Source organism: Bartonella fuyuanensis (genome assembly GCF_014197255.1).
In the GTDB taxonomy this organism is placed as follows: Bacteria; Pseudomonadota; Alphaproteobacteria; order Rhizobiales; family Rhizobiaceae; genus Bartonella; species Bartonella fuyuanensis.
In genome coordinates, this window is record NZ_JACIFE010000010.1 from 1 (window position 1) to 57,671 (window position 57,671).

Consider the following 57,671-nt stretch of genomic DNA (forward strand, 5'->3'; position numbering starts at 1 on the left):
TTTCGTTGATCGTTCCAATAGCAATGGAAGAGAAACTTCGTTTTGCTATTCGTGAAGGTGGTCGTACTGTTGGTGCCGGTATCGTTTCTGAAATCATTGAATAAATAATATTTGTTGAGGGGATTTTAGAAGTGCTTTAGTTTTGAGAGTTTAGGGGTATAGCTCAGTTGGTAGAGCGGCGGTCTCCAAAACCGTAGGTCGCGGGTTCAAGTCCTGCTGCCCCTGCCAAAGGGGAATAGGATTTTAGATATGGGGTAGTGTTTTTTTACCGCCTTTTCTTCTTTTTTTTATATGGGGCTTGTTTTTTTGTGTATGAAACGGTATTGAATAGGAAGTAAGGAGATTGCAATTAAGTCTGGAAGTTGGTTTTTGCGTTTTTTCTTGTTTATTTTGTTGTATAAGAGCACAATAGGGCTAGAGAGAGTATAGTGATGGGATCTAGAACCAATCCGATTACCTTTTTGAAGCAGGTTTATGCAGAAACAGTCAAAGTGAAATGGCCTACACGTCGTGAGACGGTTGTTTCTACTGCTATGGTTTTATTAGTAACTGCATTGGCTTCAGCTTTCTTTTTTATTGTGGATCAGGTTATGCATTTTGGCGTTTGGCGAGTTATTGATCTTCTGAAATATCTTTTTAGTTGAGAATGTAAGGAAATGTAACTGTGGCGGCTCGTTGGTATATTGTTCAGGCATATTCAAACTTTGAAAAGAAAGTGGCGGAGGCTATTGATAAGGAGGCAAAGCAAAAAGGACTTGATCATCTATTTGAAAAAATTTTTGTCCCAACAGAACGTGTCGTAGAAATTCGCCGTGGACGTAAAGTTGATACTGAGCGAAAATTTTTTCCTGGTTATGTTCTTGTTTGTGCTGAATTAACAGATGAAGTTTATCATCTTATTAAGAATACTCCTAAGGTGACAGGTTTTTTAGGATCGGATGCGCGTCCTGTTCCCATTTCTGATCGAGAGGTTGAGAAAATTTTCAAACAAGTTCAGGAGGGAGTTGAATCTCCAAAGTCTTCTGTATTATTTGAGATTGGGGAGCAGGTCCGCGTTGCTGATGGTCCATTCGTTTCATTTAATGGAATAGTTCAAGAAGTTGAAGAGGAACGTTCTCGTCTTAAGGTTGAAGTGCTTATTTTTGGGCGTCCTACGCCTGTTGATTTAGAATTTGGTCAGGTTGAAAAAATTTAATTAAGCATTAGAGTAGTTTTAATTACTTTAAGTAAGGAGGAGAGGTGATTTATAGCTTTTGTTGGCTGAATGATCCGAACCGTGTGGCTGCAGCGAATACAGGCAGAATAAATTGTCAGTATATCAGTGAAATTGAAGGCAGATTGTTATGGCGAAAAAAAGTATAGGTCAGCTCAAGTTGCAGGTTGCTGCAGGAGCTGCTACTCCATCTCCACCAATTGGTCCAGCTCTTGGACAACGTGGGATTAATATCATGGAATTTTGTAAGGCGTTTAATGCAGCTACACAGGAAATGGAAAAGGGAGCTCCAATACCAGTTGTTATTACGTATTACCAAGATAAGTCTTTCACATTTTCTCTCAAGACTCCTCCTGTATCCTTCTTTTTAAAGAAGGAGGCAAAGTTGAAATCTGGCTCAAAAGAGCCTGGTAAGATGTCTGTGGGGAGCATTTCTCGCGATAAGATTCGTGCAATTGCGGAATCAAAGATGAAAGATCTTAATGCAAATGACATTGAAGCAGCAATGCGTATGGTTGAAGGTTCTGCTCGCTCGATGGGTTTGGAAGTGGTAGGCTAATATTATGGCAAAAGTAGCAAAGAGAATAAAAAATATCCAAAAAGGTATTAATTTTAGTGAACTTTACGCTTTAAAGGATGCCATTTTGATGGTTCAAGAGCGTGCAGTTGCCAAGTTTGATGAAACGATTGAGATTTCAATGAACTTGGGTGTTGATCCTCGTCATGCCGATCAAATGGTTCGAGGTGTTGCTCATCTACCTAATGGAACGGGACGAAATATCCGTGTTGCCGTTTTTGCTCGTGGGGATAAGGCTGAAGAGGCTAGGACGGCGGGAGCTGATATTGTTGGGGGAGAGGATTTGTTTGAAAACATTAGTGGTGGGGCAATTGATTTTGATCGTTGTATCGCAACACCAGACATGATGCCCCTTGTTGGTCGTCTTGGTAAGATTCTTGGGCCACGAAGTTTGATGCCAAATCCAAAAGTTGGTACTGTAACACTTGATATTGCTGGTGCTGTCAAAGCTTCTAAAGGTGGTGCTGTTGAGTTTCGCGCTGAAAAAGCTGGTATTGTGCATGCTGGTATTGGTAAGGCTTCTTTTGGCGTTGAAAAAATCGTCGAAAATATAAAAGCTTTTGCGAGTGCAGTTATTAAAGCCAAACCACAAGGTGCAAAAGGTGAATATATTAAGCGCGTTGTTGTTTCTTCAACTATGGGGGTTGGTGTTAAAGTTGATCCAACAACGGTTCGTTCAGAGTCAGTGTAAGCTGATTTATAATTTTTATTTTGGGGTGCGTGAAAATCAGAATTGTATTTTAAATGCTGATTTTTATTGGCATTTGACTATCTAAGTTTTATAGGGTTTAAGTTATACCGGGAGAAATTCCGGAATATCCTGTCCGAGATTGTGGGTGATACTCTTAGGTATCTTAATCAAAAAAACCTACATGAGACTGGAGTAAAAACTGAGAGTTAAAGACTTAAAGGGTTTGAGCCAGGGTTGCCTTTTAGCGCTGTGCGTGAAAAAGGGGACAGGATCCTCATCGGTAACATAAAGTATTTTATGTTATCAAAGGTAACCAACGGATTTGTTTTAGGCAAATCTGTTAAATGGAGAAAGACAGTGAATAGAGCGGAAAAACGCGAATTTGTTACATGGCTGAACGAGGCTTTTCAGAAGTCTGGTTCTGTTGTTGTTGCACATTATTCCGGTCTGACAGTTTCACAGATGAATGATCTACGTTCGAAAATGAGTGAAGCTGGCGGTGCCGTTAAGGTCGCCAAAAACCGTCTTGCTAAAATTGCTCTTCAGGGCACGGAATCTGAATCAATAGTAAATTTGTTTACTGGACAAACGCTTATTGCTTATTCAGAAGATCCAATCACGGCACCAAAAGTTGCTGTTGATTTTGCAAAAAGCAATGACAAATTTGTTATCCTTGGTGGTTCAATGGGGGCAACAAGTTTAAATGTAGATGCTGTGAAGTCATTGGCTTCATTGCCTTCATTAAACGAGTTGCGGGCAAAACTTGTAGGCATGATTTCTACCCCAGCGACCCATATTGCACAGGTTATTAATGCGCCTGCTGGTCAGGTTGCACGTGTCATTGGAGCATATGCTCAGGAGGATAAGGCGGCTTGAGGCTGTTTGTATTCATGGTGATGGAAGAGCTTTAATGCTTTTCTATTTTTTGAATAAGTTTTAATAGTGGTTTAAATCTTTTAATTGAAGGAATTGAAAAATGGCTGATCTAGAGAAGATCGTAGAAGACCTTTCTAATCTAACCCTTTTGGAAGCAGCTGAGCTTTCTAAGTTACTTGAAGAGAAGTGGGGGGTTTCGGCTGCTGCTCCTGTAGCTGTAGCTGCTGTTGCTGGTACTGCTGCCCCAGCTGCTGAAGAAAAAACAGAATTTGATGTTATTCTTGTTGAAGGTGGCGCGCAGAAAATTAATGTTATTAAGGAAGTTCGCGCTCTTACAGGACTTGGTCTTAAAGAAGCTAAAGATCTGGTTGAAGGAGCACCTAAGCCCATTAAAGAAGGTACTTCTAAAGAAGAAGCAGAGAAAATTAAATCTCAGCTTGAAGCTGCTGGTGCTAAAGTTGAACTTAAGTAAATTTAATTTTATCGGTGGACATGCATGTTTGCCGATTTTTTTCTCTTAATAAAGAAGGAAAATAATGAGTAAAAACTCTTTTCTCAACGGTTTGGGAATAGTATTGGGTATAGGTTAAATTTCTCATCCTCTCATCATAGAGCCGAATAGATCAATGGCTTATGTTTTTGGGGGGGGTAGCGATGCTCTTTATCGGGTATCAAGTGAGCTGGTCTGCGTAATGCAGATTAATGATATAAAGCTTTCAAGGTTGGTTTGCCTTGAAGAGTAAGAATCAAGGAGCGACGATGGCTCAGACTCTCGCAATGATGTCTCAATTTAATGGTCGTAAGCGAGTACGCAAATTTTTTGGTAAGATTCCTGAGGTTGCAGAAATGCCGAATCTTATTGAGGTTCAAAAAGCGTCATATGATCAGTTTCTCATGGTTGAGGAACCGAAAGGTGGACGACCAGATGAAGGTTTGCAGGCTGTTTTTAAATCGGTATTTCCTATTTCTGATTTCTCTGGTACAGCTATGCTTGAGTTTGTTGGTTATGAATTTGATTTACCGAAATTTGATGTTGAAGAATGCCGTCAACGTGATTTAACTTATGCTGCTCCCTTAAAGGTTATATTGCGTTTAATTGTTTTTGATATTGATGAGGATACCGGTTCTAAAGATATCAAAGATATTAAAGAGCAAGGCGTTTATATGGGCGATATGCCTTTGATGACAATGAATGGTACCTTTATTGTTAATGGTACTGAGCGTGTTATTGTTTCTCAGATGCACCGTTCTCCAGGTGTCTTTTTTGACCATGATAAGGGGAAGTCGCATTCATCGGGAAAGCTTCTTTTTGCTGCTCGTGTTATTCCGTATCGTGGTTCTTGGCTTGATATTGAATTTGATGCTAAAGATATTATTTATGCGCGGATTGATCGACGGCGCAAGATTCCTGTTACCAGTCTTTTGATGGCATTAGGTATGGATGCGTCGGATATTTTATCGACGTTTTATGAAAAAGTGACTTATGAGCGTGATGGACAAGGATGGCGTGTTCCTTATTCTGTTGATCGTTTTAAAGGCATGAAGCTTAGTTCTGATCTTATAGATGCAGATAGTGGTGAAGTTGTTGCGGAAGCTGGTAAAAAGCTAACAGTTCGGGCTGCGAAGTCTTTAGCAGAAAAAGGACTCAAGGCGGTTAAAGTTAATGAAGATGATTTATTAGGTTGTTATCTGGCAGAGGATATAGTCAATTACGAAACAGGTGAGATTTACCTTGAAGCTGGTGATGAAATTGACGAAAAAGTATTAAAAATTTTGCTTGATGTTAGTGCTGACCAAATCAATATACTTGATATTGATCATATGAATATTGGAGCATATATCCGCAATACTTTAAAGGTGGATAAAAATGAAAGTCGGCAAGATGCGTTGTTTGATATTTACCGAGTAATGCGTCCAGGAGAGCCCCCAACAATTGATACAGCAGAAGCAATGTTTCATTCATTGTTTTTTGATTCAGAGCGTTATGATCTTTCAGCTGTTGGGCGTGTTAAGATGAATTTGCGTATGGATCTTGATTGTCCAGATACAGTCCGCATTTTACGTCAAGAGGACATTCTTGCTGTTGTTAAGATGTTGGTTGAATTACGTGATGGTCGTGGTGAAATTGATGATATTGATAATCTTGGCAATCGTCGCGTTCGTTCCGTTGGGGAACTGATGGAAAATCAATATCGCATAGGTCTCCTTCGTATGGAGCGTGCTATAAAAGAGCGTATGTCATCAGTTGAAATTGATACAGTTATGCCGCAGGATTTGATTAATGCAAAGCCTGCTGCAGCAGCGGTTCGAGAGTTTTTTGGGTCTTCTCAGTTGTCGCAGTTTATGGATCAAACCAATCCCTTGTCAGAAATTACCCATAAACGCCGTCTTTCTGCTCTCGGTCCCGGTGGATTGACTCGTGAACGAGCGGGATTTGAGGTTCGTGACGTGCATCCTACGCATTATGGTCGTATTTGTCCGATTGAAACACCAGAAGGTCCCAATATCGGTCTCATTAACTCCTTAGCAACATTTGCGCGGGTTAATAAATATGGCTTTATTGAAAGTCCATATCGAAAAATTATTGATGGTAAAGTCACAAAAGAAGTTATTTATCTTTCTGCGATGGAAGAAGCGAAGCATTATGTAGCTCAAGCTAATTCTTCATTAGACAGTGAAGGTCGCTTTATAGAAGAGTTTGTTGTTTGCCGTCATGCTGGTGAAGTTTTAATGGCGCCGCGCGATTATGTTGATTTGATGGATGTTTCACCAAAACAGTTGGTTTCAGTTGCAGCAGCGCTTATTCCGTTTTTAGAAAATGATGATGCGAATCGCGCGCTGATGGGATCAAATATGCAGCGTCAAGCAGTTCCTCTTGTCCGGGCGGAAGCGCCATTTGTTGGTACGGGGATGGAATCCGTTGTAGCACGAGATTCAGGAGCTGCTGTAAGTGCAAAGCGGAGTGGTATTGTTGATCAAGTTGATGCTACCCGTATTGTCATCCGTGCAACAGAAGACTTAGATCCTTCAAAATCAGGCGTTGATATTTACCGCTTGCAAAAATTTCAGCGTTCCAATCAGTCTACTTGTATTAATCAGCGTCCTCTTGTGCATGTCGGTGATAGGGTAGAGAAGGGTGATATCATTGCAGATGGTCCATCCACGGATCTTGGTGATTTAGCTCTTGGGCGGAATGTTCTTGTAGCCTTTATGCCTTGGAATGGGTACAATTACGAAGATTCTATTTTGTTATCTGAGCGTATTGTTGCTGATGATGTCTTCACTTCGATTCATATAGAGGAATTTGAAGTTGCAGCACGTGATACAAAACTTGGTCCGGAAGAAATTACGCGTGATATTCCGAATGTTGCGGAAGAAGCGTTAAGAAATCTTGATGAAGCTGGAATTGTTTATATTGGTGCTGAAGTTCAACCAGGTGATATTTTAGTTGGGAAGATTACACCAAAGGGTGAAAGTCCCATGACGCCGGAAGAAAAGCTTTTGCGTGCAATTTTTGGGGAAAAGGCATCTGATGTTCGTGATACTTCTATGCGTATGCCTCCTGGAACTTTTGGTACTGTTGTTGAAGTTCGAGTTTTTAATCGCCATGGTGTGGAAAAAGATGAACGAGCTATGGCAATAGAGCGTGAGGAAATTGAACGTTTAGCAAAAGACCGTGATGATGAACAGTCAATTCTTGATCGCAATGTTTATACGCGACTTACTGATATGTTGACAGGTAAAATCGCTGTGGAAGGTCCGAAAGGCTTTTCGGGTAGTAAAAAGCTTGATAGTACGGTAATGGAGCATTATCCACGATCTCAGTGGTGGCAATTTGCTGTTGAAGATGAAAAGCTTCAAAATGAAATTGAAGCTTTGCGCAAACAATACGATGAATCAAAAGAAGCATTACAACGTCGCTTTATGGATAAAGTTGAAAAAGTCCAAAGAGGTGATGAAATGCCTCCTGGTGTTATGAAAATGGTGAAGGTTTTTGTTGCTGTGAAGCGCAAGATCCAACCAGGTGATAAGATGGCAGGACGTCACGGGAATAAGGGTGTTGTCTCGCGTATTCTTCCTGTAGAAGATATGCCATTTCTTGAAGATGGAACTCATGCTGATATTGTTCTGAATCCGCTTGGTGTGCCTAGTCGTATAAATGTTGGACAAATTCTTGAGACGCACCTTGGTTGGGCATGTGCAGGGATGGGTAAGAAGATTGGTGATTTGTTAGAACTATATCAAGAGACTGGTGATATACTTCCTTTGCGTCAGCGTATTGAAAATTTTATGCCTGATGATAACCATAATGAACCAGTTCGTCAGTATGATAATGAAAGCCTTTACAAATTAGCATTGCAGATGAAGAAAGGGGTTTCAATTGCCACGCCTGTTTTTGATGGAGCACATGAGTCTGATATTAACGTTATGCTGGAAGATGCAGGCTTAGATAGTTCAGGGCAGGTAACGCTTTATGATGGTCGTACTGGGGAGCCTTTTGATCGTCCTGTAACGGTGGGATATATTTATATGTTGAAATTGCATCACCTTGTTGATGATAAGATTCATGCGCGTTCTATTGGGCCATATTCACTTGTTACCCAGCAGCCGTTAGGGGGTAAAGCACAGTTTGGTGGTCAACGTTTTGGTGAAATGGAGGTTTGGGCACTTGAAGCTTATGGTGCTGCATACACTTTGCAGGAAATGCTAACAGTAAAATCAGATGATGTAGCTGGTCGGACGAAAGTTTATGAAGCGATTGTACGTGGTGATGACACATTTGAGGCAGGGATACCTGAAAGCTTTAATGTGTTGGTGAAAGAAATGCGTTCGCTCGCTCTTAATGTAGAGCTTGATGATGCGCGTGAGCTTATTGCACGACGCGTATTGTCTGATACAGCAGAATAATAATTCGAAAGAGCGCATTAAAAAGGTTGCATTCTGATTATTTTAAGAGACTCAATAATCTATTAAGGTAATCTAGGTCATTTTTTAAAGTAAATGTGTTTAAAAGAAGATCTGTTATAAATAAATGAGATATTACAATAGGTTCTAAGAATCTTTGAAGGAGAACAGCATGAACCACGAGGTCATGAATCTTTTCAATCCTCAAACTCCAGCGCAGACGTTTGACTCTATTCGTATTTCCATTGCGAGTCCTGAGAAAATTTTGTCTTGGTCGTATGGTGAGATTAAGAAGCCTGAGACTATTAATTATCGGACTTTTAAACCAGAGCGTGATGGTCTTTTTTGTGCGCGTATATTTGGTCCTATTAAGGACTATGAATGTCTATGCGGAAAATATAAACGCATGAAGTATAAGGGCATTATTTGTGAAAAATGTGGTGTAGAGGTTACTCTTTCGCGCGTGCGTCGTGAGCGTATGGGACATATTGAACTTGCTGCACCTGTTGCGCATATATGGTTTCTTAAATCATTACCAGGTCGTATTTCTACACTTTTAGATTTGACTTTAAAAGATATTGAGCGGGTTCTTTATTTTGAGAATTATATTGTAACCGAACCGGGATTGACATCTCTTAAGATTCATCAACTTCTTTCTGAAGAAGAATATATGCTTGCTATTGATGAGTTTGGAGAAGATCAGTTTACAGCTATGATTGGCGCTGAGGCTATTTACGAACTTTTAGCTGGTATGGAGTTAGATAAAATCGCTAATGATTTGCGTCTCGAATTAGCTGAAACAACTTCAGAGTTAAAGCAGAAAAAATTGATTAAACGACTCAAGATTGTTGAGAATTTTCTTGAATCTGGAAATAAACCAGAGTGGATGATTATGAAAACAATTCCGGTTATTCCACCGGATTTACGCCCATTGGTTCCACTTGATGGTGGGCGTTTTGCGACATCAGATCTGAATGATCTTTATCGACGTGTTATAAATCGTAATAATCGCTTGAAAAGGCTAATTGAGTTGCGCGCTCCTGGAATTATCGTACGCAATGAAAAGCGTATGGTGCAAGAAGCTGTTGATGCATTGTTTGATAATGGACGGCGTGGGCGTGTGATTACTGGAGCTAATAAACGTCCATTAAAATCTCTTTCAGATATGTTAAAGGGTAAGCAAGGACGTTTTCGTCAAAATTTACTTGGAAAGCGTGTTGACTATTCGGGACGTTCTGTGATCGTGACAGGTCCTGAATTAAAATTACATCAATGTGGTCTTCCTAAAAAAATGGCGCTTGAATTATTTAAGCCATTTATTTACGCTCGGCTTGATGCGAAGGGTTATTCCTCAACTGTAAAACAAGCAAAAAAGCTAGTTGAGAAGGAGCATCCAGAAGTTTGGGATATTTTAGATGAGGTCATTCGTGAACATCCTGTTTTGCTCAATCGTGCACCAACATTGCACCGTTTGGGGATTCAGGCTTTTGAGCCTATCTTAATTGAAGGGAAAGCTATCCAACTTCATCCACTGGTGTGTACTGCTTTTAATGCAGATTTTGATGGGGATCAGATGGCGGTGCACGTTCCGCTTTCTCTTGAAGCACAGCTTGAAGCCCGTGTTTTAATGATGTCGACCAATAATATTCTTCATCCAGCCAATGGTGCGCCTATTATTGTTCCATCTCAAGATATGGTTCTTGGTCTTTATTATCTTTCGATCGTTTCTGAAAAAGAACCAGGAGAAGGAATGGCTTTTTCTGATATAGGTGAGCTTCATTATGCTTTGGAAAATAAGGTTGTAACGCTTCATACGAAGATTAAAGGCCGTGTTAAGGGTATCGATAGGGATGGAAAAGAAGTTGCTAAACTTTATGATACAACGCCTGGCCGTTTAATTATCGGTGAGCTTTTGCCAAGAAATCCAGATATTTCATTTGATATTGTCAATCAAGAAATGACAAAAAAGAATATTTCTAAAATGATTGATCATGTTTATCGGCACTGTGGACAAAAAGAGACAGTTATTTTTTGTGACCGTATTATGCAGCTTGGCTTTTCTTATGCTTGTCGTGCAGGAATTTCGTTCGGTAAGGATGATATGGTTATTCCTGACAGCAAGTCGCGTTTAGTTGCAGAAACAGAAGCTTTGGCTAAGGAGTATGAACAGCAATATAATGATGGTTTAATTACACAAGGTGAAAAATATAATAAGGTTGTAGATGCTTGGGGTAAATGTACAGATCGCGTTGCGGATGAAATGATGAAACGTATTCAAGCTGTTGATTTTGATCCCAAAACAGGTCGTCAACGGCCAATGAATTCGATCTATATGATGTCGCACTCTGGTGCTCGTGGTTCTGCTAATCAGATGAGACAATTGGCCGGTATGCGTGGATTAATGGCAAAACCATCGGGTGAAATTATTGAGACCCCCATTATTTCCAATTTTAAAGAAGGTCTAACTGTTAATGAATACTTTAATTCTACTCATGGTGCACGTAAAGGACTTGCTGATACTGCGTTAAAAACTGCTAACTCTGGTTATTTAACGCGACGTCTTGTTGATGTTGCTCAGGATGCTATTATTTCAGCAGTTGATTGTGGTACAGCAAAAGGTCTTACCATGCAACCAATTGTTGATGCAGGACAAATTGTTGCATCTCTTGGGCAAAGAATTCTTGGTCGTACAGCACTTGTTGATATTTTACATCCTATCTCTGGAGAGGTTATTCTGGAAGGTGGAGCGATGATTGAGGAGGCTGATGTTGCGAAGATTGAAGAAGCCGGAATTCAATCAGTTCAAATTCGTTCTGCTTTAACATGTGAAACACGCCTTGGTGTTTGTGCGAAATGCTATGGTCGTGATTTAGCGCGTGGAACACCTGTTAATCAGGGAGAAGCCGTTGGTGTTATTGCTGCTCAGTCAATTGGTGAGCCGGGAACACAGCTTACTATGCGTACTTTCCATTTAGGAGGAACTGCGCAGGTTGTTGATTCATCGTATTTAGAAGCATCTTATGAAGGTACGGTGGAGATTCGTAATCGTAATGTGGTTCGCAACTCTGAAGGCCATTTGGTTGTTATGGGGCGTAATATGGCTATCCTTATCAAGGATGAATTAGGAAAAGAGCGCGTTGTGCATCGTGTTAGTTATGGTGCGCATATTTTTGTTGATGATGGTGATGTAGTTAAACGTGGCCAGCGTATAGCAGAATGGGATCCTTATACACGTCCAATTTTAACGGAAGTTGAGGGTTATGTAGGTTTTGAAGATATGGTTGATGGTTTATCTGTCACTGAAACAGCTGATGAATCGACGGGGATTACGAAGCGTTTGGTGATTGATTGGCGTGCTAATCCACGTGGTGTAGATCTCAAACCAGCCATTATTATCCAAGCAAATAAAGAGGGTGGCCCTATTGCTAAATTGTATAAGGGAGGTGAAGCTCGTTACATGATGTCAGTGGACACCATTCTTTCTGTTGAGCTTGGTGCTCATGTTAGGGCTGGTGATGTTATTGCTCGTTTACCAATGGAAAGTGCTAAGACAAAAGATATTACAGGTGGTCTTCCCCGTGTAGCTGAGCTTTTTGAAGCGCGTCGTCCAAAGGATCATGCGATTATTGCTGAAGTAAGTGGTACAATTCGGTTTGGCCGTGGTTATAAGAATAAACGTCGTATTATTATCGAACCACATGATGATACTCTTGAGGCAGTAGAATATTTAATTCCAAAAGGTAAGTTATTTCATTTCCAAGAAGGGGATCAAATTGAAAAGGGAGATTATATCCTTGATGGTAATCCAGCACCTCATGATATTTTAGCGATTAAGGGTGTAGAAGCTTTGGCATCTTATCTTGTTAATGAGATTCAGGAGGTTTATCGTTTGCAAGGAGTTCTTATTAATGACAAGCACATTGAAGTGATTGTTCGTCAAATGTTGCAAAAAGTTGAAATTACTGAATCTGGAGATTCTGGTTATATTCCAGGTGATAACGTTGATCGTATTGAACTTGATGAAATTAATGATAATTTGATTGCAGAAGGGAAGAAACCAGCAGCAGGTAATCCCATTCTTCTTGGGATTACAAAAGCGTCTCTTCAAACTCCTTCTTTCATTTCAGCAGCATCGTTTCAGGAAACAACACGTGTTCTTACTGAGGCAGCGGTTTCTGGTAAAATTGATACTTTGCAAGGACTTAAAGAGAACGTTATTGTCGGTCGTCTTATTCCAGCAGGGACTGGTGGTATAATTTCTCAAATCCGTCGTATTGCTGCAGTTCGTGATGATTTGATTGTAGATGAGCAACGTAAGTCTAATGATAACGAAGTGACGAAGGCTATGTTGACAAATATGACCACAGAAGTAATTACTAAATAATTTAAATATAACATCACATAATATAAAAACGTCCGAATAAAAAGTTCAGACGTTTTTATATCTTGAAATGCAGAAATTGCATATTTTTCTGAAGAGAAAAATGATAAAAATTATAAAGCAATAATCGTTTCAGATATATTTAGTAGGTTTATTATTTGGTAATGATGTTTATCTTTTTTGTTTCTTCATTTTCGAAGTTTTCTTATTTCTGAAGGCAGTAATAGGTAATGGAAAGTTTTCTCAAGATATGAGAAGCTTAAAGGCCACTTTTCAAGGAAAAGAGTCGATTATATACAAGTGAAATAACGACTAATTTCGAATTTAGGAAAATTTCAATTGATATGTTTTATAAAGATTTAACAGGTCTGATAATGGATGATTAGCAATCTTTCCTTTAATCTAAAAAAATAATTGATTTTTTTATGACCAATATTTGTATGGTAGAAGTATATTTCTTTATATTTTAGAATATGGGAAAATAAAAAGTAGAGGATTTACTAAGTGTTTATAGAAAATAGATATATTTTTTATAAACATATGGTCTATAAAGACAGAATGATGAAATGTGCGAATATTATTTAATTGGGGACTTGAACGCGAGTTTTCAATAACAGCGTGGATTTTGCGTTATTGTGGAGCAGAGGAATTTCTTATCCTTTTCCAGTGTGGAGAGATGCAGCTTTATATACAAACGGATCGTTAAAGTTAAAAACAAATATTGCGTGTTAAAAGAGTTAAATTTTTATTTTCTGAAACATTTGATATGTTGGCTGTTTGATAAACTGTCTAATCATGAGAAAAGACTTAAGAAATTAATTGCAGCAATTAATAAAAAACGATCTAATTTAAAGAGAATATGCAGCGTGATATTGATGATCTTCTATAAGATTTAGAATGAATTGAGGAGATTTTTTTGAGAATTTAGCGAAATTAGGGGGATAATCGCTGATTATGAAATTTATTTTATCTGCTTTTAAATAGTTTCCTTTCTATTAAAAGAGATAGGTATTTCTAATGAGATTCTTTAACACTGCGTGAAATGAGTATAAGCCATTTGAAGCAATAAAGCGCAATAAAAAAAGAAGCAAAAATATTCCCGTCATATATTATCTTTGATAAGTAAGAAATATTTTTCATAGAGAAAGAAAAGACAATGGCAGTTTCTCCTATTAGTGTTTTTCAATCTATTTTATCGCGAAAGTCAATTCGTGCTTTTACGGATCAGCCAGTTAGGTTGGAAACAATCAAAGAAATCTTAAAACTTGCAGCACGTGCACCATCTGGAACAAATGTTCAGCCATGGCAAGTGATTGTGCTTACGGGAAGTGTATTACAGAAAGTAGGACAAGAGCTTTCGCAACTTGTGCTTTCAGGTGTAAAAGGAGAGCGTGAATATAATTATTATCCACGTCAGTGGCGAGAGCCTTATATTTCAAGGCGCCAAAAAGTTGGTTTAGAACTTTATCAGAGTCTTGGAATTAAAAAAGGAGATAAAGAAAAAATGCTTCATCAAAAGGCGCGAAATTTTTTGTTTTTTGATGCACCTGTAGGGCTCTTGTTTACAATGGATCACGACATGGAAATGGGGAGTTGGCTTGATTTGGGTATGTTTATGCAGACCATTATGTTAGCAGCACGTGGATTTGGATTAGATACTTGTCCCCAAGCAGCTTTTGCTGATTATCATAAACAGCTACGTATGCTTTTGTCTGTACCTTCTGATCGCCATATTATTTGCGGTATGGCACTTGGTTATCGCGATATGAGTGCTCCAGAAAACAATTTTGAGACAGAACGAGAACCCTTAGAAAACTTTGTACGTTTCATTGAAGCGTAGCCATAAAATATTTTATATAATTAAGCATATGCTTTAAAGAGTTTTGTGCATTATAAAAAATATTCTCGATAAGGATCTTTCATTCTTCTTGAATTTTGATATTGCATATTAAAACTTATTTTACTACATTTAAAACGTTAAGAGAGTGGTGACTCTAGGGGGCATTGTCCGTTGTGAAGGTTGGCTAATGGAAAGCACTATAGAAAGAGAGTGTTGGGTGGTAGCAAGACGAGCAACACTCGTATTTATTACTGTCATTTTTTTAGTTTATCTCACAATTTGATTTTATAATGGGACAAATGTGATGGAAAAGCGTATGCTCAAACTATCCTGGAGTTTTGAGGTGATGCGTGTTTTTATCTGTTTTTGAACTTTTTAAAATTGGTATTGGTCCTTCTAGTTCACATACGATGGGGCCAATGACAGCTGCTAATATGTTTTTGCAAAAGATACGAGATTTTTCTCAGTTATCTGATATTCGAATTTCTCGTATACGTGTTTATCTTTATGGTTCTTTAGCTTTCACGGGTATCGGTCATGCGACAGATAAGGCTATCATATTAGGACTTTTAGGAGAAAAAGCTTCTACTATTGATCCTGATAGCGTGGGATTCCTGTTAGAAAAGGTTATACGTGAAAGAAAAGTGCAACCAGAAGGCCACCCCACTTATCAGTTTGATTTGCAACATGATCTTATTTTTGAACGAAAGGAAATTCTACCTGGACATACAAATGGACTAGCATTTGAAGGACTTGATACTGATGGAAGTATTCTTTTGCGGCAGATTTATTATTCTATCGGTGGTGGTTTTGTTGTAACTGAAGATGAATTAAACTATATGAATGGCAATATAGAATCAGAAGTGTTTGAGGTGCCATATCCATTTGATTCTGCTCGTACAATGTTATCCATGGCAGAAAAATCAGGACTTTCAATTGCTGAAATGAAGCGCTTAAATGAAGAAATAAAGATGGAGCGGTTTTCTCTTGAGGTAGGACTTGATGAAATTTTTTCAGCTATGACAAATTGCATTGATAGAGGTCTTTCGCAAGAAGGTGAGTTGCCTGGTGGATTGTATGTACCAAGACGTGCTAAAAAGTTGTATGAGACGCTTTTAGAAAATCAAAGGAAAAATTGCAATTATTCACTTTGGGCAAATGATTGGCTTTCGGTATATGCTATAGCCGTTAATGAGGAAAATGCAGCAGGTGGCCGTGTTGTTACAGCACCAACAAATGGGGCAGCTGGTGTTGTTCCAGCTGTTTTACGTTATTATCTTCAGTTTAATGATGATTCAGATCGAAAGGGAATACATAATTTTCTATTAACAGCAGCAGCTATTGGCGGTATTATCAAACATAATGCTTCTATTTCTGGTGCAGAGGTTGGGTGTCAAGGTGAAGTTGGAACGGCATCCTCAATGGCTGCAGCGGGGTTGACTGCGGCATTAGGTGGAACGCCGGCTCAAATTGAAAATGCAGCGGAAATAGCGCTTGAGCATCACTTGGGAATGACGTGTGATCCTGTTGCAGGTCTTGTACAAGTTCCTTGTATTGAGCGTAATGCAATGGGGGCTGTTAAGGCGGTAACGGCTTCTTCTCTTGCATTACATGGGAATGGAAATCATTTTGTGTCTCTTGATGCATGTATCGAAACAATGCGCCAGACTGGTCATGATATGAGTGAACGCTATAAAGAAACAAGTAAAGGTGGCCTCGCAGTTAATGTGATATCTTGTTAAGGCTGGACATTTTTTAATCCATAACTTATTTATTAAGAGAGGGATCGCATTATTATTTCTGATAAAGTTTATTTTTTTATTACTTTAAATCAAAATTTAAATTTAATTCAGCAATATATTTGAAATAAATTTGAGGACAGCTTCAATGCTTTCTAGTGGGTAAGAGCTTTTGCATGTGAGATTGGAGAAAGGCTATTGCTTATATTTGTTTGGTTTAATTTTGAAATGAAAAGAATAGTCTAATTTGAAAGTAAAAAAGTATAAAGTAAAATTCGTAGCCAATCTGCCACTATTTTTTTGCTGGGTTTTATGATTTTAAAAGTTTCCGTAGCAATATCTTTTAAGTAATAGAAAATTATGCCTTGGTATCCAAAGAAAATTTATTTTAAGTTTGAATGATTATGATGAAATATGAGAGAGCTTTAAAGATTTTGATTTTTTAGAATCGTAGGTATTTTGGGTAGCTGATGTGTCGAAAAAATGTTTTGAAAAGAAACTCTAAAAAGAAATATCTCGCGATCTTAAATTTATTTCATGATGATGCATATAAATAATATAAGGTTTCCATGAATAGTATAAAATCTATTGAGAATTAACAGTTTTATTTATAAAGAGAGCAAAATTAGCACTATCGTTCTTTTATCAGCTTTCAATGTTATAATTAAAAGTTCTTAGCAACTAAGACTCTTTATAAAAGGTGTTTTTATGTTTTTTGGTCAATAGTATTTGTATTTTAAAATTACTTTGTATATCGAAATTCTAAAAGTTTAGGAGATTTGTACAGCATTTATGTTCAAAGATAAATTTATGCGTTATTAAGAGGAATTTCCTTTATTGAATTTTCGCGATAATTCCTAAAAAGATGAATTTTCATCTAGTGGAGATATTCTTCTTATGAAAGGTATCAAGGATAATTTTTGATGTTACATCAAAAAGCAAAAAAGCATTTGGCATTTTTTATATTCTAAAAAATAGTTTAATTGAAGGTATCTATTGGCATAGTTAGAAAATTCGTCAAAATCATTTCTACAACTTAAGAAAGAAGTATGTTTATCGAAGTTTTTAAAGACCGCAGATAATGGTGCGATAATAAAATAATTCCTTTTAGCGATAGTTTGTAGAATTAAATATTTGTTGCTCCTAAACGGATTTTAATAGGCACATTCCCAGTTTGACTCGCAACGCGCAAATGTATGCGTACAGGAGGCATTATGAGACGACGATTGCGCATTGTTTGACAGATAAGAAGATTAACAAGAGATTGTGTATCTAATGCAGTTGAATTATATTTCAAACCAGTAAGCTTTGCAGCAACGTTGTGAAGAGAACGTAATGAAAGGAGAGATGATTGCTTCAATAAAATCTCCTTTTCATGAAATGAAGCAAAAGCATTATCTTTCATAAATACTATCCTAACACAGAATTTGGAAATTTTTAGTATGCTACAGTATAGCAGTTAAAATTTGCTTTCTTTAATGTAGAACAAGCATCAAATGCAGCTTTTTTTGATTGAAATCCTGTAAATCGTGCTCGGTAATAATGCTGTCCATTTTTTTCAAACAGTTGCATGTGGGAATATGCGTGTTTTAAAGTAGAAAAAGCTTTATTTTTTGCTTTTAAAAGCAGAGTTTTTGCTTGTTCCTTACTAGGAAGAGAACCAATTTGGATAGCCCACCCGGTATTTGTCGAAAAAGAGGCAGTTACAATTTTATTGGCTTCAACCAGCATAGCTTTTTGAGGATTAGGAATTGGTATAATTATCTTATTTACAGCAGTTATTGCGATATTGGAATTTTTAGGCTGTTCTGCAAATGCTGTCAACATAGTTGAAATTTCCTCATCAAAATTACTTGAATCAGCTTTAGTGGTTGGTATAGGAGTATTCGGGCCAGTAGGTAAGTGATATTGTACAGAGGCCATTAAATATTTATCATTTTTCATTTGGCTTGCTTTTGGCAAATATTGATTTAATAAGCTAGCCATATGTTCGTCACGTGCAGTAGATGATTTTCCTCCCATAACAACTGCAACAATAGAGCGTCCCTCAAGATGCATCGAAGTTGCTAAATTAGAACCTGACATTTGTGTGTATCCTGTTTTAATTCCATCAACACCTTTCATTATTTTCACGAGGTTGTTATGGCTGTTAATTGTATGTCCACGGAAATTAAAACTCTTTATTTTGAACAATTTATATTGTTTTGGAAAATGTTTACGTAAGGCTAATGATAAAGTGGCTATATCTCGTGCTGTGGAATAATTATGCACATCCGGAAGTCCTGAAGCATTTGCGAAATGTGTATGTTTCATGCCAAGTTTACGAGCTTTTGCTGTCATCATTTGAGCAAATTTTTTCTCACTACCTCCAAGATACTCTGCAATAGCAGTAGCAACATCATTTGCGGATTTTGTAATGAGTGCTTTAGCTGCTTCTTCTGCTGAAATCGTTTGTCCTGCTTTAAATCCAATTTTTGTCGGTGGACGCATTGCTGCATAATGTGAAATAGGGATTGGTGTATTTGGTGTCACACGACGTATCTGCATAGCTTCAAAGAGTAGGTATAATGTCATCATTTTTGTTAAAGAAGCAGGGTAACGTTTCAGTGTTGCATTGGCTTGAAATAGAGTTTTGCCTGTAGTGGCATCTATAACAATAGCAGCATATTTATCAGGATAGGCCCCCTGAGGTGTAGCTTCTGCCCAACAGTGAGAAAAAGCTAACATAACAAAAGAAATTACTATTTTTTTATAACAACGCATAATTTTTTGATAGTTAGTATACACTTGCAGGATCCTATCTCTCCATTTACTCTGAAAAAATTTCTATAAAGCCTTCTTTTTTATAACTTGTTTATGCAGTTTAGATGAATGATATTACTAATTTGTTTACAGAAGTTATTTTATGAGTGACTTAAATCTTACCAAAGGAGGAAAGTTTTTTCTTATACAAACAGGTATTGCAATAGTTATGAAAGAACTTAAAATTAATAAAAAACGTGCTGCATGGAATAAAGGTAATGGAACAGATGCTCATAATAAACTCTATACTGCATCTTATACATAATGAAAAGGGCAAGAATTGGGATGCAGGTAGGTATGGTGCGGTTATAATACCGAAAGCTAGAGAAAAACTCCAAAAGCCTAAATTATATAGGGTTCTTTTACTCAATGATGATTATACACCTATGAATTTTGTTGTTTTCGTTTTGAAGATTTTTTTTAAAAAAAGTTTCGAAGAAGCAACGCAGATTATGTTACATGTTCATCACAATGGGATAGGTGAATGTGGAACTTATACTTATGAAGTTGCTGAAATGAAAATAGTACAAGTGAGGGAGTGCGCACGTCAAAATGAACACCCGTTACAATGTGTAATGGAATGGAAGTGAGGAATTATGCCATCTTTTACACCTAGTCTTGAAGAGGTTTTGCATCGTGCTTTGACTATTGCTACTCAAGCACGGCATGAATATGCAACATTAGAGCATCTTCTACTTGCGCTGTTAGATGATGCTGATGCGAATTCCGTCATTCAGGCATGCCAGGTAGATGTGGAGGAATTGCGAAAACGCTTAACCGATTATCTTCAGTCAGAGTTAGATGAACAGATTAGAGCTGATGAGGATACAAAGCCTACAACTTTTTTCCAGCGTGTCATTCAGCGTGCTGTGATACATGCTCAATCTGCTGGCAAAAATGAAGTATCGGGAGCAAATGTTCTTGTTGCAATTTTTTCTGAACGTGAAAGCTATGCCGCATATTTCCTTCAAGAAATGGGAATGACACGCTATGATGCTGTACGGTTTATTTCACATGGGATTACACGTGATGATGGGTTATCCATGTTACTTGAAGGGCTTGAAGAGCAATTAGATCAGCAGATTTCGGCCAATGGTGAAAGGCTGCCAAGTGCTTTAACGAATTATTGTGTTGATCTCAATTGTAAAGCACGGAGTGGAAAGATTGATTTATTAATTGGCCGTGAAATGGAAATTTCACGTATGATCCAGATTTTATGTCGAAGGGTGAAAAACAATCCGCTTTTGGTTGGTGATCCTGGTGTAGGGAAAACCGCTATAATTGAGGGATTGGCAAAGCGCATTGTTGATGGGCAAGTGCCTGAAGTTTTATCAAATGCAACAATATTTTCTCTTGATATGGGGGAGATTATTGCTGGTACGCGTTATCGCGGTGATTTTGAAGAACGATTAAAGCAAGTTATTAAAGAACTTGAGTTGTATCCAGATGCTATTTTATTTATTGATGAAATTCATATCTTAGTGGGAGCAGGGGCGACATTAGGGGGAAATATGGATGCAGCAAATCTTTTAAAACCTGCATTATCTTCCGGAACTATGCGATGTATTGGTTCTACAACTTACAGAGAATATCGCAAATTCTTTGAGCAAGATCGTGCTTTAGAGCGCCGTTTTCAGAAGCTTGATGTTCATGAACCTTCTGTTACTGATGCGATTAAGATTTTGCAGGGGCTGAAATCTTGCTTTGAAGATTTTCATCAGATTAGATATACAGATCAGGCAGTGAAGGCATCCGTAGAATTATCTTCGCGCTATATGGTTGATCGTAGATTACCCGATAAAGCAATTGATATTATTGATGAAAGTGGCGCAGCTCAAAAGCTTTTGCCACAAAAACAGCGCAAAAAGAGTATAGGCGTTAAAGAAATTGAAGCAACTATTGCTACAATTGCAAGGATTCCACCAAAAACAGTTTCTCGGAATGATCAGAAGATACTGAGTAAGCTTGAAAGAGAGCTCAAACATGTTGTTTATGGGCAAGATCAGGCAATTTCCGTATTGGTGTCATCAATTAAATTGGCGCGAGCAGGTTTACGCGAATCAGAGAAACCCATAGGAAGTTATTTATTTTCAGGGCCAACAGGTGTCGGAAAAACTGAAGTTGCAAAACAGCTTGCATCATCTTTAGGCATTGAACTATTACGTTTTGATATGTCAGAATATATGGAACGGCATGCGGTAGCGCGCTTAATCGGAGCGCCTCCAGGTTATGTAGGGTTTGATCAAGGAGGTCTTCTTACAGACGCAGTTGATCAGAAACCTCACGCGATCCTCTTGCTAGATGAGATTGAGAAAGCACATCCAGAATTATTTAATATTTTATTGCAGGTAATGGATTATGGTAGATTAACAGACCATAACGGCAAAAAAATTGATTTTCGCAATATTATTTTGATTATGACAACCAATGCTGGTGCTTCAGATATGGCAAAATCAGCTATTGGATTTGGAAAAATACAACGTGATGGTGAGGATATAGAAGCAATTAATCAGTTATTTACACCAGAATTCCGGAATCGGTTAGATGCAATTATTCCATTTGCACCTTTATCCCATTTAATCATCAATCAAATAGCGCAGAAATTTATTTTTCAGCTTGAAGCACAATTAGCTGATCGGGGGATTTGTTTTGAGTTAAGCCCTGCTGCAACTTTATGGCTTTCCAATAAAGGATATGATTCTCAGATGGGGGCACGCCCATTAGCGCGGATTATACAAGAATATATTAAAAAACCATTAGCTGATGAAATTTTATTTGGAAAGTTACGTAATGGTGGCATTGTTCGCATATTGACACAAAAATCAAATGGCGAAAAAGAAAAACTGCAGTTAAAAATTTTATCTTCCGATATATCTGTTGGTTTAAAGAAAAACAAAATACAAAATTCTACAAAAAAAGTGTGGGAAAGAAAAGCACAATAACTTAAGAGCATGTTACAAAGCTGCACGGATTTTTTTTGCATTTTCTTCAAGTATTTCTGTCGGCGTTATCACGTTATTATGGGAAGTGAGTTCTATTCCTTCCATCCGTGGTATAATATGGAAATGGAGATGATAAACGGTTTGTTGACTAGCTGCTTCATTAAATTGCAGGACAGTTATGCCATCTGCTTGAAAAGCTTTTTTGATGGCATTTGCGATTTTTTGAACAGCTTTAATGACAGGAAATAATGTTTCAGTATCTGCATCAAGTAAGTTTCTAGAACCTTTTTTAGGAATGACTAACGTATGACCCGGTGCTTGTGGCATGATATCCATGAATCCAATCACATCATCATCTTCGTAGACACGAACAGAAGGGATTTCATTGCGAATCAATTTAGCAAAAATATTGTTATTGTCGTAAGTTTGTTTCATCAAATATTTCCTTTTCTTGTAGTTTTAAAATTTTAATTTCAAACCAGAAAAATGCAAGCCTTATAAGAGTTTAAAACAAAGAAGTATTTTGACTTTAGTGTTTATTTAGTGTAGTGAGCTGTCTTTAAATAAAGATTTAGATTTCTATAACGGCTTCAACTTCTACAGGAGCATCCATAGGAAGAGAGGCGACACCAATGGCAGAACGGGCGTGCTTTCCAATTTCACCAAAAATCTTAACAAATAAATCAGAGGCTCCATTGGCAATAAGAGGGATATCGGTAAAATGAGAATCTACAGCCACAAAAACAGTAATTTTTACTACGCGTTTTATTCTATTTAAGTCACCTAGAGTTGCCTTGAGTTGAGCGAGAATATTGAGAGCGCAAGCTTCAGATGCTTTTTTGGCTTGTTCAGGATTCACAGCTGCACCAACTTTACCAATGGTTATTAGTTTTCCATTAATAAGAGGGAGCTGCCCAGAAATAAAGAGTTGATTGCCACTTTGTGAAATGGTGATGTAATTGGCGAGAGGAATTGTTGCTTCAGGAATAGCGATTCCGAATTTTTCGAGTTTTTTTTCAATCACATTGGTCATAATTTAAACTCCATAGCTGTTCTATGATGCTTTTTTCGTTACATAACCTATTTTTTGATTTAAGAAAATGTGTGGTTAATTAAGAAATCAGTCTTTTTTGCCTTATTGTATGATGTTATGCAACGGGGGTAAGGTTTGGAAGTTGGGAATGATTAGATCATTATTTATAATAATTTCATATATTGTTTTTTTATGCACTGCGAGAGCTGAAGAGCCTGTTTTTATTGTACCTCATCGAGCAATTTATGATTTTCGTCTCGATAATGTTTCTCATGAAATAACGGTTTCTGGGATGTCAGGGCGAATGGTTTATGAGCTTACTGGTTCGGCGTGCCAAGGCTATAGAACGCGTTTTCGTTTCATTAGTCGTATTCACATTGAAGGTATGCCGGTACGTTTAACAGATCAACAGACGACAAGTTATGAAACAGGGGACAGTCGTACATTCCGTTTTAATATTACAGATCAAGAAGGAGAAGAGGTTACGTATCACGCCGAGGGGGTTGCTAAGCGTACCCAAGATGGTATTACAGTTATATTAAAAAAACCAAAGGAAAAAGAATATAAGCTTGCAATGGCTGAGTTTCCAATAATGCAACTAAAAAATATTATCCGCCATGCAAAAGCAGGAAATCATTTTTACAATGTTACTGTATTTGATGGGACAAATAAAGCAAATAAAGTTATAAAAGAAAGTATCGTCATAGGAAAAAAGAAGGCGCTTTTATCTGATAGCGAAACAGAAAAAATGAGAAAATTGGATGAAGAAGAGTATTGGCCCGTTACAATCTCTTATTTTGATGATGGGGAGAATAAGGATGGTTTGCCGATTTATCGCAGCAGTTTTCTTTTACACGAGAATGGTGTTATGCGTGATCTTCATCTTGATTATGGAACTTTTTCAGTGCGTGCAAAATTGAACAGTCTCGAATTCTTGGAACTTGGAAAAGATTTTGATCAATGTGAAAATGCAAATATTAAATGATTAAAGAAAATGACTTGAAAAAGAATCAAATATTAGTATGTTCGTCTTAATTTCACACGCGGAGTTTGGGTGTTTGTAAATAATCTGTAAAAGGAGTCTAGCAAGCATCCGCCGGTAGTGGGTTTCCCTGCTTTTTCCGCGGAGGTTGAACCGGAAAGGATAAGATTATGGCACTACCCGATTTTACTATGCATCAGCTTTTAGAAGCAGGTGTGCATTTTGGTCACCAGACTCATCGCTGGAATCCAAAAATGGCTCCCTATATTTATGGTCAACGGAATAATATCCATATTATTGATCTCGCTCAGACTGTTCCACTTTTACACCAAGCACTTAAACTTGTTTCAGATACCGTTGCGCGTGGTGGTCGTATTCTCTTTGTTGGTACGAAACGGCAAGCATCTGATATTATCGCTGATGCGGCGAATCGTTCCGCCCAATATTACGTTAATGCGCGTTGGCTTGGCGGTATGCTTACAAACTGGAAAACAATTTCCAATTCGATACATCGTTTGCGTAAGATTGACAAAATTCTTGCTGCTGAAGCGCAAGGCTTTACCAAAAAAGAACGTTTAAATTTGGAACGTGATCGTGAAAAACTTGATCGTGCGCTTGGTGGTATTAAAGATATGGGATCTGTTCCAGATCTTATGTTTGTTATCGATACAAATAAAGAAAATATTGCCCTCCAAGAAGCAAAACGTTTGGGTATTCCTGTAATTGCTATTATTGATACCAATTGTGATCCTGATGATGTGACATATCCAATACCAGGTAATGATGATGCTTCACGTGCAATTTCCCTTTATTGTGATCTTTTTGCTCGTGCTGCCCTTGATGGTATTGCACGCCAACAAGGTGCAATGGGTGTTGATTTAGGAGCTCAAGCTGATGTGCCTGTGGAGCCTATTTTGGAAAATGCGATTTTAGCAGTTTCTGAGTAATATAAAACGCTTAATTAAGGTACTTTTGTTTTCTAAAGAAGAGATTATAGACGTGCAGAGGAAATTCGCACGCTTTCACTGTTACAGAATAAAGAGGCAAATATGAGTATTACTGCTGCACAAGTAAAAGAACTTCGAGAACTATCTGGCGCTGGTATGATGGATTGTAAAGCTGCTCTAGCAGAAACTAATGGTGATATGGAAGCTGCTGTTGATTGGCTTCGCAAAAAAGGGATCGCTAAAGCAGATAAAAAGGCGGGTCGTACAGCAGCTGAAGGATTAATTGGAGTTGCATCAAAAGATTCCAATGCAGTTTTGGTTGAGATTAATTCTGAAACAGATTTTGTTGCACGCAATGATGGTTTCCAAGAAATTGTGCGCAATGTAGCAACTGCTGCCTTAGATACGCCAGGTGATGTTGAATCTGTTTCTGTTTCTCTTTATCCTGATTCTGAGAAGACTGTAGAGCTTACAATCAAAGATGCAATTGGTACAATTGGCGAAAATATAATATTTCGTCGTTCTGCTAAATTATCTGTGGAGAATGGTGTCGTTGCGTCTTATATACACAATAGTGTGGCTGAAGGTCTTGGTAAGCTTGGTGTTTTGGTTGCAATTGAAACAACAGGAGATAAAGAAGCCGCTCTTGTTTTTGGTCGGCAAATTGCGATGCATATTGCGGCAAGCAATCCATTAGCGCTTATCGCACAAGATGTTGATGCTGCTACTGTTGAACGTGAAAAAGCGATTTTTTCAGATCAAGCACGGCAATCTGGAAAGCCTGAAAATATCATTAAAAAAATGGTAGAAGGGCGTATGCGGAAGTTTTTTGAAGAGGTTGTTTTGCTTTCTCAAGCTTTTGTTATGAATCCTGATATAACTGTTGAGGCAGCTTTAAAGGATGCTGAGAAATCAATTGGTGCTCCCGCAAAAATTACAGGATTTATACGTTTTGTACTAGGTGAAGGTGTGGAAAAAGGAGATTCTAATTTTGCCGCAGAGGTTGCGACTGTTGCAAAAGGCTAGTTATTGCAAATTCTTGATCAGAGATTTAAAATTATATCGTTGATTGTAAAATCTCTGAGGGAAACAGTATAATTGTTGAGAGGGCGTCATGTAAAAAGTGATGCCCTTCGTGGTGTAAAAAGAAAAAATAAAGGTGCTTTTGGGGAGATTATGAATGGCATTAGCACTTCCGTATAAACGTATTCTTTTAAAGGCTTCTGGTGAAGCTCTTATGGGGGGGCAGAGTTTTGGCATTGATGTTTCTGTTGTAGATCGTATTGCTGCTGATATTGCAGAAGTGCGCGCAATGGGAATAGAAGTTGCGGTTGTTATCGGTGGGGGAAATATTTTTCGCGGCGTTGCTGTTGCTTCGCATGGTGGGGATCGAGTGACAGGTGATCATATGGGAATGCTTGCAACTTCTATTAACTCTTTAGCATTGCGGACGTCATTGACAAAATTAGGGATTGAAACTGTTGTACTATCTGCAATTGCTATGCCACAAATTTGTGAAAGTTTTTCGCAACGGAAAGCAATAGCTTATATCAATCAGGGAAAAGTTGTTGTTTTTGCGGGTGGTACAGGAAATCCATTTTTTACTACTGATTCTGCTGCTACTTTACGTGCAGCGGAAATTGGTGCCGACGTTCTTCTTAAAGGAACACAAGTTGATGGTATTTATTCAGCAGATCCTAAGGTAGACCCTACGGCTAAGCGTTTTGATCAGTTAACGCATGTTGAAATTTTGCAATGGGGATTATCTGTTATGGATTCGACAGCTATCACTTTAGCACGTGAGAATAATGTACCGATTATTGTCTATTCCATTCATGAAAAAGGCGGTTTGGCGAAGGTCTTGAATGGAACAGGACGCTTTACAATAGTATCGGAATAAGAGTAAGCTTCAAAGGACAATTGAAGGAGACAGAAATATGAATGTTACATCGATTATGGATGATCTGAAGCGTCGCATGGATGGTGCTATTACAGCTTTTAAACATGAATTAGGTGGTTTGAGGACTGGACGAGCATCAGCTAGTTTATTAGAACCGTTGACTGTTGAATCTTATGGTTCTATTGTGCACATAAATCAGGTTGCTAATATTTCTGTTCCTGAGCCCCGGATGCTTTTCGTTTCTGTCTGGGATAAAACGATGGTAGGAGCTGTAGAGCGTGCCATTCGCGATTCTGGTCTTGGCTTAAATCCTATAGTTGATGGTACCAATTTACGTATTCCTTTACCTGAGTTGAATGAAGAGCGCCGTAAAGAGCTTGTAAAAATTGCGCATCACTATGCAGAGCAAGCACGTGTTGCTACACGTCATGTTCGTCGGGATGGCATGGACAATTTGAAAAAGTTAGAAAAAGATGGTGAAATTGGGCAAGATGAAGCTCATAATTTGTCTGAGAAAGTTCAAAAGCTCACAGATGAAACCATTGCTGATATTGACAAAATTTTAACTGTGAAGGAATCAGAAATTATGCACGTTTAAGACGACTTAATCACTAGAGAAAAGCTGTTATATCCCCAGCGTGTAAGTTTTCCTACGGATAAAATTAGGTAGTGGTGTGCATAAGGTTTAATATAGGGGGGATATTTTATTCTTTAATATGCGTGGTTGGTCATACTTTTTTTAGAGGCTATCATTTAATAGTATGGCGAGAGTTTTTTCAGCATGTCTTTATTAAACTGCATGATGAAAGAAGTTTTTACGGATTCTTCAAATATTATAAGATAGTGATTAGAGAAAGAGTATAACGCAAAAATAAGCCTTAATCTTGCTCTTACCTGCCACTATCAAGGTCTATGAGTAGAATCCATCAAGCAGACGTTATGTAGTGCATTCGTTTTTGAATGATGAATAGCTGATAGGGAAATATTTTAATACAAACTTTATATCAGTTAATTTATATGAAGCGCGAGCCGCCGCTTTTTCATTTTATGTTTGAGAAATATTTAGACGCATATTTTTAGATTAATTTTGATAGAGGAATGTTTAAACCTATTTTATTGATTATTAACCTTATAAGAGCTATCTTGATAGCTAAAACCACTTATGATAAATTATAAGAGAAATTTATACAAGCATGAAATAAAAATACGAGGTAGAGAAGTTTTTCTTGCATTAATTTTAGAGCTTGTATTTCCTATTTTTATTGTGGGATATTGTTTTGTCTAATTTAGTTTATCGTGTTCTGACGGCCTTTGTGTTTGGTGTTATTGCGTTGTATCTAACATGGTTGGGAGGAATCTTCTTTTTTTTGTTTGTATGGTGTATTGGCGGTTTTATTCTTTATGAGTGGATTCGTATTACGAAAGAGAAATGGTGTGTTTTACAAAAAATGTTAGCAAGTATTTTTTATTTGCTCTTTGGCTTTTTTTTAGTTTTAAGTGTACCCGCCTCATTGGATTTTTGTGTTTTAATCGTTTTGGCTGCGGTATTGGCTATCATATCTATAAAAAAGAGTGGTTGGATTTTTTTGGGTTTTTTATATGCATCTTTTCCTGTTGTTGCTTTATGCTTTTTACGGGATCATGAGATGTTGGGATTCCGAGTTGTTATTTTCTTATTTACGATAGTGTGGGGAACAGATATTGGTGGATATTTTATCGGACGTGCATTAGGGGGAGCTAAATTAGCCCCACGATTTTCTCCCAATAAAACATGGGCAGGAGCACTTGGTGGCACATTTGTCGGAGTTTTTAGTGGTATGTGGGTTGCTTTTGGATTTTTTGATATAAATTTAGCAAGTTTCTTTGTCCCACTCCTTACACTTTTTTTGTCAATTGTTTCACAATTGAGTGATTTAGGACAATCATGGCTTAAAAGGCGGTTTTCTGTTAAAGATTCTAGTTCTTTATTGCCTGGACATGGTGGTTTTATGGATCGTATGGATGGATTAGTAGGGGCGGCTTGTGTCCTTTATTTAATTGGTTCATTTACATCTGATATGGATACGCCTTTTAATCTTTTTAGTATGATTTAATTGGGAGAAGGTATTTTGGAACTTTTAAATCATATGGTCATTATGGGGGATTTTCTTTTAAGAAGTTTGAGTGTTCTTTTTGTCATTATAATTATCATTTTTGTGCATGAACTTGGGCATTATCTTGTTGGTCGGTGGTGTGGTATTAAGGTGTTAGTTTTTTCACTTGGGTTTGGCCCACAAATAGCGAGTTATATAGATAAGCATGGCACGAAATGGTGTTTAGCGCTTATCCCCTTAGGAGGTTATGTGAAGTTTGTTGGGGAGGAGGAAAAAAACGATACAGTATCATCTCAACCATCTCCGATTATTGATGGTTCATTTTCTAGTGTGCATGCCTGGAAGAGAGCAGCAACTGTTTTTGCTGGTCCTTTCTTCAATGCTCTTTTTACTGTTGTTATTCTAACATTTTTTTTCTTTATTTATGGTCGTGTAGTCATTGATCCTGTTGTTGGTTCGTTGGTCAAAAATAGTCCGGCTGTTCAGTCTGGTTTGGAATTAGGTGACCGTTTTGTTGAAATGGATGGTCGACGTGTTGAAAGTTTTGAAGATTTGATGAATTATGTGGCGCTTCACGGAAGACAACCTATAGAGTTTAAAATAGAACGCATGGGGCGAGTCTTTCCAATGATTATTGCTCCGAAAGTAGTTGAGCGGGATGACGGCTTTGGTAATCGGACACAAAGTGCTATGATAGGTGTAGGTGTTCCTGTTGATTTAAATAATCCTGCGCGTTTAGATCCAATTTATATAAAACATGTTCGCTATGGTTTTGTGACAGCTGTAAGAGAAGCGTTAAACCGTACTGTATTTATTGCGACTCAAACCGTTCTTTTTATGAGTCGTGTAATAGGAGGAAAAGAGGATCATTGTCGATTAAGTGGACCTTCTAAGACTATTAAAATTGCCTGGAAAGTGAGTGAGACAGGTTTTATCTCTTTATTGAATTTAGCAGCTTTTCTTTCAATAAGTGTTGGGCTTATTAACCTTTTTCCGATTCTACCACTTGATGGTGGACATTTTTTATTTCATATCATTGAGGTCATTTCTAGGAGAAAAATATCTGCTAAGATTCAGGGAATTGTTTTTCGTTTAGGTTTTTCCGTTCTTCTCCTTTTTATGATTTTTGTCTTTTTTAATGATTATTTTTGTTGGTTTAGCTAATTAAATTATGGAAAACGCTTTATAAATTAGGTAATAATAGCGAAAATAAATTGAAGGTTGTTTACCATGTCTGCAAAATATTGTGGCGTCGTACATTATAATAAGTAATTAAGGGATGAAAAGTCTCGCTGTAAAAAGGTTGCTATGGTAGTTAGTTTTTTAAAGCATCATGACTAAGAAACAAGAGTAAGGTAAAAAAGCCAATGACTACGAATTCAAAGTTTTTAAATGCAGCATCTGTGTTAGTGTTAAAGATGGGAATGATTGTCCCAGCGACGGTTTTTATGTCAATTGCTGCAGTTGGAGAAATGCAAGCGTCTGTAATTCGTTCTATTGAGGTTCGTGGGAATAAGTTTGTAAGTTCTCAGGCGATTCGGGACAATATAGGTATTAAAGTTGGACAAGGGGTTTCCAGTAGTGATGTTGATAATGCTGTAAAGAATCTTTTCGAATTAGGTTTATTTTATGATGTTAAAATAAATCAAGTAAGTGATAAATTGGTTGTATTTGTAAAAGAATATGAGGTTGTCAATCAGGTATTGTTCCAGGGAAATAAATCTTTTAAAGACCCAGATCTTAAACGGTTTATTTCTTTAAAACCGAATGAACCTTTTAATTCTGCTAAGCTTTCTGCTGATATAAATACGATTCGTGAAGCTTATAAAACTCTTGGGCGTAATAATATCACAGTTAATGTTCAAACTATTAATCTTGGAAAAGGGCGTGTTAATGTGGTATTTAATGTTATTGAAGGGCAAAAAACAAAGATTGGTGATATCACTTTTAAAGGAAATAGTGTTTTTGGAAGCCGTCGTTTGCGTGATGTGATTTCAACAAAATCTTCAGGAATTTTTTCCAAGTTTTTAGGAGGCGATGTTTACAGTGAAGAGCGCCTTGCTGCTGATGAGGAGGCCCTACGTCATTTTTATTATAATCGTGGTTATGCAGATTTTCGTGTAGTCTCTTCTCAAGCGATTTTTGATGCAGCAAGCAATACATACAAGATTATTTTTGTTCTTGATGAAGGTGCGCGCTATAAAATTAGTGATATTCAGGTTGAAAGTGATGTTGATGGAATTGACGTGCAATCTGTAAAAAAAGTGCTTAAAACTCAGCCAGGTAATATTTATAGTGCGGAAGATATTGAACGGTCTGTTGCAATTATTAATAACAAGGTTGCTGATTCGGGATATGCTTTTGCTAAAGTGGAGCCGCGGGGAAATCGTGATTTAGCAAATCATACAATTTCAATTTTATATAATATTGAACAAGGTGTGCGTGCTTATATTCAGCGTATTGATATACGTGGAAATGAGAAAACGCGTGATTACGTCATTCGCCGTGAAATTGATTTAAATGAAGGAGATGCTTATAATCAAACTTTATTACAGCGAGCGAAACGTCGTTTAGAAGGTTTAGGTTTCTTTAAAACCGTTAATATTTCAATGGTTCCTACCGATCGATCTGATCAGGTTGTTTTAGTAGTTGATGTCGTTGAGGCTTCAACGGGAGATCTCTCTCTTTCTGGAGGATATACAACAGGGGGAACAAGCCCTGGGATGTCACTTGAGGTTTCTGTTACTGAGCGTAATCTTGGAGGGCGTGGCCAGTATGTTCGTTTAGGGTTAGGAGCAGGGCAAGAAAAATCTCGTAATTATAATTTATCATTTGTTGAACCTTATTTCTTAGGGTATCGTTTATCTGCTGGAATTGATGTTTTTCGTAGTACTTACCGTGCTGATAAAGCTTATGATGTACGACAAACAGGTGGATCACTACGGTTTTCGTTGCCTATTGATAATCAATTGTCTGCTAGTGTAGCATATTCTTATGTGCAGGAAGAGTATGATTTTGGTGGAGAGTATGATTTCAACAAAGAGAGTGATATCATAGAATTATATGGGAAATATTCTGGTGCGATTGTTCAAGCTGCAAAGCAAAGCCCTTGGAAGCGTTCATCAATTAGCTATGGTTTTACCTATAATACAATTGACGATATGAGAAACCCCCATGATGGTTGGTACGTGCATCTTCTTCAGGAATATGCAGGACTTGGCGGGAATGCAAAATTCTTGAAGACCACGGGTAAAGCGATGATGTACAATACTCTTTCTGAGCAGAAGGATATTGTTGGTTTGCTTTCCTTTGGGAGTGGTTATATCCACGAAATAGGCAAGGAAGGTGTTCGTATTTTCGATATGTTTAAAGCGAATACTGATATGATTCGGGGATTCAAATATAATGGGATAGGTCCACGTCAGGTTTCCAATAAGGGTGAAGTTTATTTCTTAGGGGGAACAACATATATGAATGCGACTGCTGAAGTACAATTTCCTATCCCTGTTGTTCCTGAAGGATTTGGATTGCGCGGGGCTTTATTTGCGGATATTGCTACGCTCTATGGTAATAATTATAAAACAGTTTTTAATGGTGAACCTCCTGTTACCAATACCAAAAGCACTTGGCGCTCATCTGCAGGTTTGAGTTTAATGTGGGATTCTCCGTTTGGTCCCTTGCGTTTTGATTATGCTTGGCCAATAAAAAAGCAAGAGGGCGATCGTTTGCAGCAATTGAATTTTGGTATTTCTACGAAGTTCTGATTTGAATAGTTTTTAAGAAGGAAAAACTTAAAGAGAATAGCTTAAGCCTGGAAGAGAAAGTATTTTGATGGCGGATACGTTTTTTTTTACGCCGTCCCGGCGATTGACAGTTGCAAATGTTGCTGAGTTAACGGGTGCAAAACTTCTTAATCCAGAGTTTTCTCATAAAGTTATCAATACTCTTTCTTCACTTGAGAGTGCGGTGGAAGGTTCTCTTGTTTTTGTAGAGCATCGAAAGTTTTCTGATGCTCTACTAGACAGTTCTGCTGTTGCTGTTTTTTGTACGAATGAAGTTGTTTTTAAAGTTCCTGAAACTATGGCAATTTTGGTGACATCCACGCCGCAGCGTGATTTTGCTCAAATTGGTCGTATTTTGTTTCCTGATTCTGTCAAACCGATTCCTTGGTTGGGACAGAGAGGGGTTTCACCGCATGCACGTATTCATCCAACGGCTAAGTTTGCACATGATGTGTGTATTGAAGCGGGTGCTGTTATTGGTAGAAATGTTGAGATTGGTGCCGGAACGCTTATTTCATCCACAGCTGTTATCGGTGAAAATTGCCGGATTGGACGTGACTGCTATATAGCTCCTAAGGTAATAGTTCAGTGTGCTTTAATAGGTGATAAGGTTCAGCTTTATCCTGGCGTGTGTATAGGGCAAGATGGTTTTGGTTATGTTGGAGGCGGGATTGGAATTGAAAAAATTCCACAACTTGGTCGTGTTATTATTGAGGATGGTGTAGAAGTTGGTGCGAACACTACAATTGATCGTGGAACATTTCAAGATACTATTATTGGTGAAGGAAGCAAAGTTGATAATCTTGTGCAAATTGCCCACAATGTAAAAATTGGCCGTTATTGCCTTATTGCTGCGCAATGTGGAATTGCAGGAAGTACATCGATAGGTGATATGTCTCAACTTGGAGGAGGTGTTGGAGTAGCGGATCATCTCGTAATAGGTAAATGTGTTCAGATTGCTGCTCGTAGTGGTGTTATGAATGACATTCCAGATGGTGAAAAATGGGGAGGTAGTCCAGCACGACCATTTAAACAGTGGTTCCGTGAAGTAGCGACGTTGCGTAGTATGGGAAAAGTTAAAAAGGAGAAACGCTGATATGATCAGCACTGAAGAAGCTAAAAACTTAGAGGCTGTAGATATTGCAAAACTATTATCAATATTACCGCACCGTTATCCATTTTTATTAATCGATCGTATAGTTGATATTGATGGTGAACAAGAAGCTATTGGTATTAAAAATATAACGATTAACGAACCACATTTTATGGGGCATTTTCCGGAAAAGCCAGTTATGCCTGGAGTTTTGATTTTAGAAGCTATGGCCCAAACGGCAGGAGCAATAGCACTTTTGAAATTAGGCAATAGGCAAACAAATTTAGTTTATCTTATGATGGTTGATAATGCGAAATTTCGTAAGCCGGTTATGCCTGGTGATCAGCTCAAGATTCATGTTCGGCTTTTGAAAAAGAGATCTGGTATGAGGCGTTTTTCGTGTGTAGCAAAAGTAGAAGATGTCCGCGTTGCTGAAGCGGAAATTACTGCGATGATTGTTGAAGAAGAATAAACGATATTTGATAGGAATTTAAAAATGTCCGGTACGAAAATCCATCCAACTGCTCTTGTGGAGAAGGGAGCTCAGCTTGGTGAGAATGTACGCGTTGGACCATTTTGCCATATTAGTTCAGATGCTGTTATTGGTGATGAATGCAGTTTGAAAAGTCATGTTGTGATAATGGGAAAGACAACGTTAGGAGCTAAGAGTAAAGTATTTTCTCATGCAGTTTTGGGAGCAGAACCGCAAAATAATAAACATAAAGGAGGAGCTACAATTCTTTCTATTGGTAAAAATTGTACGATTCGTGAAGGTGTCACAATGCATCGAGGTTCCGATTCGAGTGCAGGAATAACGGTTATTGGTGATAATTGCCAATTTTTTTGTTATGCGCATATCGCTCACGATTGTCACGTAGGTAATCATGTAACATTTGCCAATAACGCAATGATTGCTGGGCATGTTACTATTGGTGATTATGTGATTATCGGAGGTGGTGCTGCTGTTCATCAATTTGTTCGTGTTGGACATCATGCATTTATCGGTGGTGTATCTGCGCTGGTTGGGGATCTGATTCCTTATGGAACAGCAGTTGGTGTGCAGGCAAAACTTGCCGGACTCAATATTATTGGCATGAAGCGTGCAGGATTTGAGCGTCAGGATATTCATGCACTGCGTCATGCAGTTGCGATGCTTTTTGATCATAGCAAGCCATTTAAAGAGCGTGTTAATGATGTTGCTTCTTTTTATTCTTCTTTTCAGTCTGTTGTTGACGTTATTAATTTTATTAAACAAAAAGGAAAACGTTTTTATTGTACACCAAGATTTGAAGGCGATAAAATAAAAGAACAGAAGGATTAAAAATGCCTATTTGTGGTGCCAGAAATTTTCCTTCCGGTCGCACTGCTATTATTGCGGGAAATGGTATTCTACCGATTACTGTTGCGCAAGCTCTTGAAAAGAATGGAGAGAATCCTTTTCTTGTGCTTTTGCGTGATGAGGCGGATTCTGTTCTTTATCGCTATGAGCATTGCGAACTGTCAATTGTAGAATTAGCGCGACTCGTTAAAATCTTAAAGGAGGTTGGAGTTTATAATATTGTTTTAGCAGGTGGTGTGAAAAAGCGACCGCTTCTTAAACAATTTCGGTTGGATTGGACAACCTTTTTAGCTCTTCCTAAACTACTTCGAGCTTTGAGGAGGGGAGATGATGCGTTATTAAAAGCTTTCATACGGGTTATTGAAGCGCATGGTTTTTATGTTATTGGCGCTCACGAAATAGTACCAGATCTTTTAGCTCCTGTAGAATTTAATTTAACAGGGCGGCGTGCTACTCAAAAAGAGAAAAAAGATATTTTTTTAGCAGTAGAAGCAGCAAAACTTTTAGGTCAATTGGATATTGGACAAGCTGTTGTAGTTGTTCAAGGAAGGGTGGTTGCTTTGGAGGGCGCTGAGGGAACTGATAATATGTTGTGGCGTGTTTGTGAAATGCGAAAAAGAGGGCAAATTCCTCCTAAAGGTGGTGTTCTTGTAAAATGTGCAAAACCACAACAGGATAATCGCGTTGATTTACCATCAATTGGACCCGTGACAATAATGAATATTGCAAAGAGTGGTTTATCTGGTATTGCAGTGGAGGCAAATAGAAGTCTAATATTATCGGTGAAAAAAACAATAGAAAAAGCCAACAAATATTCTCTATTTATCGAAACATTTGAAAATTTTGGTCATGAGTGATTATTTCGTAAAGATTGCTGTGGTTGCAGGTGAGGAATCTGGTGATTTACTTGGAGCAGATTTAATCTCTTGTTTATCACAACAGCTAAGATGCAACGTTAATTTGATTGGTGTTGGGGGGAGGCATTTAAAGGCATTGGGTTTAAAAAGCTTTTTTGATTCTCATGATATTGCTTTGATAGGTTTAAAGGAGGTGTTGAAAAAACTACCATTGTTGTTGCTACATATTCGCAATTTATCCAAATTTATTGCACAAGAGCATCCCGATTGTTTAATTATTATTGATAGTCCCGATTTCACACATCGTGTTGCAAAAAAAGTACGTGCTTTAGCGCCTTCTATTCCTATCATTAAATATATTGCACCCACCGTTTGGGCGTGGAGGCCAGAGCGTGCAAAAGCTATGTGTGAATTTGTTGATCATATTTTAGCGGTTTTTCCTTTTGAAAAAAAGGTTATGCAAGATTTGGAAGGTCCTGCTACGACCTATGTTGGACATCGTCTTTTGACATATCCTCCCCTTTTGAGAGTTCAGTCAGAAAAAAAACGCCAATTAGAACAAGGAAATTTGTATAGTAGACAAACATCATCGGCTACATTGATTATTTTGCCTGGATCGCGGAATTTAGAGATTCGTTCTTTAATGCCCATTTTTCGAGAAACAGTAGAGATTCTTGTACAACGTGTCCCTCATTTACATATTATTTTACCAACTTTACCTTATCTGGTGGATAGAATCCGTGATTTTGTGCAGGATTGGAAAAGCAAAGTAGAAATTGTTGTTGGGGAAGATGAAAAATGGTGTGCTTTTGCACAAGCAGATGTTGCTCTGGCTGCACATGGAACAGTTTCATTTGAATTAGCCTTAGCAAAAATACCTATGGCTCTTTGCTATAAACTTGATCGTTTTTCTAAATTATTTATTTTTCCTAAAATGATGTTATGGAGTGCTGCTCTTCCGAATATTATTGCTGATAAGCCTATTATTCCAGAATATTTTAATGAATTTTTGCGTCCTGGCATGTTAGCAAGACAGCTAGAGCAACTTTTATATAATCCTCTATTACGACAGGCACAACTCGATTCTTTTGAGATGATGGAAAAGAAAATGAAAACTGAAGTACCATCAGGAATTGTCGGTGCACAAACAATTATCACTCTTCTAAAAAGAAAAAATAAAATTGTATGAATAAAGGAATATTTTGATATTTAATGTTTAATTTTAGCAAGAAAATCGCAAGCACGTTGGCTTTTAGGATTGGTAAAAAAAATTTCAGAGGCGGTATCTTCAACAATTTTTCCATTTTCTAGAAAGAGTATTCTTTCTGCAACTTTACGAGCGAATCCCATTTCATGGGTAACACAAAGCATTGTAATTCCTGTCTCTGCTAGTTGTGCCATTACTTGCAAAACTTCTCCCACACTTTCTGGATCGAGAGCAGAGGTTGGTTCATCAAAAAGCATTACTTCAGGTTCCATACAAAGTGCACGGGCAATCGCCACACGCTGTTGTTGCCCACCAGAGAGTTGTAAAGGATATTTTTCACAGTATTTTTCAATCCCAACATGCGTTAAGTAACGAATCGCTCGTTCTTTTGCTTGTTGTTTACCAAGTCCTTGAACTGTCATAGGTGCTAAAATACAATTTTGTAAAACAGTCATGTGAGGAAATAAATTAAAATTCTGAAAGACCATTCCTATCTTACGTAGAACATTTTTTTGCTGTTGTATAGGAGTGGCGTGAATATCAACGTTATGGATACAGATTGAACCTTTTTGTGCTTGTTCTAATTTATTAATACAACGAATTAACGTTGATTTTCCTGATCCGGATGGTCCACAAATAACAATATGTTCACCCGCGTTAACATCAAAATTGATATCATGTAAGACCTGAAAGTCTCCATACCATTTGTTTAGATTCTGAATAGAGATCACAGGTTTTTGATTGGTAGGGATCGATTGATTATTTTTCCAATGCATTTTGTTTTATTCTTTCGTTGATGATTAAATCAATTAATTCACCACTTTGATTTGATAAAGCTTTTTTATGATCATTTTATTTTACCGTAAATATCGAGTGAGGTGATATTCGATAAAAACAATAAAACGATGAATGAGTTCAACAATAAAAAGATATATAAGAGCGGCCCAAACGTAAACTTGAAAATCGAAGGTACGTGAATAAGTAAGTTTAGCAACCCCCATTAAATCATAAACAGTAATAAGTGAGGCAATGGCACTAGATTTAATCACTAAAATCAATTCATTTCCTAGGGGACGTAATGCTACAATCATTGCTTGTGGAAAAATAATTTTAAAAAATGTGATAGAGTTGCTCAGACCTAGAGCTTTTGATGCTTCACGTTGCTCAGTTGTTACGGACAAAAAACTTCCTTTAAAGATTTCAGATTGATAGGCAGCAGAATTAAGGGTGAAAATAAAAAGACAACAATACCATGCATTTTGAAAAAACCACCATAGGCCAATCTGTTGCCAAAAACTGTTCATTGAACCGAGTCCATAGTAAAAAAGGAAGAGTTGTGCTAATAAAGGAGAGCCACGGAAAAAATAAACATAAGCATTTGCAAAATATTGTAAAAACATATTCTTTGATAAACGTGCAAAAGCAATAAGTATACCAAAGAAAAAACCAAGAGAACAAGAAATAGAAACAAGCTCAACAGTAACAATAAAGCCACTAATAAATCTTGGCCCATAACGATTTAAAATATCAGGATTAAAAAGAAAATAAAGACACTCAGGAATCATTAACCTACCGCCTTTTTGTAGCCTATTTGAGTATATGTTTCCAAATGGCGTAAGATTGCAGCAAAAAACATTGAAAATAATAAATAGAGTAAGCATGCTACAAGATAAAATAGCATAGGTTTATTGGTAGCTGCGACAGCTAAATTCGTTTGTCGCATGAGGTCAACAAGCGCGATGGTTGAAACGAGGGATGTATCTTTCAATAAAGTAAGCCAATTATTAGAAAGTCCTGGCAAGGCATTTCGGATTAGCTGAGGGAAGATAACGCGAAAAAATGTAGTTGAACGCGTAAGGCCTAAAGCTTTAGCTGCTTCATATTGACCTTTATCAAAAATACTAAATGCTCCAAGCCAAACTTCACAAGAGAAAGCTGTAAGAACCAGACTGAGGGCAACAACACCAGCAACAAAAGCATTTATACTGAACATGATTTCAATGTTAAAATAGTCGAAGGCATTTTGAATAAGGCTTTGTAAACCATAGTAAACTAAAAACAAGGTTAAAAGCTCTGGTAGCCCACGAAACACTATTGAAAAAAGGTGTGCTATAGCTTTAACTATTTTAATATTAGATCGAATCATCATTGCATTTAGAAGACCTAAGGGCAGCCCTAGAAGTCCACAACACAACGCCAATGCCAATGTCATTCCTGCACTAGAAAGTATAACCGCTCCCCATCCCCCATTGCTAAATGATAGCAATGCTAAATTTTCAATCATTCTTATGTTCCTCATAAAGTAGTTAGATAATGTTTCTAGACATAAACAGCAGGTTTTATTTAACTACTATGTTGATATTTAATAAACATCCCGTGTAAAATATTTCCTCATAATTTTCTCATAAGTTCCATCCGAACGAATTTCTTTTATTGCCTCATTGAATTTATTTTTAAGTTCATTATCATTTTGGCGGAGTGCAATTGCAACAGGAAATTTTGTTTCTCCCAGAGTTCCTAGAAGCTTACAGCAATCTTTTCCTTCATTTTTAAGCCAATTTAATGCTTGTAATTTATCCACGATAATCATATCAAGTCGATGATTTAAAAGATCACGATTTACTTCTATTGTGGAAGGGTAGAGTTTGATTTTTACCTCTCCAGAGGCATAATGATCCTCTGCATATGCAGCTTGTGTTGTATTTGATTGCACACCAAGATTTTTACCTTTAAAGCTTTGTATCGAAATTTCTTTAATTCCTGAAGCTTTGGTAACAATGACAGCTAGCGCTGTGTCATAGTAAGGATCTGTGAAGTCAATTTTTTGTAAACGCTCTTGTGTATAAGAAAGAGAAGCAACGATAGCATCGTATTTTTTTGCAATAAGTCCGGGGATCATTCCCTCAAAATCTTGCGTGACAATAGTACATGTAACCTTCATTTTTTTACAAAGTGCGTAAGATATATCGATATCAAATCCCTGCAGTTTGTTATTTGAATCAATATAACTAAAGGGGGGGTAAGTACCTTCACTTACGATTTTTAATGTTTTCGCACCAGCCGATTGGATAAATAGCGTGGCGCTTATTATAAGAGCTCCAGCTAATAGTTTCATGATGTTCTCCTATTGAATAAGTGGGAAAATATAAAACCGTTACGTTTTTATAATCTGTGAGCTTTTCTTGAGCAATGCAAAAATTTAGCGGTGCCTATTTTATATCATTATGTTGGAGATTATTATCAAAAAATTACCTTTTTATTGGTTTAAAGAAGGATAAATATCTTATTTCTTGTATGATAGCTTAACTTTCATGAAATGATTAATTTGCAGCATTTTATGAGTAAAAATTGGGTATTTTTCTTTAAAAATAAGGTTATTTAATTTAAAAATAAAAAAACACTAGCTTTTTATAAGATAAAAATATAATTCTATTATTATCATTAAATCTCATATTTAAGTATCGATGAGCATTAAAAACTAATTTTTGAGTAAATGTAAATTTTTATTATAAAAATTCTGACTTTCAGTTAAACTTACATATTCAACAAAGAGTTTAAAAATACTCTTTAAATATTCAAAGATTTAATTCTAATTCATAGTGATATTTAATCAATATCAAATGTAAAATATTTCCTCATGATTTTATCATAGCTTCCATCGGCACGAATTTCTTCTATTGCTTTATTAAAGCTGTTTTTAAGATCATTATTATTTTGACGGAGCGCAATTGCAATAGGAAATGTTGTTTCTTCTAAAGTTCCTAAAAGTTTGCAGCAGTCTTTTCCGTCATTTTCAAGCCAATTTAATGCTTTTAATTTATCAAAGATGATTATATCAAGCCGATGGCTTAAAAGATCACGATTAACTTCTATTGCTGTAGGATAAAATTTGATATTTACTCCTTCAGAGGTATAATGATCTTCTACATATGCAGCTTGTGTCGTATTCGATTGTACTCCAAGATTTTTACCTTTAAAGGCTTGTGGTGAGATTTCTTTAATTCCTGAATTTTTGGTAACAATAACAGCGAGTACTGTATTGTAGTAAGGATTTGTAAAATCAATTTTTTTTAAACGCTCCTTTGTAGGAGAGAGGGAAGAAACAATAGCGTCGTATTTTTTTGCAAGAAGTCCGGGAATCATCCCCTCGAAGGCTTGAGTGACAATAGTACATGTAACCTTCATTTTTTTACAAAGTGCATAAGCTATATCAATATCAAACCCTTGAAGTTCGTTATTTGAATCAATATAACTAAATGGGGGATAAGAAGCATCACTAGCAATTTTCAGTGTTTGAGAATTAGCTGATATGGTAAATAGTGTTGCGCTTATTATAAGAGATACTGCTACTAATTTCATTATGTTCTCCTATGAGATAAGCTAGAAAATATGAAAACATCATGTATGTTTATAATCTGGAAGCTCTTTTGGAGCAATGTAAAAAATTGATTTGTGTTCATTATGCTGGATTTTATCAAAAAAATGATTTATCATCAAGGTATGTAGGCAAAGAATAGAAAAAGAAACAAAACTCTTGTTGATTATATAACGAATTTTAATAATTTTGTTTAAGAGTTAATAAATATTTTTAAAAGAAAATCTATTAATTTAACTCCAACGAAATTTCAGCTTTTAACAGGATAAAAATGTAAAGAATTATTGTTTTTAGCTGTGGTATGAGATGCCTAGATATTTAAAGAATCTCAAGATGGGTTTATTTTCTGATAGTTATGAAGGTTTTTCTTGTAAAAGAAGTGTAATTTTAACCGATAATGTGAAGATGAATGATTATGCATAGGGTATATTATAATAAATAACTATACCTATAGATGGTGTCATTTTGTATCTTAAATTTGTAAAATTACATTTTCTTTTTATTTTAATCGATTTCAATAGGATAAGGAGTGTTTGGCATCTGAAGAAATATTTAAGGGAAACTTTTTACAATTTTACGGGGAAGAGATTGGGCATGAAATTCTAATATTGCTAAGTTTTAATATGTAAGAAGGTTTTTAAACAAAAATGATAGAAAATATACTTCATTGAAGGTGATAAGAATTATAAGGAAAATTTTTAAAATCAAACTTTATAAAAACTCTTAAAGGACACTTTTTGATCATTTTCAATAAAGCTTCAGTAAATTGAAGCTTTATTGATTTCTCCCTTTAATTTACACGTTCATCTATGGGAATATAATTACGTATAGCATAACCTGTGTAGAGTTGACGAGGACGACCAATTTTTTGTGCAGGATCTTCAATCATTTCTTTCCACTGGGCCACCCATCCAACACTGCGTGCTAATGCAAAAAGAACAGTGAACATTTCGGTTGGAAAACCTAGAGCTTTTAACGTAATTCCGGAATAGAAATCAACATTGGGATAAAGCTTTTTCTCAATGAAATATTTATCATTTAAGGCAATTTTTTCAAGTTCCATTGCAATATCAAGAAGCGGGTCATTTTTAATGTTGAGCTCTTTTAAAACTTCGTGACAAGTTTTTTGCATGATTTTTGCACGTGGGTCATAATTTTTATAGACTCTGTGACCAAAGCCCATAAGGCGGAAAGGATCATTTTTATCTTTTGCACGTGCAATAAATTCGGGAATTCTTTTAATAGAACCTATTTCTTGGAGCATTTTTAGACATGCTTCATTGGCACCACCATGTGCTGGTCCCCAAAGGCATGCAACACCTGCTGCAATACATGCAAATGGATTAGCACCAGAGGATCCAGCAAGACGTACTGTCGATGTAGAAGCATTTTGTTCATGATCTGCATGAAGGATAAAGATTTGATCCATTGCTCGTGCAAGCACCGGATTTATTTTATATTCTTCACAAGGAACAGCAAAACACATACGGAGAAAATTTGCAGCATAACTAAGATCATTGCGTGGATAAACAAATGCTTGGCCAATACTGTATTTATAAGCCATAGCAGCAAACGTTGGAACTTTTGAGATAAGACGAACAGAAGCAATCATTCTCTGGTGAGGATCTGTAATATCAATAGAGTCGTGATAGAATGCAGACATAGCTCCAAGGCAGGCAACCATTACAGCCATAGGATGAGAGTCACGACGGAAGCTATGGAAGAAGCGTGCAAACTGTTCGTGGACCATGGTATGCTGCATAATACATCGATCAAAGTCATTTTTTTCTTGCTGTGTTGGGAGTTCACCATAAAGTAAAAGATAACAACTTTCGAGAAAGTCCCCTTTTTCAGCCAATTGGTCGATAGGATAACCACGATAAAGCAATATACCGTTATCACCATCAATATAAGTAATTTTTGATTCACAAGAAGCTGTTGAAGTAAAACCGGGATCATAAGTAAAAATATCAGTTTTTTTGTAGAGAGAAGCAATTTCGATGACTTTAGGTCCAATTGTGCCTTTACGCAGAGGAAGTTTCACTTGTTTATCGTTCACAATAATATGTGCGCTATTCTCAGACATTTGGTATTCCTTTCAGATTCTTCGCTTCTAAAAATTAAGACTTTGCTTCATAAGAGTGGGAGATATATAATAACTAAAGCTTTTCTTACTTAGTATTAAGGGTAGATTGCCTCTAAAAGTAAGTGCATGCAATCTAAAAATATTTCCTTATTAATCATTATTACTCAATAAAAAATGTATTTCAATGATATAACATAAAAACTCTTTTAGATTATATTGAGATTTATGTATAGATACTGATTTGGGGAAATATATTAGCACACATCACGAGCATACTGTTGTGATAAGTTGATCCTTGATGCGATAAAGAGATTCATCGCGTCCTAATAAAATAAGAATATCCAAGATACCTGGTGATGTTGCACATCCTGTGAGAGCTGCACGAAGTGGTTGGGCAATAGACCCAAATTTCAGATTCTTTGTTTGTCCATAAGAATGAAGAGTTGCATCTAGCACTTTTGTATCCCAAGAGGGACAAGCTTTCAAGGCAAGATAAAGATCGTTTAAAATGGTTCGTCCATTTTTGTCCAGGAGTATTTGTGCTTTTTCGTTAAGCTGTAATGGTCGTTGCATAAAAATGAAGGAGGCGTTATCAATTAGTTCGCACAGTGTTTTTGAGCGTTCTTTCAAATATGGAATTGCTTTTAAAAATTGAATATGGCGTTGTTCATCAAGTCTTTCAATGATTTGTGCTCCTTTATCGGTTTCTGGTAGAATATCAAGAGCTGCACTCAAAAGTTCTTGATCATTGCTCGTGCGCATATAGTGTCTGTTGATGGAATCGAGCTTTTGGAGATCAAAACGAGCAGCACCTTTGTTAATATCTTTAATATCAAACCAAGAAATCATATCTTCGAGTGACATGAGTTCGTCATCCCCATGACTCCAACCTAAACGGACAAGGTAATTGCGTAATGCAGCTGGAAGATATCCCATTGTTCGATAAGCATCAACACCGAGCGCACCATGCCGCTTTGATAATTTTTCGCCGTTTTTACCATGAATAAGAGGAATATGTGCCATAACAGGAATATCCCATCCCAATGCTTCAAAGATGATTATTTGCCGGGCTGCGTTGGTAAGATGATCGTCACCACGTATGATATGTGTGATGCCCATATCATGATCATCAACGACAACAGCATGCATATAGGTAGGAGAACCGTCAGAACGCAAAATAATAAAGTCATCTAAATCTTTATTAGGAAAACGAACACTACCTTGAACACGATCATGAACAATCGTTTCTCCATCTTGAGGAGTTTTGATGCGAATAACAGGCTTAACACCTTTAGGAGCTTCAGAATTATCACGGTTGCGCCACCGTCCATCATAACGTGGTGGTCGCCCTTCCGCACGGGCTTTTTCACGCATTTCAACTAATTCTTCAGGTGAAGCATAACAATAATATGCTTTGCCATTCTTGACTAACAGTTCGGCGATTTGGCGGTGACGTTCTGCACGTTTAAATTGTGAAATAGGGGGGCCATCATAACTAAGTCCCATCCAGTGTAAGCCATCTATAATGGCTTTTACAGCTGCTTCTGTTGAGCGTTCTCGGTCTGTATCTTCAATTCGTAGAAGCATTTTCCCACTGTTATGTTTTGCATAAAGCCAATTAAAAAGTGCAGTACGAATGCCACCAATATGAAGGAAACCAGTAGGTGAGGGAGCAAAACGAGTAATAACAGACACGAATATTTTCCTTTAAATTGAGATATTACTTATGGAATTTGATAAAAAGATTATGTTAGCATAGGTAATAGGGTTTGCAAGAGCTGCATTGCAAGTTAAAGCGGGGATTCACGGATGTTTAATCAAAGTAAAATTAAAGATGATTTATCCGTAAGATCTGTTACAGAAAGAAAAAAGTTATGTCAAATAGAGCAGGATGTTTTTTCTAGGTGTGATGATGCAAAGAAGGGTAATCATAACCAACAAAAACTTTTTTTATTTACGCTCTTAAAAGGAGTAAGCATTTTTGTCGGAAAATGGTTAGTAGATTGTATCAATAAAGAGGTTTCTTTTGGGATTCTTTTTTCGCTGATTTTAGTCTTTTTTTCCTTAGGAATCATTTTTTATTTTCATTTAGAACAGGAGCCGAGTTGGGGACAATTGGGGGCGTTGGTTAGTATTTTTCTAGGAATATTCTATGCTGCACGTTTTTATCGAAAAATATGGATTCCCGTGGGATTTTTGTTTTGTGTTGTCTTGGGGGCTTTGGCAGCAAAAATTGAAACGTGGCGTATTGCAACACCAATGTTAAGCAGCGATCTTATCACCACATTAAAAGGAAGAATTGTTTCTATTGAGCCAGGTGCTAAAGGGGGATTTCGTTTAGTTGTGGATATTTTGGGTACAGAAAATCCCGTATTACGCCATAGTCTTCACCGTATTCGTTTATCAGCAAGACATTTGCCATCTGGATTAGCGATTGGTGATGGCCTGTATGGGAAAGTTAAGATGCTTGCATTATCTGGACCTGTGCGTCCAGGAGGTTACGATTTTAGTTTTCATAATTATTTTAAAGGAATTGGAGCTCAAGGTGTTTATTTAGAAGAACCAAGAAAAATATTAGTTTCGCAGCCTGATGGCATGTTAGCTATAGTTCTACAGAAAATTGAAAATTTACGCACGAAGATGACACAAAGAATCCGCGTAGCACTTGCAGGAGAAAAAGGAAGTGTTGCGGCTGCTCTCATCACAGGACAGCGTGCTGGTATTTCAAATGAGACAAATGAAGCACTACGGACATCGGGATTAGCACATATTTTGTCAATATCTGGTTTGCATATGGCATTGTTGAGCGGCATAGTTCTTTTGGCTATCCGTAGTTTTTTAGCATTTTTTCCAGTTTTCTCTTCCTATTATCCCACTAAAAAATTTGCTGCTATTGTTGCATTTGTAATAACAGCTTTTTATTTATTACTATCAGGCTTAGCGATATCAGCGCAAAGAAGTTTTGTGATGATTTCTGTTATGTTGGTTGCTATTTTGTGTAATCGTTCTGCTATAACAATGCGTAATTTTTCTATTGCGGGGTTGATAACTCTGGCGATGACACCCCATGAAATATTAGGCCCTAGCTTTCAAATGTCTTTTTCTGCAACAGCTGCTTTGATTGCTTTTTTTGATTGGTTAAGTGGAAGATCATTTTTTCGTAAAAGAAAAATAATCTCCTCTTATTTTGGAGGAGGAGTTGTAAATTTTGTTTTTTTATCAATGCTTTCAACATGTGCATCTTCTCTTGTTGCAGGGAGTGCAAGTGGAATTTATGCTGCTTATCATTTTTCTAATACTGCGCCTTTGACCCTTATCAGTAATGCTTTTGCTTTGCCTATCATTTCAATCTTCGTCATTCCTTTTGGATTAATCGCAGTTTTTGCAATGTTGGGAGGATTTGAATGGTTACCACTTCAAATTATGGGGATTGGTATTGGCCTTGTGATAAAGATTGCACACATTATCAAGGCTATTTCTCCTGATTTGAATCCTGGTTTTATGCCATTATCTGCGTTGGTTTTATTGAGTATAGGCTTGGTTGGACTAACTTTTTGCAAAACACCTATCAGGCTCTTTTTTAGTTTTTTTATTTTGGTTGGTGTTTGTATTTGTGTAATGCATTCACCTGTACAACTGATGATAGTAGATAATATGCGTCTTGTGGGCGTTATCCGTGATAAAAATTTATATATTGATCGTTATCATATTTCTAAGTTTACGACATCCATATGGAAAAAGACATTTCATGTGAATGAAACAATTAAACCAACAAAATATGGCCCTCCGTTTCACGGACAATTTATTTGTGATCATCATTTATGTGCATCTTTATTGGATAATGGATTAAAAGTTATCGTTTTACATCGAGAAAAAGATCAATGTGTAAAGGCAGATATTCTTATTCAGACATTTGCAATTGCAAGACATAATCCAACATGTCCTAAGAAGGCAAAAATAATATTTACGCCTCAACAATTGTTATCCCGAGGAAGCGTTGTGATGACCAAAAGTGGGGATATTATTTGGTCTTCGCTAGGGTTTCATAGACCATGGAATATGCACAGACAGTATTTACAAAAAAACACGTAATCCATAGCATTTTTTTGACAATGCTATAACAATATTTTTTGTTTTTTCAGTTGGTAAGTTTATCAACTTCATTTTGAATGGGAAAAATATTAACAAATTTACCTCAAAAGATAAAAAAGAAGATAGTTGTTGATTATTCTATGGTAAGGTAATAGGGGTAGTCAGAGTTGCTTACGGATAAAAGGTAAAAGTTGTTCATGAATGTTCAGCAGTTAAAAAAAATGGCAGCTGTTAAAGCACTTGAATTTATTGAAGATGGTATGCGGCTTGGTATCGGATCTGGTTCGACAGTTAATGAATTTATTCGTCTTCTTGGTGAGCGTGTTACAGATGGTCTATGTGTGACTGGTGTTGCTACTTCACGATATTCTGAACAACTTTGTCGTAAGTGTGGTGTGCCTGTTAGCACTTTAGGGGAAATACCTGAGTTAGATCTTGATATTGACGGAGCAGATGAAATTGGTCCTCAGATGATGCTCATTAAAGGGGGAGGTGGAGCGTTGTTATATGAAAAAATTGTAGCATCGGCATCTCGCGTTATGCTTGTCATTGCTGATGAAACGAAGATGGTAAAAAAACTTGGTGCTTTTGCCCTACCGATTGAAGTTAATCCATTTGGTGTACATACAACATGCAAAGCCATCGAAAAAGCAGCTAATGATTTAGGACTTTCTGGAGAAATTACATTGCGAATGAATGGAAAAAATCCGTTTAAAACAGATGGTGGCCATTTTATTCTTGATGCATTTTGGGGATGTATTTTGCAGCCCAAATTACTATCAGATGCGCTTCTTGCCATTCCTGGCGTTGTTGAGCATGGTCTTTTTTTGGACTTGGCCTCGCGTGCAATTGTTGCTATGGCTGATGGTCAAATAAAAATTTTAGAACCATTTGATTTTTAGAAAAGGTATTTACATGATGATATGTGTGCACAACAAAGAAGGGTATTAAAGATTTTCGGTATAATAACGAATTTAAATTATAATTAGCTATCGGGGTAATCCTTAAATGAGAATAATATTTTCTTTTCAGCATTTTATAGCGTATTTTGGTGTAATTACCATTTTTTTTGTGAATATTGGAATAGTTCATGCACAAGGTGTGAGTGATCAGCATTTAGATGCAGCGCGGAAGACGATCAGGGCCATTCAAGCAACGGATCAATTTGATAGTTTTTTACCAAATGCAGTCCATGATTTCAAAAATGAACTGATCAGTGATGATCCGAATTTGGCAACATCTATTTCTGATATTGTTGATAAGCAGGCGCTTGCTTTAATTAAAAGGCGCTCTGATTTAGAAAAAGAGATTGCCCATGTGTATGCGAAATATTTTACTCAAGAAGAGCTTGACGCAATCACAGCGTTTTATAATTCTGATACCGGTAAAAAATTTTTGATAGAAGTACCCAATATTGCACGTGATTCCTACTCTGCATTTGATGTATGGCGTTCTGCTCTTATGCAGGATCTTGTAGCCAATGTGAAAAAAGAGATGTCTGAAATACTTAATTTAAATAATTCTACTATGCCTATAAAATCAGAATCTTTAGAAAATAAAAAATAGATTGATTGATTTCATAACAGCAGGGGGGATTTCTGTTATTTTTATTAACGGTAGTTTTCCTGCCGTTTTTAATGTTTTAATAAGATTAGGTTTTTTAGAATATTTCTTTATAAAAAATGTTCCTTCAAAAGAAGGGAAGACTTTCATTTGATAATAAATGATCTTAGCCTATTATCATTTGCAGATATATGAGAAGGAATAGTTCGTGGGCTCTTTTGATTTTGATTTATTTGTTATTGGAGGTGGTTCTGGTGGAGTGCGTGCAGCACGGCTTGCTGGAGGGCTTGGTAAGCGTGTTGCTATAGCAGAGGAAGATCGTATAGGAGGAACTTGTGTTATTCGTGGTTGTGTTCCGAAAAAGCTTTATGTTTATGCATCACAATATGCAAAAGAATTTAAGAAAAGCGTTGGTTTTGGCTGGAAATATGCAGATCCGGTTTTTAGCTGGGAAAAGTTGGTTGCAGCTAAAAATAAAGAAATATCAAGACTAGAAGGCCTGTATCGAAAGGGGTTAGAAAATAACAATGTGCATATTTATAAAAGTCGTGCTACTTTTATAGATAATCACACATTGGAGCTTTCTGCTACTGGTGAGCGAGTAAGTGCCGAAAAAATTTTGATTGCAACGGGGGCAAAAGTTGCACCAAATACTATCATAGAAGGCAGTGGTTTTTGCCTTACTTCTAATGAAATTTTTGATCTTGATGAACTCCCGAAATCAATAGTCATTGTTGGTGGAGGGTATATTGGTGTTGAATTTGCTAATATTTTTCATGAGTTAGGTGTGAAAACAACCCTCCTCCATCGTGGTGATTTGATTCTTCGTGATTTTGACCATGATTTGCGACAATTTCTTAGCAATGCAATGATTGAAAAAGGGATTTCTATTATCTATGGAGTAACAATTTCTAAAGTACAAGCTGCAGAAAATTGTTATGATGTTGTTTTATCAAATGGACAAATGATCAACGCTGATCAAATTATGTTAGCTATGGGGCGTGTACCAAATACAACAGGTTTAGGACTTGACAGGATAGGCGTTAAAGTTAATGAATTTGGTGCCGTTGTTGTTGATGAGAAAATGACAACAAATGTACCTCATATTTGGGCTATAGGTGATGTAACAGGCCATATTCAATTAACACCTGTTGCGATTCATGATGCAATGTGTTTCGTTAAGACTGTATTTGAGAATATACCGACTCCACCTAATTATGATTTAATTACAACAGTAGTTTTTTCGCAACCCGAGCTTGGAACGATAGGTTTGTCAGAAGAAGATGCCCTCCGGCATTATGAGCGTTTTGAGGTTTATCGCACTGTTTTTCGTCCTATGCGCAATGTTCTTTCCGGTAGTTCAGAGAAAATGTTTATAAAGCTCATTGTTGATACTGAAAGCCGTCTTGTTGTAGGCGCTCATATTTTAGGGGAAAACGCTGGTGAGATGGCCCAGCTTATAGGGATATCTCTCAAGGGCAAGTTAACGAAGGATATCTTTGATGAAACGATGGCAGTACATCCAACTATGGCAGAAGAATTGGTAACGATGTATAAGCCAAGTTATATATATGAAAATGGGAAGAAAATAGAAAGTTAAACAGTATATAATTATGGTAAAAAGTTTTTATATGCCAAGTTGGAAGTTTAGTCTTTAGAGAGTGTGTAATGATAAAAGAATGGGCACCTGATTCTTGGAGAGAAAGGCCAATTAAACAAGTTCCGACTTATCCGGATCAGTCTATGTTAAAAGAAATTGAACAAAAACTGAGCAGTTATCCACCTCTAGTTTTTGCTGGTGAAGCACGGGATTTGAAAAATGAATTAGCAGTTGTTGCAAAAGGACAAGCTTTTTTATTACAAGGTGGAGATTGTGCCGAAAGCTTTGCAGAGCATGAAGCTGATAACATTCGTGATTTTTTTCGTGTGTTTTTGCAAATGGCGATTGTTTTAACCTTTGGTAGTTCTAAACCCGTTGTTAAAATTGGTCGCATTGCTGGTCAATTTGCAAAGCCACGCTCTTCTGATATCGAACGTAAAGAAGGAATTGAATTTCCTGTTTATCGGGGGGATATTATTAATGGTATTGAATTTAAAGCCGATTCTCGTATTCCAAATCCACGAAGGATGTCGATGGCTTATCGCCAATCTGCGGCAACACTTAATCTATTGCGTGCTTTTTCACAAGGTGGCTATGCTAATTTAGAAAATGTTCACACATGGATGTTGAGTTTTGTTTCTAATAGTCCTCAAGGGGAACGTTATAAATTATTAGCAGAGCGTATTTCTGAAGCAATTGATTTTATGCGTTCTATAGGGATTACATCCAAAACGCATTCTTCATTGCGTGAAACATCTTTTTATACCAGTCATGAAGCACTTTTACTTGGTTATGAAGAGGCTTTAACTCGGATTGATTCAACTTCAGGTAATTGGTATGCAACATCTGGCCATATGTTATGGATTGGTGACCGTACACGTCAGCTTGATCATGCTCACGTTGAATATTGCCGTGGCATTAAAAATCCTATAGGATTAAAGTGTGGTCCTTCCATTGAGCCTGATGAGCTTTTAAGATTAATTGATATTCTAAATCCTGAAAATGAGTTGGGACGGCTTACTCTTATTACGCGATTTGGTTATGATAAAGTTGAAAGTTATTTGCCTAAACTCATCCGTGCAGTTGAACGAGAGAAGCGTGCGGTTATATGGTCATGTGATCCAATGCATGGCAATACAATTACTGCCAATGGTTATAAGACGCGCCCTTTTGATCATGTTTTAAGAGAGGTAGAGAATTTCTTTGTAGTGCATCGTGGAGAGGGAACTTATCCAGGTGGCATTCATATTGAGATGACAGGTCGTGATGTAACTGAATGTACGGGAGGAGCACATGCTATTTCTGTAGATGATTTGTCTAATCGTTATCACACACAGTGTGACCCACGATTAAATGCGGATCAAGCGTTAGAATTGGCTTTTCTTGTTGCTGAACTCCTTAAAAAAAATCGTGCAGCTGACTTGTTGGCAATTGCTGCTGGTGTGTAGAAAAAGGTACCTAATATTTTTTACTTTACTCATTATAGCAGAAGAGAAATTTGTAAAAAGTGATATTTTGGGTGGTGGAAAATAAAGTTGTGATTGCCAAACTAATGAAGTGATACAAAGACTTATGAAAAATAATTTTCGGGTAGCAGTTGCCCAATTAAATCCTGTTGTTGGTGATATTGAGGGGAATTTTTCTCTAGCGGTTATGGCACATCAAAAGGCTAAAGAAGAGAGGGCTGATCTTGTTTTATTCTCAGAGCTTTTTATAAGTGCTTATCCGCCGGAAGATCTTGTTCTAAAACCTGCTTTTATAAAAGCATGTGAAGAGGCTGTTGGAAAATTAGCAAAAATAACACAAGAAGGACCAGGAATCGTCATTGGTCTTCCATTAAGACGGAGTGGAAAAATTTATAATGGTGTCATGCTTCTTGATGAAGGACGAATAAGTGCTGAAAGCTTGAAATTTGATTTACCTAATTATGCTGAATTTGATGAAAAACGTCTATTTTCTTCCGGTCCACGTCCTAGGCCTATTGTTTATCATGGAATCAAATTGGGAATAGTTATTTGTGAGGATATTTGGAATGATTTCTTTCTTACTACAGAGCTTAAAGAGAAAGGAGCTGAGATTATACTTGTCCTTAACGGTTCTCCCTACTATCGTAATAAAACGTTCAAACGTATAGACGTTGTTCGTACGCAAGCTTTACGATCTGGGGTGCCAATTATCTATGCTAATCAAGTTGGTGGTCAAGATGAGCTTGTTTTTGATGGGGGCTCTTTTGCATTGAATGGGCAAGGCAAAAAGGTATTTCAAATGAAACACTTTGAAAGACATATTGCTTTGAGTCATTGGCAGAAAACAGCGACAGGATGGAACTGTGTTTCAGGTCCTAATGAAAGGCTTCTCAATGGTTTAGCTGCTGATTATCAAGCTTGTGTTTTGGGTTTGAAAGATTACGTTAATAAAAACGGCTTTAAAGATGTTATTCTTGGTCTTTCAGGAGGAATTGATTCAGCACTTTGCACGGCAATGGCGGTTGATGCTTTTGGTGCTGAGCGAGTCCGCACCATTATGATGCCCTATCATTATACTTCACAAGAATCATTAAAGGATGCTAAAGAATGTGCTAAGCTTTTGGGATGTCGCTATGAAATTATATCGATTGTACAACCTGTTGAAGTTTTTTTGAATAGTGTGGCACCTATTTTTTTAGAGTTACCCTCTAATGTAACAGAGGAAAATCTTCAAAGTCGTGTACGCGGTACACTTTTAATGGCTCTTTCGAATAAATTTGGCTCAATGGTAGTTACGACCAGTAATAAGTCAGAAATGGCTGTGGGATATGCAACATTATATGGTGATATGAATGGCGGATTTAATCCTCTTAAAGATATTTATAAAATGCAGGTTTATGCCTTGTCTGAGTGGCGCAATAAAAATCACTTGCAAAATTTGAAAGGTCCAGAAGGAATTGTTATTCCATCCAATATTCTAGAAAAAGTACCTTCTGCGGAGTTGCGGGAAAATCAAAAAGATGAAGATTCTCTTCCGCCTTATCCTATTCTAGATGATATCCTACAATCTCTTGTAGAAAATGACATGAGTATTTGCGATATTGTTAAACGTGGATATTCACGGGAAATTGTTGAGAAAGTTGAACAGCTTCTTTATGCAGCTGAATATAAAAGGCGACAATCTGCACCTGGTGTAAAAATTAGTTACAAGAATTTTGGGCGAGATCGTCGTTATCCTATAGTCAATCGTTTTCGCGATAAAAATTGAGTGTTATTTTATGGTTAAAGTTCGTTTTGCTCCCTCTCCAACAGGTTATATTCATATTGGAAATACCCGTATTGCACTTTTCAACTGGCTTTATGCGCAAGCGCATAAAGGAGAATTTATTTTGCGTTATGATGATACAGATATTGAGCGTTCTAAACAAGAATATATCGATGCTATTACTGTTGATCTTGAATGGCTTGGTATTCAACCAGATGCAATTTATTTCCAATCTAAGCGATTTAATCGATATGATGAAGTGACAGAAATTTTTAAACAACGTAGACTTCTTTATCCCTGTTATGAAACAGCGGAAGAATTAGAACGGCGTCGTAAAATTCAACTTTCACGCAAATTACCTCCTATTTATGATCGTGCAGCATTAAAGTTGACAGCAGAAGAGAAAAAAAAATTTGAATCACAAGGCCGTAAGCCTCATTGGCGTTTTCTTCTCCCTAATTTTGAAAATAATCCTTTGCAAACAAAGCGAACAGAAATTTGCTGGAATGATGCAGTAAAGGGAGAACAGACGATAGATTTGGCTTCTCTTTCAGATCCTGTTCTTATTCGTGAAGATGGAAGCTATCTTTATACATTGCCGTCTGTTGTTGATGATGTAGATATGGCCATTACGCATATTATTCGTGGTGATGATCATATTGCAAATACAGGTGTTCAGATTGCTCTTTTTAAGGCTCTCAATGCAGAGTTACCTGTTTTTGGTCATGTCAATTTATTGGCAACAGTTTTTGGAAAAGGACTTTCAAAACGCAATAATGATCTTTCTATTCGTTCTTTACGAGAAGAGGGATTTGAATCTATAGCTGTTCAATGTCTTGCTGTTTTGATTGGGACATCACAAAATGTGCATCCCTATCCTCATCAGGCAGCGCTTTTAGAACATTTTAATTTACAAGATATATCAAGATCGATTGCAAAATTTGATATTGCTGATCTTTGTACTTTGAATAGTCATCTTGTCCATGAATTAACCTATGAGGAAGTTAAAACGCGCCTTAAAAAACTTTCGATTGAAGGAGGTAAGGCGGAGCATTTCTGGAACACAATCAGGAGAAATATTGATAAAGTCAAGGATGCTGTCTTTTGGTGGAAAATCATTCATGACGAACAAAATTTTAATACAGTAGCACTAGAGGATCGCACATTTGTGCAACAGTCACTCAATTTGTTACCTGAAGGTGAATTGAAGGATGAAAGTTGGCAAGTTTGGACGACAGCGTTAAAAGAAAAAACAGGTCGGAAGGGAAAAGCTTTATTTATGCCATTGCGTCAGGTACTTACTGGTATGGATCATGGACCTGAAATGGGGAAACTTTTGCAGCTTTTAGGGCGGGAAAAGGTAATAGAAAGACTCTCTAAGAGATAAGAGCAGTTTTAAAAAAATTATTCATTTTACATTTACAGAGAGTAAAATATGAGTCTATCTGCGCATTTTTATTAGCATGAATGCAGGAATATCATCACCAAATCCAAGGGGCGCGTAATTTTTATCTTTTCGAGGGCGCTGTGGCTTGGATAGGTTTTCTTTATTCTGTATGTTTTTGATATAATCTATTTTATTCTCTTTTACAGTTTTTTTGAAGTGTGCAATAGGCTTTTGCGGAGAAGTTTTCTTTGATGATTGCCGAGTTTTTTTCTTTACAACGCTATCTTCTGTTTGATCATCGGTTATTAAAGTTGAGAGATCTCCATTGAGCCATTCAATTTTTTCATTACTCATTTCCTCAATGGCATTGATATATTTTTGATCAGCTTTTGTGACGATTGTAAAAGCTTTTCCACGACGATTTGCCCGCCCAGTACGACCAATTCGATGAATATAATCTTCAGCATGTGTAGGAACATCATAATTAAACACATGACTTACTGCTGGGATATCGAGTCCACGGGCAGCAACATCTGAAGCAACCAAAAGCGTAAGTTTATTATTTTTAAAATCAGCTAAGGTATTCATGCGTGAATATTGATCCATATCTCCATGAAGTGCCCCTACATTAAAGTTATGTTTGATGAGCGACTTAAAAAGTTCAGAGATATCTCTCTTTCGATTACAGAAAATAATAGCATTTTGAAGTTTAGAACCTTCATTTTGAATAAGTTCTCGTAAAACCGCTCTTTTATCCCATGATTTATTTCCAGATTTGACAAGCCGTTGTGTAATTGTGGTTGCTGTTGAGGATGCTTTTGTAACTTCAACAGATACAGGAGAATGTAAAAATTTTTTCGTTAGCTTTGTGATTTCTGGCGCCATTGTTGCAGAAAAGAACAAAGTTTGACGCGTGAAAGGGGTTAGTTTACAGATTCGTTCAATATCAGGAATAAAGCCCATATCCAACATGCGATCAGCTTCATCAATAACAAGGATTTCAACGCCCATTAGGAGTAATTTACCACGCTCGAAATGATCGAGAAGACGTCCTGGTGTTGCTATAAGAACATCAGCCCCTCGTTCAAGTTTACGATCTTGGTGTTCAAAAGAAACACCACCAATTAAAAGAGCAACATTTAAACGATGATTTATTCCGTATTTATCGAAATTTTCTTCAACTTGAGCTGCGATTTCCCGTGTTGGCTCTAAGATGAGCGTACGGGGCATTCGTGCTCTTGCACGACCTTTTTCAAGGAGAGTGAGCATAGGCAATACAAAAGAGGCGGTTTTACCCGTTCCCGTTTGAGCAATTCCTAGAACGTCTTTTCTTTGAAGAACATGAGGAATCGTTTCACTTTGAATGGGTGTTGGAGTCGTATATCCCGCTGATTTTACCGCATTAATAACTTTTGCGGAAAGGCCCAAATCATCAAAACTGTTTAAAGACGGTATCATTTTTTATCAATGCTCTATGATTTAAATTTCGCTATCTAAATGATGAGTATAATTAATCCTCTACACTCTTAACGAGAGTTTAAGATATTTTTATAAAAAATCCAACTATAACAATCATATACACATAAAACGCATAATACAATCATTAATAGCGAAATTGTTCTGATAAAATGCGCTCATCCCATGAATGTTTTGAGTCAAAAAGAATTGAAACTGTTACTTCTGTTGCCATTGAAATAGTAACCGAATGGACAGATTTAACTTCAACATTATCAGCAGCAGCGTTGACTGGGCGTTTGTTAGGTTCAAGTATATCAAAGCGTACTGTTACTGTATTGGGAAGCAATGCCCCATGCCATCGGCGAGGGCGAAAAGGGCTAACAGGAGTGAGAGCCATAAGAGGAGCCATAAGAGGTAAAATAGGTCCTTGTGCTGATAAATTATAGGCAGTTGATCCGGCGGGTGTAGCGACGAGGACACCATCACAACTTAATCGTTCCATGCGTACGTTGTTATCAATGGTGATACGAATTTTTGCTGCTTGATAAGATTGTCGAAAGAGGGATACTTCATTAATTGCAAGCGCCTCGATGGATCCTTGACGTTCAGTTTTTGCAATCATGCGTAGGGGATGGATTTCTTTTTTATGTGCGACAGCAATACGATTAGGTAATTTTTTT

At 37.0% G+C, this 57,671-nt stretch carries 49 protein-coding genes and 1 tRNA gene (1 of these 50 running past the window's edge); 36 read left to right on the forward strand and 14 right to left on the reverse strand.

What is annotated here, in order from left to right; genetic code table 11:
• The 12 genes from GGR08_RS04860 to GGR08_RS04915 all read left to right on the forward strand — a co-directional run.
• Positions 1-104 (forward strand): EF-Tu C-terminal domain-related protein (locus GGR08_RS04860; protein ID WP_484478977.1); only part of this gene is annotated, 104 nt, incomplete at its 5' end.
• Between the two features lie 48 nt (positions 105-152).
• A tRNA-Trp gene (locus GGR08_RS04865) sits at positions 153-228 on the forward strand.
• Between the two features lie 203 nt (positions 229-431).
• Positions 432-644, forward strand: a complete 213-nt coding sequence (gene secE, locus GGR08_RS04870) for a preprotein translocase subunit SecE (RefSeq protein WP_183194255.1) — start codon at positions 432-434, stop codon at positions 642-644.
• Positions 645-664: 20 nt separating this feature from the next.
• Entirely contained in the window at positions 665-1,195 is a 531-nt protein-coding gene (nusG, locus tag GGR08_RS04875) for a transcription termination/antitermination protein NusG (RefSeq protein WP_183194256.1), read from the forward strand.
• Positions 1,196-1,343: 148 nt separating this feature from the next.
• Positions 1,344-1,772 carry a 50S ribosomal protein L11 gene (gene rplK / locus GGR08_RS04880; RefSeq protein WP_183194257.1) on the forward strand — a complete coding sequence of 143 codons (429 nt, stop codon included), beginning with the start codon at positions 1,344-1,346 and terminating at the stop codon, positions 1,770-1,772.
• Between the two features lie 4 nt (positions 1,773-1,776).
• Positions 1,777-2,481, forward strand: a complete 705-nt coding sequence (gene rplA, locus GGR08_RS04885) for a 50S ribosomal protein L1 (protein WP_183194258.1) — start codon at positions 1,777-1,779, stop codon at positions 2,479-2,481.
• 357 nt (positions 2,482-2,838) lie between these two features.
• Positions 2,839-3,357 (forward strand): 50S ribosomal protein L10, encoded by a 519-nt coding sequence (gene rplJ, locus GGR08_RS04890; RefSeq protein ID WP_183194259.1) that lies wholly within the window; start codon positions 2,839-2,841, stop codon positions 3,355-3,357.
• 100 nt (positions 3,358-3,457) lie between these two features.
• Positions 3,458-3,829 carry a 50S ribosomal protein L7/L12 gene (gene rplL / locus GGR08_RS04895; protein WP_183194260.1) on the forward strand — a complete coding sequence of 124 codons (372 nt, stop codon included), beginning with the start codon at positions 3,458-3,460 and terminating at the stop codon, positions 3,827-3,829.
• A gap of 287 nt (positions 3,830-4,116) precedes the next feature.
• On the forward strand, positions 4,117-8,265 hold the full coding sequence (gene rpoB, locus GGR08_RS04900) for a DNA-directed RNA polymerase subunit beta (protein ID WP_183194261.1): 4,149 nt from the start codon (positions 4,117-4,119) through the stop codon (positions 8,263-8,265).
• Between the two features lie 169 nt (positions 8,266-8,434).
• On the forward strand, positions 8,435-12,646 hold the full coding sequence (rpoC, locus tag GGR08_RS04905; protein WP_183194262.1) for a DNA-directed RNA polymerase subunit beta': 4,212 nt from the start codon (positions 8,435-8,437) through the stop codon (positions 12,644-12,646).
• Positions 12,647-13,211: 565 nt separating this feature from the next.
• Positions 13,212-13,349 (forward strand): hypothetical protein, encoded by a 138-nt coding sequence (locus tag GGR08_RS08280; protein WP_246350138.1) that lies wholly within the window; start codon positions 13,212-13,214, stop codon positions 13,347-13,349.
• Positions 13,350-13,799: 450 nt separating this feature from the next.
• Positions 13,800-14,483: a nitroreductase gene (locus GGR08_RS04915; RefSeq protein WP_183194263.1), complete on the forward strand. Its 684-nt coding sequence runs from the start codon at positions 13,800-13,802 to the stop codon at positions 14,481-14,483.
• A 129-nt stretch (positions 14,484-14,612) separates the two neighbouring features.
• Here the strand turns inward: GGR08_RS04915 and GGR08_RS08530 are convergent, their stop codons facing one another.
• Positions 14,613-14,741, reverse strand: coding sequence for a hypothetical protein (locus GGR08_RS08530; RefSeq protein WP_281377815.1), 129 nt, complete (start codon positions 14,739-14,741; stop codon positions 14,613-14,615).
• A 92-nt stretch (positions 14,742-14,833) separates the two neighbouring features.
• On the opposite strand from GGR08_RS08530, the gene GGR08_RS04920 reads away from it, so the two are divergent.
• On the forward strand, positions 14,834-16,225 hold the full coding sequence (locus GGR08_RS04920; RefSeq protein ID WP_183194264.1) for an L-serine ammonia-lyase: 1,392 nt from the start codon (positions 14,834-14,836) through the stop codon (positions 16,223-16,225).
• A 1,123-nt stretch (positions 16,226-17,348) separates the two neighbouring features.
• Here GGR08_RS04920 and GGR08_RS04925 read toward each other — a convergent pair.
• Together GGR08_RS04925 and GGR08_RS04930 are read right to left on the reverse strand one after the other, a co-directional pair.
• Complete coding sequence (locus GGR08_RS04925) at positions 17,349-17,627, reverse strand: hypothetical protein (RefSeq protein ID WP_183194265.1); 279 nt, start codon at positions 17,625-17,627, stop codon at positions 17,349-17,351.
• Positions 17,628-17,659: 32 nt separating this feature from the next.
• A complete protein-coding gene (locus GGR08_RS04930; protein WP_183194266.1) occupies positions 17,660-19,009 on the reverse strand; it encodes an SPOR domain-containing protein in 1,350 nt (449 codons plus the stop codon).
• Between the two features lie 118 nt (positions 19,010-19,127).
• On the opposite strand from GGR08_RS04930, the gene GGR08_RS04935 reads away from it, so the two are divergent.
• Genes GGR08_RS04935 through clpA form a run of 3 tightly spaced genes read left to right on the forward strand, consistent with a single transcriptional unit; the run spans position 19,128 to position 21,966 of the window.
• Complete coding sequence (locus tag GGR08_RS04935; protein ID WP_183194267.1) at positions 19,128-19,289, forward strand: hypothetical protein; 162 nt, start codon at positions 19,128-19,130, stop codon at positions 19,287-19,289.
• Positions 19,243-19,614, forward strand: a complete 372-nt coding sequence (gene clpS / locus GGR08_RS04940; RefSeq protein WP_183194268.1) for an ATP-dependent Clp protease adapter ClpS — start codon at positions 19,243-19,245, stop codon at positions 19,612-19,614. The genes GGR08_RS04935 and clpS overlap by 47 nt, the downstream gene beginning before the upstream one ends.
• Positions 19,615-19,620: 6 nt before the next feature.
• Entirely contained in the window at positions 19,621-21,966 is a 2,346-nt protein-coding gene (clpA, locus tag GGR08_RS04945; RefSeq protein ID WP_183194269.1) for an ATP-dependent Clp protease ATP-binding subunit ClpA, read from the forward strand.
• Between the two features lie 12 nt (positions 21,967-21,978).
• On the opposite strand, the gene GGR08_RS04950 is transcribed toward clpA, so the two are convergent.
• A complete protein-coding gene (locus tag GGR08_RS04950) occupies positions 21,979-22,401 on the reverse strand; it encodes an HIT family protein (RefSeq protein WP_183194270.1) in 423 nt (140 codons plus the stop codon).
• A gap of 136 nt (positions 22,402-22,537) precedes the next feature.
• A complete protein-coding gene (locus GGR08_RS04955; protein WP_183194271.1) occupies positions 22,538-22,999 on the reverse strand; it encodes a RidA family protein in 462 nt (153 codons plus the stop codon).
• A gap of 148 nt (positions 23,000-23,147) precedes the next feature.
• On the opposite strand from GGR08_RS04955, the gene GGR08_RS04960 reads away from it, so the two are divergent.
• From GGR08_RS04960 to lpxB, 13 genes are all read left to right on the forward strand, one after another.
• Positions 23,148-23,984 (forward strand): cell envelope integrity EipB family protein, encoded by an 837-nt coding sequence (locus GGR08_RS04960; protein WP_183194272.1) that lies wholly within the window; start codon positions 23,148-23,150, stop codon positions 23,982-23,984.
• A 167-nt stretch (positions 23,985-24,151) separates the two neighbouring features.
• Positions 24,152-24,928: a 30S ribosomal protein S2 gene (gene rpsB, locus GGR08_RS04965; RefSeq protein ID WP_183194273.1), complete on the forward strand. Its 777-nt coding sequence runs from the start codon at positions 24,152-24,154 to the stop codon at positions 24,926-24,928.
• Between the two features lie 102 nt (positions 24,929-25,030).
• Positions 25,031-25,954, forward strand: a complete 924-nt coding sequence (gene tsf, locus GGR08_RS04970; RefSeq protein ID WP_183194274.1) for a translation elongation factor Ts — start codon at positions 25,031-25,033, stop codon at positions 25,952-25,954.
• 154 nt (positions 25,955-26,108) lie between these two features.
• Entirely contained in the window at positions 26,109-26,828 is a 720-nt protein-coding gene (pyrH, locus tag GGR08_RS04975) for a UMP kinase (RefSeq protein ID WP_183194275.1), read from the forward strand.
• A 37-nt stretch (positions 26,829-26,865) separates the two neighbouring features.
• Entirely contained in the window at positions 26,866-27,426 is a 561-nt protein-coding gene (frr, locus tag GGR08_RS04980) for a ribosome recycling factor (protein WP_183194276.1), read from the forward strand.
• A 679-nt stretch (positions 27,427-28,105) separates the two neighbouring features.
• Complete coding sequence (locus GGR08_RS04985; RefSeq protein WP_183194277.1) at positions 28,106-28,921, forward strand: phosphatidate cytidylyltransferase; 816 nt, start codon at positions 28,106-28,108, stop codon at positions 28,919-28,921.
• A gap of 15 nt (positions 28,922-28,936) precedes the next feature.
• Positions 28,937-30,085 carry a M50 family metallopeptidase gene (locus tag GGR08_RS04990; RefSeq protein ID WP_183194278.1) on the forward strand — a complete coding sequence of 383 codons (1,149 nt, stop codon included), beginning with the start codon at positions 28,937-28,939 and terminating at the stop codon, positions 30,083-30,085.
• Between the two features lie 203 nt (positions 30,086-30,288).
• Complete coding sequence (bamA, locus tag GGR08_RS04995; protein WP_183194279.1) at positions 30,289-32,685, forward strand: outer membrane protein assembly factor BamA; 2,397 nt, start codon at positions 30,289-30,291, stop codon at positions 32,683-32,685.
• Positions 32,686-32,752: 67 nt separating this feature from the next.
• A complete protein-coding gene (lpxD, locus tag GGR08_RS05000) occupies positions 32,753-33,799 on the forward strand; it encodes a UDP-3-O-(3-hydroxymyristoyl)glucosamine N-acyltransferase (protein ID WP_183194280.1) in 1,047 nt (348 codons plus the stop codon).
• Between the two features lies 1 nt (position 33,800).
• Positions 33,801-34,268 carry a 3-hydroxyacyl-ACP dehydratase FabZ gene (fabZ, locus tag GGR08_RS05005; RefSeq protein WP_183194281.1) on the forward strand — a complete coding sequence of 156 codons (468 nt, stop codon included), beginning with the start codon at positions 33,801-33,803 and terminating at the stop codon, positions 34,266-34,268.
• Positions 34,269-34,292: 24 nt separating this feature from the next.
• Entirely contained in the window at positions 34,293-35,117 is an 825-nt protein-coding gene (gene lpxA, locus GGR08_RS05010; protein ID WP_183194282.1) for an acyl-ACP--UDP-N-acetylglucosamine O-acyltransferase, read from the forward strand.
• A 2-nt stretch (positions 35,118-35,119) separates the two neighbouring features.
• Positions 35,120-35,992, forward strand: coding sequence for an LpxI family protein (locus GGR08_RS05015; RefSeq protein WP_183194283.1), 873 nt, complete (start codon positions 35,120-35,122; stop codon positions 35,990-35,992).
• Positions 35,985-37,181, forward strand: a complete 1,197-nt coding sequence (gene lpxB / locus GGR08_RS05020) for a lipid-A-disaccharide synthase (RefSeq protein ID WP_183194284.1) — start codon at positions 35,985-35,987, stop codon at positions 37,179-37,181. Before GGR08_RS05015 ends, lpxB begins: the two co-directional genes overlap by 8 nt.
• 20 nt (positions 37,182-37,201) lie before the next feature.
• Here lpxB and GGR08_RS05025 read toward each other — a convergent pair whose 3' ends face one another.
• The 7 genes from GGR08_RS05025 to gltX (GGR08_RS05055) form a co-directional block, all read right to left on the reverse strand.
• Positions 37,202-37,975: an amino acid ABC transporter ATP-binding protein gene (locus GGR08_RS05025; protein ID WP_183194285.1), complete on the reverse strand. Its 774-nt coding sequence runs from the start codon at positions 37,973-37,975 to the stop codon at positions 37,202-37,204.
• A gap of 81 nt (positions 37,976-38,056) precedes the next feature.
• A complete protein-coding gene (locus tag GGR08_RS05030; RefSeq protein ID WP_183194286.1) occupies positions 38,057-38,764 on the reverse strand; it encodes an ABC transporter permease in 708 nt (235 codons plus the stop codon).
• Complete coding sequence (locus tag GGR08_RS05035) at positions 38,764-39,483, reverse strand: ABC transporter permease (protein ID WP_183194287.1); 720 nt, start codon at positions 39,481-39,483, stop codon at positions 38,764-38,766. Before GGR08_RS05035 ends, GGR08_RS05030 begins: the two co-directional genes overlap by 1 nt.
• 78 nt (positions 39,484-39,561) lie before the next feature.
• Positions 39,562-40,314, reverse strand: a complete 753-nt coding sequence (locus tag GGR08_RS05040) for a transporter substrate-binding domain-containing protein (protein WP_183194288.1) — start codon at positions 40,312-40,314, stop codon at positions 39,562-39,564.
• Between the two features lie 491 nt (positions 40,315-40,805).
• Entirely contained in the window at positions 40,806-41,558 is a 753-nt protein-coding gene (locus GGR08_RS05045; protein ID WP_183194289.1) for a transporter substrate-binding domain-containing protein, read from the reverse strand.
• A gap of 806 nt (positions 41,559-42,364) precedes the next feature.
• The gene (gene gltA / locus GGR08_RS05050) at positions 42,365-43,660 is read right to left on the reverse strand and encodes a citrate synthase (protein ID WP_183194290.1); all 1,296 of its coding nucleotides are present in this window, start codon (positions 43,658-43,660) and stop codon (positions 42,365-42,367) included.
• A 264-nt stretch (positions 43,661-43,924) separates the two neighbouring features.
• A complete protein-coding gene (gene gltX, locus GGR08_RS05055) occupies positions 43,925-45,355 on the reverse strand; it encodes a glutamate--tRNA ligase (protein WP_183194291.1) in 1,431 nt (476 codons plus the stop codon).
• A 114-nt stretch (positions 45,356-45,469) separates the two neighbouring features.
• On the opposite strand from gltX (GGR08_RS05055), the gene GGR08_RS05060 reads away from it, so the two are divergent.
• The 7 genes from GGR08_RS05060 (at position 45,470) to gltX (GGR08_RS05090) (ending at position 55,533) form a co-directional block, all read left to right on the forward strand.
• The gene (locus GGR08_RS05060) at positions 45,470-47,752 is read left to right on the forward strand and encodes a ComEC/Rec2 family competence protein (RefSeq protein WP_183194292.1); all 2,283 of its coding nucleotides are present in this window, start codon (positions 45,470-45,472) and stop codon (positions 47,750-47,752) included.
• Positions 47,753-47,949: 197 nt separating this feature from the next.
• A complete protein-coding gene (gene rpiA, locus GGR08_RS05065) occupies positions 47,950-48,654 on the forward strand; it encodes a ribose-5-phosphate isomerase RpiA (protein ID WP_183194293.1) in 705 nt (234 codons plus the stop codon).
• Positions 48,655-48,760: 106 nt separating this feature from the next.
• Positions 48,761-49,318 (forward strand): DUF2059 domain-containing protein, encoded by a 558-nt coding sequence (locus GGR08_RS05070; protein ID WP_183194294.1) that lies wholly within the window; start codon positions 48,761-48,763, stop codon positions 49,316-49,318.
• A 205-nt stretch (positions 49,319-49,523) separates the two neighbouring features.
• Positions 49,524-50,915, forward strand: coding sequence for a glutathione-disulfide reductase (gene gor / locus GGR08_RS05075; RefSeq protein WP_183194295.1), 1,392 nt, complete (start codon positions 49,524-49,526; stop codon positions 50,913-50,915).
• Positions 50,916-50,983: 68 nt separating this feature from the next.
• Positions 50,984-52,363 carry a class II 3-deoxy-7-phosphoheptulonate synthase gene (locus GGR08_RS05080; RefSeq protein ID WP_183194296.1) on the forward strand — a complete coding sequence of 460 codons (1,380 nt, stop codon included), beginning with the start codon at positions 50,984-50,986 and terminating at the stop codon, positions 52,361-52,363.
• Positions 52,364-52,487: 124 nt separating this feature from the next.
• Positions 52,488-54,149, forward strand: coding sequence for an NAD+ synthase (locus GGR08_RS05085; RefSeq protein WP_183194297.1), 1,662 nt, complete (start codon positions 52,488-52,490; stop codon positions 54,147-54,149).
• Between the two features lie 10 nt (positions 54,150-54,159).
• Positions 54,160-55,533 (forward strand): glutamate--tRNA ligase, encoded by a 1,374-nt coding sequence (gene gltX / locus GGR08_RS05090; RefSeq protein WP_183194298.1) that lies wholly within the window; start codon positions 54,160-54,162, stop codon positions 55,531-55,533.
• Between the two features lie 54 nt (positions 55,534-55,587).
• Here the strand turns inward: gltX (GGR08_RS05090) and GGR08_RS05095 are convergent, their stop codons facing one another.
• Both GGR08_RS05095 and GGR08_RS05100 read right to left on the reverse strand, forming a co-directional pair.
• A complete protein-coding gene (locus tag GGR08_RS05095; protein ID WP_183194299.1) occupies positions 55,588-56,991 on the reverse strand; it encodes a DEAD/DEAH box helicase in 1,404 nt (467 codons plus the stop codon).
• Between the two features lie 145 nt (positions 56,992-57,136).
• On the reverse strand, positions 57,137-57,671 hold the 3' portion of the coding sequence (locus GGR08_RS05100; protein WP_183194300.1) for an NAD kinase. Its footprint extends 239 nt past the window's final position; only the last 535 of its 774 coding nucleotides appear in the window; its start codon lies beyond the right edge, outside the window — the gene reads right to left on this strand; the stop codon is at positions 57,137-57,139.

Coding starts and splice junctions, on each gene's coding strand:
- secE (WP_183194255.1), top strand. CDS start 432: ATGGGATCTAGAACCAATCCGATTACCTTTTTGAAGCAGGTTTATGCA.
- rplK (WP_183194257.1), top strand. CDS start 1,344: ATGGCGAAAAAAAGTATAGGTCAGCTCAAGTTGCAGGTTGCTGCAGGA.
- rplA (WP_183194258.1), top strand. CDS start 1,777: ATGGCAAAAGTAGCAAAGAGAATAAAAAATATCCAAAAAGGTATTAAT.
- rplL (WP_183194260.1), top strand. CDS start 3,458: ATGGCTGATCTAGAGAAGATCGTAGAAGACCTTTCTAATCTAACCCTT.
- rpoB (WP_183194261.1), top strand. CDS start 4,117: ATGGCTCAGACTCTCGCAATGATGTCTCAATTTAATGGTCGTAAGCGA.
- rpoC (WP_183194262.1), top strand. CDS start 8,435: ATGAACCACGAGGTCATGAATCTTTTCAATCCTCAAACTCCAGCGCAG.
- GGR08_RS04915 (WP_183194263.1), top strand. CDS start 13,800: ATGGCAGTTTCTCCTATTAGTGTTTTTCAATCTATTTTATCGCGAAAG.
- GGR08_RS08530 (WP_281377815.1), bottom strand. CDS start 14,741: ATGACAGTAATAAATACGAGTGTTGCTCGTCTTGCTACCACCCAACAC.
- GGR08_RS04925 (WP_183194265.1), bottom strand. CDS start 17,627: ATGAAAGATAATGCTTTTGCTTCATTTCATGAAAAGGAGATTTTATTG.
- GGR08_RS04935 (WP_183194267.1), top strand. CDS start 19,128: ATGAGTGACTTAAATCTTACCAAAGGAGGAAAGTTTTTTCTTATACAA.
- clpS (WP_183194268.1), top strand. CDS start 19,243: ATGGAACAGATGCTCATAATAAACTCTATACTGCATCTTATACATAAT.
- clpA (WP_183194269.1), top strand. CDS start 19,621: ATGCCATCTTTTACACCTAGTCTTGAAGAGGTTTTGCATCGTGCTTTG.
- GGR08_RS04950 (WP_183194270.1), bottom strand. CDS start 22,401: ATGAAACAAACTTACGACAATAACAATATTTTTGCTAAATTGATTCGC.
- GGR08_RS04955 (WP_183194271.1), bottom strand. CDS start 22,999: ATGACCAATGTGATTGAAAAAAAACTCGAAAAATTCGGAATCGCTATT.
- GGR08_RS04960 (WP_183194272.1), top strand. CDS start 23,148: ATGATTAGATCATTATTTATAATAATTTCATATATTGTTTTTTTATGC.
- rpsB (WP_183194273.1), top strand. CDS start 24,152: ATGGCACTACCCGATTTTACTATGCATCAGCTTTTAGAAGCAGGTGTG.
- tsf (WP_183194274.1), top strand. CDS start 25,031: ATGAGTATTACTGCTGCACAAGTAAAAGAACTTCGAGAACTATCTGGC.
- pyrH (WP_183194275.1), top strand. CDS start 26,109: ATGGCATTAGCACTTCCGTATAAACGTATTCTTTTAAAGGCTTCTGGT.
- frr (WP_183194276.1), top strand. CDS start 26,866: ATGAATGTTACATCGATTATGGATGATCTGAAGCGTCGCATGGATGGT.
- bamA (WP_183194279.1), top strand. CDS start 30,289: ATGACTACGAATTCAAAGTTTTTAAATGCAGCATCTGTGTTAGTGTTA.
- lpxD (WP_183194280.1), top strand. CDS start 32,753: ATGGCGGATACGTTTTTTTTTACGCCGTCCCGGCGATTGACAGTTGCA.
- fabZ (WP_183194281.1), top strand. CDS start 33,801: ATGATCAGCACTGAAGAAGCTAAAAACTTAGAGGCTGTAGATATTGCA.
- lpxA (WP_183194282.1), top strand. CDS start 34,293: ATGTCCGGTACGAAAATCCATCCAACTGCTCTTGTGGAGAAGGGAGCT.
- GGR08_RS05015 (WP_183194283.1), top strand. CDS start 35,120: ATGCCTATTTGTGGTGCCAGAAATTTTCCTTCCGGTCGCACTGCTATT.
- lpxB (WP_183194284.1), top strand. CDS start 35,985: ATGAGTGATTATTTCGTAAAGATTGCTGTGGTTGCAGGTGAGGAATCT.
- GGR08_RS05025 (WP_183194285.1), bottom strand. CDS start 37,975: ATGCATTGGAAAAATAATCAATCGATCCCTACCAATCAAAAACCTGTG.
- GGR08_RS05030 (WP_183194286.1), bottom strand. CDS start 38,764: ATGATTCCTGAGTGTCTTTATTTTCTTTTTAATCCTGATATTTTAAAT.
- GGR08_RS05035 (WP_183194287.1), bottom strand. CDS start 39,483: ATGATTGAAAATTTAGCATTGCTATCATTTAGCAATGGGGGATGGGGA.
- GGR08_RS05040 (WP_183194288.1), bottom strand. CDS start 40,314: ATGAAACTATTAGCTGGAGCTCTTATAATAAGCGCCACGCTATTTATC.
- GGR08_RS05045 (WP_183194289.1), bottom strand. CDS start 41,558: ATGAAATTAGTAGCAGTATCTCTTATAATAAGCGCAACACTATTTACC.
- gltA (WP_183194290.1), bottom strand. CDS start 43,660: ATGTCTGAGAATAGCGCACATATTATTGTGAACGATAAACAAGTGAAA.
- GGR08_RS05060 (WP_183194292.1), top strand. CDS start 45,470: ATGTTTAATCAAAGTAAAATTAAAGATGATTTATCCGTAAGATCTGTT.
- rpiA (WP_183194293.1), top strand. CDS start 47,950: ATGAATGTTCAGCAGTTAAAAAAAATGGCAGCTGTTAAAGCACTTGAA.
- GGR08_RS05070 (WP_183194294.1), top strand. CDS start 48,761: ATGAGAATAATATTTTCTTTTCAGCATTTTATAGCGTATTTTGGTGTA.
- GGR08_RS05080 (WP_183194296.1), top strand. CDS start 50,984: ATGATAAAAGAATGGGCACCTGATTCTTGGAGAGAAAGGCCAATTAAA.
- GGR08_RS05085 (WP_183194297.1), top strand. CDS start 52,488: ATGAAAAATAATTTTCGGGTAGCAGTTGCCCAATTAAATCCTGTTGTT.
- gltX (WP_183194298.1), top strand. CDS start 54,160: ATGGTTAAAGTTCGTTTTGCTCCCTCTCCAACAGGTTATATTCATATT.
- GGR08_RS05095 (WP_183194299.1), bottom strand. CDS start 56,991: ATGATACCGTCTTTAAACAGTTTTGATGATTTGGGCCTTTCCGCAAAA.